The 55,862-nt window shown below is 54.6% G+C and carries 56 protein-coding genes, 4 tRNA genes, 4 pseudogenes and 1 riboswitch (1 of these 65 running past the window's edge); of the genes and pseudogenes, 45 read left to right on the forward strand and 19 right to left on the reverse strand.

The window, feature by feature from the left end; all coding sequences use genetic code 11:
* Positions 1–76 precede the first annotated feature (76 nt).
* Positions 77–586 (reverse strand): 6,7-dimethyl-8-ribityllumazine synthase, encoded by a 510-nt coding sequence (locus tag KGB27_RS10585; protein ID WP_008033105.1) that lies wholly within the window; start codon positions 584–586, stop codon positions 77–79.
* A 114-nt stretch (positions 587–700) separates the two neighbouring features.
* Positions 701–872, reverse strand: a riboswitch (FMN riboswitch).
* Positions 873–1,069: 197 nt separating this feature from the next.
* Here KGB27_RS10585 and ltaE point away from each other — a divergent pair.
* The 7 genes from ltaE (at position 1,070) to KGB27_RS10620 (ending at position 7,035) form a co-directional block, all read left to right on the forward strand.
* Entirely contained in the window at positions 1,070–2,074 is a 1,005-nt protein-coding gene (ltaE, locus tag KGB27_RS10590) for a low-specificity L-threonine aldolase (protein WP_192417021.1), read from the forward strand.
* Positions 2,075–2,220: 146 nt separating this feature from the next.
* Positions 2,221–4,839, forward strand: coding sequence for an alanine--tRNA ligase (gene alaS, locus KGB27_RS10595; protein ID WP_223554316.1), 2,619 nt, complete (start codon positions 2,221–2,223; stop codon positions 4,837–4,839).
* Positions 4,840–4,930: 91 nt separating this feature from the next.
* Positions 4,931–6,172, forward strand: a complete 1,242-nt coding sequence (locus KGB27_RS10600) for an aspartate kinase (RefSeq protein ID WP_008033100.1) — start codon at positions 4,931–4,933, stop codon at positions 6,170–6,172.
* A 187-nt stretch (positions 6,173–6,359) separates the two neighbouring features.
* Entirely contained in the window at positions 6,360–6,548 is a 189-nt protein-coding gene (gene csrA / locus KGB27_RS10605) for a carbon storage regulator CsrA (RefSeq protein WP_002554426.1), read from the forward strand.
* Between the two features lie 62 nt (positions 6,549–6,610).
* Positions 6,611–6,701, forward strand: a tRNA-Ser gene (locus KGB27_RS10610).
* A gap of 108 nt (positions 6,702–6,809) precedes the next feature.
* Positions 6,810–6,886 (forward strand) — tRNA-Arg (locus KGB27_RS10615).
* 72 nt (positions 6,887–6,958) lie between these two features.
* Positions 6,959–7,035 (forward strand) — tRNA-Arg (locus KGB27_RS10620).
* 19 nt (positions 7,036–7,054) lie between these two features.
* Here the strand turns inward: KGB27_RS10620 and KGB27_RS10625 are convergent.
* On the reverse strand, positions 7,055–7,573 hold the full coding sequence (locus KGB27_RS10625; protein WP_223554319.1) for an outer membrane protein assembly factor BamE: 519 nt from the start codon (positions 7,571–7,573) through the stop codon (positions 7,055–7,057).
* A gap of 320 nt (positions 7,574–7,893) precedes the next feature.
* On the opposite strand from KGB27_RS10625, the gene mgtE reads away from it, so the two are divergent.
* Positions 7,894–9,336 (forward strand): magnesium transporter, encoded by a 1,443-nt coding sequence (gene mgtE / locus KGB27_RS10630; RefSeq protein ID WP_223554322.1) that lies wholly within the window; start codon positions 7,894–7,896, stop codon positions 9,334–9,336.
* 192 nt (positions 9,337–9,528) lie between these two features.
* Here mgtE and KGB27_RS10635 read toward each other — a convergent pair whose 3' ends face one another.
* Entirely contained in the window at positions 9,529–9,855 is a 327-nt protein-coding gene (locus KGB27_RS10635; RefSeq protein ID WP_003178899.1) for an Arc family DNA-binding protein, read from the reverse strand.
* Positions 9,856–10,243: 388 nt separating this feature from the next.
* Here KGB27_RS10635 and phnN point away from each other — a divergent pair, with 388 nt between their 5' ends.
* Entirely contained in the window at positions 10,244–10,816 is a 573-nt protein-coding gene (phnN, locus tag KGB27_RS10640) for a phosphonate metabolism protein/1,5-bisphosphokinase (PRPP-forming) PhnN (protein WP_223554325.1), read from the forward strand.
* Here phnN and KGB27_RS10645 read toward each other — a convergent pair.
* A complete protein-coding gene (locus KGB27_RS10645; RefSeq protein ID WP_008038451.1) occupies positions 10,791–10,970 on the reverse strand; it encodes a PA3371 family protein in 180 nt (59 codons plus the stop codon). The two genes, phnN and KGB27_RS10645, sit on opposite strands and share 26 nt — an antisense overlap.
* Before the next feature lie 21 nt (positions 10,971–10,991).
* Positions 10,992–11,225 (reverse strand): hypothetical protein, encoded by a 234-nt coding sequence (locus KGB27_RS10650; protein WP_008033088.1) that lies wholly within the window; start codon positions 11,223–11,225, stop codon positions 10,992–10,994.
* 292 nt (positions 11,226–11,517) lie between these two features.
* Between KGB27_RS10650 and KGB27_RS10655 the strand changes: the two genes are divergently transcribed.
* The 4 genes and pseudogenes from KGB27_RS10655 to KGB27_RS10670 all read left to right on the forward strand — a co-directional run.
* Positions 11,518–11,594: transfer RNA gene (locus tag KGB27_RS10655), tRNA-Arg, on the forward strand.
* A gap of 419 nt (positions 11,595–12,013) precedes the next feature.
* The gene (nicB, locus tag KGB27_RS10660) at positions 12,014–12,976 is read left to right on the forward strand and encodes a 6-hydroxy-3-succinoylpyridine 3-monooxygenase (RefSeq protein ID WP_214509506.1); all 963 of its coding nucleotides are present in this window, start codon (positions 12,014–12,016) and stop codon (positions 12,974–12,976) included.
* A 478-nt stretch (positions 12,977–13,454) separates the two neighbouring features.
* Positions 13,455–13,643 (forward strand): helix-turn-helix transcriptional regulator, encoded by a 189-nt coding sequence (locus KGB27_RS31550; RefSeq protein WP_223554439.1) that lies wholly within the window; start codon positions 13,455–13,457, stop codon positions 13,641–13,643.
* 162 nt (positions 13,644–13,805) lie between these two features.
* Positions 13,806–14,868 (forward strand): annotated as a pseudogene (locus KGB27_RS10670) (replication initiation protein); the annotation flags it as partial.
* Between the two features lie 1,208 nt (positions 14,869–16,076).
* Here the strand turns inward: KGB27_RS10670 and KGB27_RS10675 are convergent.
* Positions 16,077–16,808, reverse strand: a complete 732-nt coding sequence (locus tag KGB27_RS10675) for a TraX family protein (RefSeq protein ID WP_223554328.1) — start codon at positions 16,806–16,808, stop codon at positions 16,077–16,079.
* Between the two features lie 314 nt (positions 16,809–17,122).
* Between KGB27_RS10675 and KGB27_RS10680 the strand changes: the two genes are divergently transcribed.
* The 9 genes from KGB27_RS10680 to KGB27_RS10720 all read left to right on the forward strand — a co-directional run bounded on the left by KGB27_RS10680 (position 17,123) and on the right by KGB27_RS10720 (position 23,137).
* A complete protein-coding gene (locus tag KGB27_RS10680; protein ID WP_223554330.1) occupies positions 17,123–17,845 on the forward strand; it encodes a hypothetical protein in 723 nt (240 codons plus the stop codon).
* A gap of 227 nt (positions 17,846–18,072) precedes the next feature.
* The gene (locus KGB27_RS10685; RefSeq protein ID WP_223554332.1) at positions 18,073–18,756 is read left to right on the forward strand and encodes an OmpA family protein; all 684 of its coding nucleotides are present in this window, start codon (positions 18,073–18,075) and stop codon (positions 18,754–18,756) included.
* On the forward strand, positions 18,756–19,055 hold the full coding sequence (locus KGB27_RS10690) for a hypothetical protein (RefSeq protein ID WP_223554334.1): 300 nt from the start codon (positions 18,756–18,758) through the stop codon (positions 19,053–19,055). The genes KGB27_RS10685 and KGB27_RS10690 overlap by 1 nt, the downstream gene beginning before the upstream one ends.
* Positions 19,042–19,371, forward strand: coding sequence for a hypothetical protein (locus KGB27_RS10695; protein WP_223554336.1), 330 nt, complete (start codon positions 19,042–19,044; stop codon positions 19,369–19,371). The genes KGB27_RS10690 and KGB27_RS10695 overlap by 14 nt, the downstream gene beginning before the upstream one ends.
* Positions 19,372–19,436: 65 nt before the next feature.
* A complete protein-coding gene (locus KGB27_RS10700) occupies positions 19,437–19,862 on the forward strand; it encodes a hypothetical protein (RefSeq protein ID WP_223554339.1) in 426 nt (141 codons plus the stop codon).
* A 235-nt stretch (positions 19,863–20,097) separates the two neighbouring features.
* Positions 20,098–20,265 (forward strand): hypothetical protein, encoded by a 168-nt coding sequence (locus tag KGB27_RS10705; protein WP_223554341.1) that lies wholly within the window; start codon positions 20,098–20,100, stop codon positions 20,263–20,265.
* Positions 20,255–20,440 (forward strand): hypothetical protein, encoded by a 186-nt coding sequence (locus tag KGB27_RS10710; RefSeq protein WP_223554343.1) that lies wholly within the window; start codon positions 20,255–20,257, stop codon positions 20,438–20,440. Before KGB27_RS10705 ends, KGB27_RS10710 begins: the two co-directional genes overlap by 11 nt.
* Positions 20,433–20,963 carry a hypothetical protein gene (locus KGB27_RS10715; RefSeq protein WP_223554345.1) on the forward strand — a complete coding sequence of 177 codons (531 nt, stop codon included), beginning with the start codon at positions 20,433–20,435 and terminating at the stop codon, positions 20,961–20,963. Before KGB27_RS10710 ends, KGB27_RS10715 begins: the two co-directional genes overlap by 8 nt.
* Positions 20,963–23,137 (forward strand): hypothetical protein, encoded by a 2,175-nt coding sequence (locus KGB27_RS10720; protein WP_223554348.1) that lies wholly within the window; start codon positions 20,963–20,965, stop codon positions 23,135–23,137. Before KGB27_RS10715 ends, KGB27_RS10720 begins: the two co-directional genes overlap by 1 nt.
* Here KGB27_RS10720 and KGB27_RS10725 read toward each other — a convergent pair.
* Positions 23,134–23,998 (reverse strand): annotated as a pseudogene (locus KGB27_RS10725) (tyrosine-type recombinase/integrase); the annotation flags it as partial. The gene KGB27_RS10720 and the pseudogene KGB27_RS10725 sit on opposite strands and share 4 nt — an antisense overlap.
* A gap of 173 nt (positions 23,999–24,171) precedes the next feature.
* On the opposite strand from KGB27_RS10725, the gene KGB27_RS10730 reads away from it, so the two are divergent.
* Positions 24,172–24,414: a hypothetical protein gene (locus tag KGB27_RS10730; protein WP_223554350.1), complete on the forward strand. Its 243-nt coding sequence runs from the start codon at positions 24,172–24,174 to the stop codon at positions 24,412–24,414.
* A gap of 90 nt (positions 24,415–24,504) precedes the next feature.
* On the opposite strand, the pseudogene KGB27_RS10735 reads toward KGB27_RS10730, so the two are convergent.
* A pseudogene (locus tag KGB27_RS10735) lies at positions 24,505–24,600 on the reverse strand (type II toxin-antitoxin system RelE/ParE family toxin); the annotation flags it as partial.
* A gap of 151 nt (positions 24,601–24,751) precedes the next feature.
* On the opposite strand from KGB27_RS10735, the gene KGB27_RS10740 reads away from it, so the two are divergent.
* Positions 24,752–25,720 carry an HNH endonuclease signature motif containing protein gene (locus KGB27_RS10740; RefSeq protein WP_223554353.1) on the forward strand — a complete coding sequence of 323 codons (969 nt, stop codon included), beginning with the start codon at positions 24,752–24,754 and terminating at the stop codon, positions 25,718–25,720.
* 230 nt (positions 25,721–25,950) lie between these two features.
* On the opposite strand, the gene KGB27_RS10745 is transcribed toward KGB27_RS10740, so the two are convergent.
* Both KGB27_RS10745 and KGB27_RS10750 read right to left on the reverse strand, forming a co-directional pair.
* Positions 25,951–26,592: a DUF6988 family protein gene (locus tag KGB27_RS10745; RefSeq protein WP_223554356.1), complete on the reverse strand. Its 642-nt coding sequence runs from the start codon at positions 26,590–26,592 to the stop codon at positions 25,951–25,953.
* A gap of 106 nt (positions 26,593–26,698) precedes the next feature.
* Positions 26,699–27,670 carry a hypothetical protein gene (locus tag KGB27_RS10750; RefSeq protein ID WP_223554358.1) on the reverse strand — a complete coding sequence of 324 codons (972 nt, stop codon included), beginning with the start codon at positions 27,668–27,670 and terminating at the stop codon, positions 26,699–26,701.
* Between the two features lie 156 nt (positions 27,671–27,826).
* Between KGB27_RS10750 and KGB27_RS10755 the strand changes: the two genes are divergently transcribed.
* Positions 27,827–28,315, forward strand: a complete 489-nt coding sequence (locus KGB27_RS10755; RefSeq protein WP_223554361.1) for a hypothetical protein — start codon at positions 27,827–27,829, stop codon at positions 28,313–28,315.
* 298 nt (positions 28,316–28,613) lie between these two features.
* Here the strand turns inward: KGB27_RS10755 and KGB27_RS10760 are convergent, their stop codons facing one another.
* The 7 genes from KGB27_RS10760 to KGB27_RS10790 form a co-directional block, all read right to left on the reverse strand.
* Positions 28,614–29,414: a hypothetical protein gene (locus tag KGB27_RS10760; RefSeq protein ID WP_223554363.1), complete on the reverse strand. Its 801-nt coding sequence runs from the start codon at positions 29,412–29,414 to the stop codon at positions 28,614–28,616.
* Positions 29,411–31,966, reverse strand: a complete 2,556-nt coding sequence (locus KGB27_RS10765; protein WP_223554366.1) for a TraM recognition domain-containing protein — start codon at positions 31,964–31,966, stop codon at positions 29,411–29,413. The genes KGB27_RS10760 and KGB27_RS10765 overlap by 4 nt, the downstream gene beginning before the upstream one ends.
* Before the next feature lie 76 nt (positions 31,967–32,042).
* Positions 32,043–32,534, reverse strand: a complete 492-nt coding sequence (locus KGB27_RS10770; RefSeq protein ID WP_223554368.1) for a hypothetical protein — start codon at positions 32,532–32,534, stop codon at positions 32,043–32,045.
* Complete coding sequence (locus KGB27_RS10775; protein ID WP_223554371.1) at positions 32,534–32,893, reverse strand: hypothetical protein; 360 nt, start codon at positions 32,891–32,893, stop codon at positions 32,534–32,536. Before KGB27_RS10775 ends, KGB27_RS10770 begins: the two co-directional genes overlap by 1 nt.
* Before the next feature lie 29 nt (positions 32,894–32,922).
* Positions 32,923–33,591 carry a hypothetical protein gene (locus KGB27_RS10780; RefSeq protein ID WP_223554373.1) on the reverse strand — a complete coding sequence of 223 codons (669 nt, stop codon included), beginning with the start codon at positions 33,589–33,591 and terminating at the stop codon, positions 32,923–32,925.
* The gene (locus KGB27_RS10785; RefSeq protein WP_223554376.1) at positions 33,584–34,399 is read right to left on the reverse strand and encodes a hypothetical protein; all 816 of its coding nucleotides are present in this window, start codon (positions 34,397–34,399) and stop codon (positions 33,584–33,586) included. The genes KGB27_RS10780 and KGB27_RS10785 overlap by 8 nt, the downstream gene beginning before the upstream one ends.
* A 39-nt stretch (positions 34,400–34,438) precedes the next feature.
* The gene (locus KGB27_RS10790) at positions 34,439–34,972 is read right to left on the reverse strand and encodes a hypothetical protein (RefSeq protein ID WP_223554378.1); all 534 of its coding nucleotides are present in this window, start codon (positions 34,970–34,972) and stop codon (positions 34,439–34,441) included.
* 342 nt (positions 34,973–35,314) lie between these two features.
* Between KGB27_RS10790 and KGB27_RS10795 the strand changes: the two genes are divergently transcribed.
* The 10 genes from KGB27_RS10795 (at position 35,315) to KGB27_RS10840 (ending at position 44,948) form a co-directional block, all read left to right on the forward strand.
* Positions 35,315–35,752: a hypothetical protein gene (locus KGB27_RS10795; RefSeq protein ID WP_223554381.1), complete on the forward strand. Its 438-nt coding sequence runs from the start codon at positions 35,315–35,317 to the stop codon at positions 35,750–35,752.
* Positions 35,749–40,668: an AAA family ATPase gene (locus tag KGB27_RS10800; RefSeq protein ID WP_223554384.1), complete on the forward strand. Its 4,920-nt coding sequence runs from the start codon at positions 35,749–35,751 to the stop codon at positions 40,666–40,668. The genes KGB27_RS10795 and KGB27_RS10800 overlap by 4 nt, the downstream gene beginning before the upstream one ends.
* On the forward strand, positions 40,668–41,105 hold the full coding sequence (locus KGB27_RS10805) for a hypothetical protein (RefSeq protein WP_223554387.1): 438 nt from the start codon (positions 40,668–40,670) through the stop codon (positions 41,103–41,105). The genes KGB27_RS10800 and KGB27_RS10805 overlap by 1 nt, the downstream gene beginning before the upstream one ends.
* Positions 41,098–41,307 (forward strand): hypothetical protein, encoded by a 210-nt coding sequence (locus KGB27_RS10810; protein ID WP_223554389.1) that lies wholly within the window; start codon positions 41,098–41,100, stop codon positions 41,305–41,307. The genes KGB27_RS10805 and KGB27_RS10810 overlap by 8 nt, the downstream gene beginning before the upstream one ends.
* A gap of 474 nt (positions 41,308–41,781) precedes the next feature.
* Complete coding sequence (locus tag KGB27_RS10815; RefSeq protein WP_223554391.1) at positions 41,782–42,165, forward strand: C2H2-type zinc finger protein; 384 nt, start codon at positions 41,782–41,784, stop codon at positions 42,163–42,165.
* 282 nt (positions 42,166–42,447) lie between these two features.
* Positions 42,448–42,870: a hypothetical protein gene (locus KGB27_RS10820; RefSeq protein ID WP_223554393.1), complete on the forward strand. Its 423-nt coding sequence runs from the start codon at positions 42,448–42,450 to the stop codon at positions 42,868–42,870.
* 108 nt (positions 42,871–42,978) lie between these two features.
* The gene (locus KGB27_RS10825) at positions 42,979–43,527 is read left to right on the forward strand and encodes a hypothetical protein (protein ID WP_223554396.1); all 549 of its coding nucleotides are present in this window, start codon (positions 42,979–42,981) and stop codon (positions 43,525–43,527) included.
* Between the two features lie 86 nt (positions 43,528–43,613).
* The gene (locus KGB27_RS10830; RefSeq protein ID WP_223554399.1) at positions 43,614–43,832 is read left to right on the forward strand and encodes a hypothetical protein; all 219 of its coding nucleotides are present in this window, start codon (positions 43,614–43,616) and stop codon (positions 43,830–43,832) included.
* Between the two features lie 115 nt (positions 43,833–43,947).
* A complete protein-coding gene (locus KGB27_RS10835; RefSeq protein WP_223554402.1) occupies positions 43,948–44,202 on the forward strand; it encodes a hypothetical protein in 255 nt (84 codons plus the stop codon).
* Between the two features lie 14 nt (positions 44,203–44,216).
* The gene (locus KGB27_RS10840) at positions 44,217–44,948 is read left to right on the forward strand and encodes a hypothetical protein (RefSeq protein ID WP_223554405.1); all 732 of its coding nucleotides are present in this window, start codon (positions 44,217–44,219) and stop codon (positions 44,946–44,948) included.
* Between the two features lie 4 nt (positions 44,949–44,952).
* On the opposite strand, the gene KGB27_RS10845 is transcribed toward KGB27_RS10840, so the two are convergent.
* Positions 44,953–45,147: a hypothetical protein gene (locus KGB27_RS10845; RefSeq protein ID WP_223554407.1), complete on the reverse strand. Its 195-nt coding sequence runs from the start codon at positions 45,145–45,147 to the stop codon at positions 44,953–44,955.
* On the opposite strand from KGB27_RS10845, the gene KGB27_RS10850 reads away from it, so the two are divergent.
* The 10 genes and pseudogenes from KGB27_RS10850 to KGB27_RS10895 all read left to right on the forward strand — a co-directional run.
* A complete protein-coding gene (locus tag KGB27_RS10850) occupies positions 45,146–45,469 on the forward strand; it encodes a hypothetical protein (protein WP_223554409.1) in 324 nt (107 codons plus the stop codon). The genes KGB27_RS10845 and KGB27_RS10850 overlap by 2 nt on opposite strands.
* Positions 45,470–45,835: 366 nt before the next feature.
* Positions 45,836–46,315, forward strand: a complete 480-nt coding sequence (locus tag KGB27_RS10855) for a hypothetical protein (RefSeq protein ID WP_223554412.1) — start codon at positions 45,836–45,838, stop codon at positions 46,313–46,315.
* Positions 46,316–46,363: 48 nt separating this feature from the next.
* Positions 46,364–47,209: a hypothetical protein gene (locus tag KGB27_RS10860; protein ID WP_223554415.1), complete on the forward strand. Its 846-nt coding sequence runs from the start codon at positions 46,364–46,366 to the stop codon at positions 47,207–47,209.
* A gap of 30 nt (positions 47,210–47,239) precedes the next feature.
* Positions 47,240–47,773 carry a hypothetical protein gene (locus KGB27_RS10865; RefSeq protein ID WP_223554418.1) on the forward strand — a complete coding sequence of 178 codons (534 nt, stop codon included), beginning with the start codon at positions 47,240–47,242 and terminating at the stop codon, positions 47,771–47,773.
* Between the two features lie 75 nt (positions 47,774–47,848).
* Positions 47,849–48,202, forward strand: coding sequence for a hypothetical protein (locus KGB27_RS10870; protein WP_223554421.1), 354 nt, complete (start codon positions 47,849–47,851; stop codon positions 48,200–48,202).
* A 106-nt stretch (positions 48,203–48,308) separates the two neighbouring features.
* A complete protein-coding gene (locus KGB27_RS10875; protein WP_223554423.1) occupies positions 48,309–48,899 on the forward strand; it encodes a hypothetical protein in 591 nt (196 codons plus the stop codon).
* 198 nt (positions 48,900–49,097) lie between these two features.
* On the forward strand, positions 49,098–50,582 hold the full coding sequence (locus tag KGB27_RS10880) for a hypothetical protein (RefSeq protein WP_223554426.1): 1,485 nt from the start codon (positions 49,098–49,100) through the stop codon (positions 50,580–50,582).
* 52 nt (positions 50,583–50,634) lie between these two features.
* Positions 50,635–51,048 carry a hypothetical protein gene (locus tag KGB27_RS10885; protein ID WP_223554428.1) on the forward strand — a complete coding sequence of 138 codons (414 nt, stop codon included), beginning with the start codon at positions 50,635–50,637 and terminating at the stop codon, positions 51,046–51,048.
* 1,138 nt (positions 51,049–52,186) lie between these two features.
* A complete protein-coding gene (locus KGB27_RS10890) occupies positions 52,187–54,121 on the forward strand; it encodes a hypothetical protein (protein ID WP_223554430.1) in 1,935 nt (644 codons plus the stop codon).
* 17 nt (positions 54,122–54,138) lie between these two features.
* Positions 54,139–54,243: pseudogene (locus tag KGB27_RS10895) on the forward strand (integrase); the annotation flags it as partial.
* A gap of 313 nt (positions 54,244–54,556) precedes the next feature.
* On the opposite strand, the gene KGB27_RS10900 reads toward KGB27_RS10895, so the two are convergent.
* A protein-coding gene (locus KGB27_RS10900; RefSeq protein WP_223554432.1) for an AAA family ATPase crosses the window boundary here: on the reverse strand, positions 54,557–55,862 show its final stretch. The gene runs 1,436 nt beyond the window's last position; the window shows 1,306 of its 2,742 coding nt (coding positions 1,437–2,742); the start codon falls outside the window, past its right edge — the gene reads right to left on this strand; the stop codon is at positions 54,557–54,559.

Below are 55,862 nucleotides of genomic sequence, written 5' to 3' on the forward strand. Positions count from 1 at the left end.
ATTCCAGATTCAGCGATGATGTTGAATGTTAAATCGCTTTCGCGGGCAAGCCTCGCTCCTACAGGGGGAGCGGTGTTTAGACGGCTACTGCGCGTGGCTCAGTGCGACGCAACGCCCGAATCTTGCTCAGCGTATCCGCACACGTCTTCGCCGCTTCCTGGCCTTTGTGCACGAAATGCTCGAAGAAGAACTTCTGATGCTCTTCGCCGGCATGGAAGTGGTGCGGGGTCAGGGACACCGAGAACACCGGCACTTCGGTTTCCAATTGAACCTGCATCAGGCCGCTGACCACAGACTGGGCGACGAATTCGTGACGGTAGATCCCGCCGTCCACCACCAGGGCGGCGGCGACAATACCGGCATAACGGCCGGTCTTGGCCAGCAACTTGGCGTGCAGGGGCATTTCAAAGGCACCGCCGACTTCGAAGAAGTCGATGTCGGATTCCTGATAACCCTGAGCAATCATTTCTGCGACGAAGCCCTTACGGCTCTGATCGACGATTTCCTTGTGCCAGCAGGCTTGGATGAACGCAACGCGCTCGCCCTGATGGTGTTTGCTTTTGCTGTCGATTGCGGTGGGTTGCATGTTCTGACTCCTGTTTATGTATAAAACAGGGCATATGAATCGAATGGGATTTAAGGGTTCGCAGGCACGAATGCCCGCGGACGGCGCTTTGGTATCGAGCCTAGGCGGCGCCAATCCCGTTCTCTCTTCATCCGGACTATGACCGTCGGCCCCGGGATCACACCGGGTCTGCTGACCTTGCCTTCAAACACCGCCGAAGCCGTGCCTGTCGCCAAGCGCTCGCGGGCTATGCGCATTGCGCGCAATTACCGCCGGTGGGGAGTTGCACCCCGCCCTGAGAACGTTTTGCCGACAGATTGTCTGGCGGCGCAGCGTTTTTAACACATATTTCTCAGCCGTGCATTGCTGCTATCTGATGATTGTTATCGACTTTTTCGCTCACTTGCTGCGTCTTTTCCTCGCCCAAGGGTTGATTATTCGTCGACATGACCGCAGTAATTCCATTCCGAAAGGGATTTTCCCCTGCTTACCGAGGCCAGATTCATGAGCGTTATCGATCTTCGCAGCGACACCGTCACTCAGCCGACTCCAGGGATGCTCGACGCGATGGCCAACGCGGCCACCGGTGACGACGTCTACGGTGAAGATCCGACGGTCAATCGTCTGGAAGCCGAGTTGGCGAAACGCCTGGGCTTTGCCGCGGCGCTGTTCGTGCCGACCGGCACCATGAGCAACCTGCTGGGCCTGATGGCGCACTGCGAGCGCGGTGACGAATACATCGTTGGCCAGCAGGCGCACACGTATAAGTACGAAGGTGGCGGCGCGGCGGTGCTCGGTTCGATCCAGCCGCAACCGCTGGAAGTGCAGGCCGACGGCTCGCTGGACCTGGCTCAGGTGGCTGCCGCGATCAAACCGGACGATTTCCATTTCGCCCGCACCCGCTTGCTGGCGCTGGAAAACACCATGCAGGGCAAGGTGCTGCCGCTGGAGTATCTGGCCCGGGCGCGCAGTTTCACTCGCGAACACGGGTTGCAACTGCACCTCGACGGCGCTCGCCTGTACAACGCGGCAGTCAAACTGGGGGTTGATGCCCGGGAAATTACCCAGCATTTCGATTCGGTGTCGGTCTGCCTGTCCAAGGGGCTGGGCGCGCCGATCGGTTCGGTGTTGTGCGGCTCGGTCGAGTTGATCGGCAAGGCGCGCCGTCTGCGCAAGATGGTCGGCGGCGGCATGCGTCAGGCCGGGATTCTGGCGGCAGCGGGGCTGTACGCACTGGATAACAACGTCCAGCGTCTGGCGGACGACCATGCCAACGCGCAATTCCTCGCGGACGGACTGCGAAAAGCCGGGTACGAAGTCGAACCGGTGCAGACCAACATGGTTTATGTGCAAATGGGCGACAAGGCCGAGGCGATCAAGGCGTTTGCCGCCGAGCGTGGCATCAAGCTCAGTGCCGCCGGTCGTCTTAGAATGGTCACGCACATGGACGTCAGCCGTGCGCAAATCGAGCAAGTCGTCGCGGCATTCGTCGAGTTTTCGCGCAACTGACAGCGTTAGCCGTCCAATTGACCGTTTCTATCGTATAAACACGCTGTACCCCGCGCGCTGGGCCGATATAATGCGGCCCTTTGCCGTCGCTTCGTCTGTTGACGTTTCGCACAGGCCTTTGGCCGCAGCCTCCGTGGAAGAACCTAATGAAAAGCGCAGAAATCCGTGAAGCCTTCCTTCGCTTCTTCGAAGAGCAAGGCCACACTCGTGTAGCCTCCAGCTCTTTGATTCCGGGCAACGACCCAACCCTGCTGTTCACTAACGCGGGGATGAACCAGTTCAAGGACTGTTTCCTGGGCCAGGAAAAACGTGCGTACACCCGTGCGACCAGCAGCCAGAAATGTGTGCGTGCCGGTGGCAAGAACAGTGACCTGGAAAACGTCGGTTATACCGCTCGTCACCACACCTTCTTCGAAATGCTGGGTAACTTCAGCTTCGGTGACTATTTCAAGCACGACGCAATCACCTACGCCTGGACCTTCCTGACCGGCGTCCTGAAGCTGCCCAAGGAAAAACTCTGGGTAACGGTCTATGCCTCGGATGACGAAGCCTATGACATCTGGACCCAGCAGATCGGTGTGCCGGTCGAGCGCATGATCCGCATCGGCGACAACAAAGGCGCGCCGTACGCCTCCGACAACTTCTGGACCATGGGCGATACCGGCCCGTGCGGTCCTTGCACCGAGATTTTCTACGATCACGGCGCCGACATCTGGGGCGGCCCACCGGGTTCGCCGGAAGAAGACGGCGACCGTTACATCGAGATCTGGAACAACGTGTTCATGCAGTTCAACCGCACCGCCGATGGCGTGTTGCATCCGCTGCCAGCACCGTCGGTCGACACCGGCATGGGCCTGGAGCGGATCAGTGCGGTGATGCAGCACGTTCATTCCAACTATGAAATCGACCTGTTCAAGAACCTGCTGAGCGCATCGGCCAAGGCCATTGGCTGCACCAATGACGATCAGTCTTCGCTGAAGGTTGTGTCCGATCACATCCGTTCGTGCGGTTTCCTGATTGCCGACGGCGTGATCCCGTCCAACGAAGGTCGCGGTTACGTCCTGCGCCGGATCATTCGTCGTGCGTGCCGTCACGGTAACAAGCTGGGCGCGACCGGCAGCTTCTTCTACAAGATCGTCGCGGCGCTGGTTGCCGAGATGGGCGAAGCGTTCCCGGAACTGCAGAAGCAACAAGCCAACATCGAGCGCGTGCTCAAGGCCGAAGAAGAGCAGTTCTCCAAGACCCTGGAGCACGGCCTGAAGATTCTCGAGCAGGATCTGCTGGAACTCAAAGGCACCGTGGTGCCGGGCGACGTGGTGTTCAAACTCTACGACACCTACGGTTTCCCGATGGACCTGACCGCGGACATCGCTCGCGAGCGCAACCTGACCGTCGACGAAGCCGGCTTCGAACGCGAAATGGAAGCCCAGCGCGTCCGTGCCCGTTCCGCCAGTTCGTTCGGTCTGGACTACAACACGCTGGTCAAGGTTGACGTGGCCACCGAATTCACCGGCTACAAGGCCACCAGTGGTTCGGCGAAAATTGTCGCCATCTATAAAGAAGGCAAGTCCGTCGACGTCTTGAGTGAAGGCGAAGAGGGCGTGATCGTTCTCGATCAGACCCCGTTCTACGCTGAATCCGGCGGTCAGATTGGCGACTGCGGTTACCTGCAATCGAACATCGGCCGTTTCGACGTGCGCGACACCACCAAGACCGGTGGCGCGTTCCTGCACCACGGTGTGCAGGCATTGGGCAGCCTGACTATCGGTTCGCCGGTCGAGACCCACGTCGAAGCCGACGTGCGCCACGCGACTTCGCTGAACCACTCGGCCACTCACTTGCTGCACGCTGCATTGCGTCAGGTGCTGGGCGATCACGTTCAGCAGAAAGGTTCGTTGGTCGACAGTCAGCGCCTGCGCTTTGACTTCAGCCACTTCGAAGCCATCAAGCCTGAGCAACTGAAGGCGCTGGAAGACATCGTCAACGCCGAGATTCGCAAGAACACGGCTGTTGAAACCGAAGAAACCGATATCGAAACCGCCAAGCAAAAAGGCGCCATGGCGCTGTTTGGCGAGAAGTATGGCGACAACGTGCGCGTACTGAGCATGGGCGGCGATTTCTCCGTCGAACTGTGCGGCGGGATCCACGCCAACCGTACCGGCGACATCGGCCTGCTGAAAATCATCAGCGAAGGCGGTGTGGCTTCCGGTGTGCGTCGTATCGAAGCGGTCACCGGCGCTGCGGCGCTGGCATACTTGAACGCTGCCGAAGAACAACTCAAGGAAGCGGCCAACCTGGTCAAGGGCAGCCGCGACAACCTGATCGACAAGCTGTCGGCTGTGCTGGAGCGCAACCGTCTGCTGGAGAAGCAACTCGAGCAGTTGCAGGCCAAGGCTGCCAGCGCGGCGGGCGACGATCTGTCGGCTTCCGCCCTGGACGTCAAAGGCGTGAAAGTACTGGCCGTGCGTCTGGACGGTCAGGATGGCAAGGCGCTGCTGGCGCTGGTCGATCAACTGAAAAACAAACTCGGCCGCGCAGTGATCCTGCTCGGCAGTGTCCATGAGGAAAAGGTCGTTCTGGTTGCAGGCGTAACCAAAGACCTGACTGGCCAACTCAAAGCCGGTGATTTGATGAAGCAAGCCGCTGCGGCAGTGGGCGGGAAGGGCGGTGGTCGTCCAGACATGGCGCAGGGCGGTGGTACTGACGCTGGCGCACTGGATGCGGCATTGGCCCTGACTGTTCCATTTGTAGAGCAGGGTTTATAAGGCAGTGTGTCCGGCCCACAGTCTAGTGGTGGGCCGGAACGCTGTTTGAGTGATTATTTGGGCGCCCTTCATGGGCAGAGGCGGCTTTGAAATGGCTTTGATCGTACAGAAATTTGGAGGCACCTCGGTCGGCACTGTCGAGAGAATCGAGCAGGTCGCCGACAAGGTTAAGAAATTCCGCGATGCCGGCGATGACCTGGTGGTTGTGCTGTCTGCAATGAGCGGCGAAACCAACCGTCTGATCGATCTGGCCAAGCAAATCAGTGGCGACGGCCAGCCGGTTCCGCGTGAGCTAGATGTGATCGTCTCCACCGGTGAGCAGGTGACGATTGCCCTGTTGGCCATGGCGCTGATCAAGCGCGGCGTGCCAGCGGTGTCCTACACCGGCAACCAGGTACGGATTCTGACGGATAGCGCGCACAATAAAGCGCGTATCTTGCAGATTGATGACCAGAAGATTCGCGGTGATCTGAAAGCAGGTCGTGTGGTGGTTGTCGCCGGTTTCCAGGGCGTCGACGAGCACGGCAACATCACCACCCTCGGTCGTGGCGGTTCCGACACCACCGGCGTGGCGCTGGCGGCAGCCTTGAAGGCTGACGAATGCCAGATCTACACCGACGTCGACGGCGTCTACACCACCGACCCGCGTGTGGTGTCCGTGGCCCAGCGCCTGGACAAGATTACCTTCGAAGAGATGCTGGAAATGGCCAGCCTCGGTTCCAAGGTGTTGCAGATCCGTGCGGTGGAATTCGCCGGTAAGTACAACGTTCCGCTGCGCGTACTGCACAGCTTCAAGGAGGGTCCGGGCACCCTCATTACTATTGATGAAGAGGAAACCATGGAACAGCCGATCATTTCCGGCATCGCTTTCAACCGCGATGAAGCCAAGCTGACCATCCGTGGCGTGCCAGACACCCCGGGCGTTGCATTCAAGATTCTCGGCCCGATCAGCGCCGCGAACATCGAAGTCGACATGATCGTGCAGAACGTTGCGCACGATAACACCACCGACTTCACCTTCACCGTACACCGCAACGACTTCCAGGCCGCGCAAACCGTGCTGGAAAACACCGCTCGCGAGATCGGTGCCCGTGAAGTCGTTGGCGACATCAAGATCGCCAAGGTCTCGATCGTCGGTGTCGGCATGCGCTCCCACGCAGGTGTGGCCAGCCGCATGTTCGAATCCCTGGCGAAAGAAAGCATCAACATCCAGATGATCTCGACTTCGGAAATCAAGGTTTCCGTGGTGATCGAAGAGAAGTACCTGGAACTGGCTGTGCGCGCCCTGCACACGGCTTTCGAACTGGACGCGCCGGCCCGAACGGGCGAGTGATGCGTTTGCCGAAGGGCGCGGTCTGACCGCGCCCTTTTGTTTTTTTGAATGGTGCGGCTCGAAGCTGTTCTTTTGCCCGCGCTAGTCAATACTCAGGCATGTAGGGCTGCGATCTTTCAGGTTGTAGGTCGAGTGCCTTTTTTTTGCAGACTGTTGTCCCTGAAATGAAATGCGTGAGGAGAAAGGTATGCTGATTCTGACTCGTCGGTGCGCAGAAAGCCTGATTATTGGTGATGGAGAAATCACCGTGACCGTGCTCGGCGTTAAAGGAAATCAAGTGCGTATCGGTGTCAACGCCCCGAAAGAGGTTGCGGTCCACCGTGAGGAAATTTACCTGCGTATAAAGAAAGAGAAGGACGAAGAACCAAGCCATTAATTTTTATCGTTTTTTATGTTTGCAAACGGGGAAGAAGCTGGTTAATATACGCCCCGTGTTGCGGAGAGCTGGCCGAGTGGCCGAAGGCGCTCCCCTGCTAAGGGAGTACACCTCAAAAGGGTGTCGGGGGTTCGAATCCCCCGTTCTCCGCCATTATTTGCGTAGTACGTTGTAATCTGGCTTCTTCGGTAAGTTGTTGAAATTACTAGAAAAAAGCGCTTTACAAAAAGATTCGACGGCCTATAATGCGCGGCAACAAATGCACTCGTAGCTCAGCTGGATAGAGTACTCGGCTACGAACCGAGCGGTCACAGGTTCGAATCCTGTCGAGTGCACCATTTAAGAGTTGTTTGCAGTGATGTGAGCTACTCTGTTTCAACCAGTTGTGATCTGGTCTAAAAACACAAATTGCACTCGTAGCTCAGCTGGATAGAGTACTCGGCTACGAACCGAGCGGTCACAGGTTCGAATCCTGTCGAGTGCACCAAACAACAAAAAGCCCGCGTTTAACGCGGGCTTTTTGCCGTCTGGGATTTGGCTTTTCCTCTGGTACAACCTCTCTCATCGAAGTCGACGTGTGCGCTACGACCTCGCTTGGTGTCGTATCGGTAGCTCGTGGCCGAATTGCGAATGCTGATCTTGTCTGGCTTGCCGAGGGCGCTTTCGACGTCTTGCCGGGTCATGCCGGCGACAATCCGTTGATTGATGATTGCTTCCCTGCGTTCCCTGGCATCGATCAGGTTTCCACAGTTGTCCTCTGCCTGGCCGACGACCGTTGGCTCCCTCCTTTTGATATTCATACGTGATGTTTCACGAAAGTCCGCTTCCGGCATCAGCGACACCGTGCTGCCGGGGGTAAACGTGCGCACTTCCTGGAGCGAAAGGCTCTCTCCGGCCGTACAACTCAGCGTGGTGAAGGTGATGCGGCCGTTTGCTGCCTCGCAGCGGTGAACGGTTGAGGCAAGTGCCACGGGCGGCAGGCAGAGCAGGGCGATCAGCAGAAAATAACAGGCATTCAATGGCATCAAACGTCCTCCATGACGGTCTGACTCAAGGGTAGCCGCTACATTTTTCAGCGCTGGTGTGTTTTCTTTTCAGAATGAGTCGTCGCATTTTCACGGATCAGGACGGCGCTCAGGTTTGTCTCGCAAGCGCTTGTTTCAGCCGCGATTTTTTAACATCTAAAACCGTTGGGCGGTGTATCATTGCGCCCGTCAGCCCCGCCGGGGCTTGTGGAATACCTCCATGGACTTACCCAGTAGTAATTCAGTAAACCGCTTTTCCAATCATGAATTGACTGATTGATCCTTCCGGCGTGCCCCGCTGCTGGGAGTGGAGTTCGCCTATGTCCGAAGTTGAAGTAAAGAAAACGCAAGAAAGCCTGCAGGACCGCCTCGCTCAAGTGATTGAGCTGTTGCAGCGTCAGCGGGTGGTCGAAGACCTGACTCATCGCCAGGAAGGTCCGCATCACGACCGGGTCGAAAACCTGGTTCACCGGCAAAACCTCGTCGAGCTGCAGCGCAAGCTCGACGACCTGCACTCCGCCGACGTTGCCTACATCCTTGAAGCCTTGCCGCTGGACGATCGTCTGACGCTCTGGCAATTGGTCAAGGCTGACCGCGACGGCGACATCCTGCTCGAAGTGTCCGACTCGGTACGTGAAACCCTGATCGCCGACATGGACGATCACGAGCTCCTGGCAGCGGCCAAGGACATGGATGCCGACGAACTGGCTGACCTGGCCTCCGAGCTGCCGCGAGACGTCGTCCACGAGCTGATGGAAACCCTCGACGGTCAACAGCGTGAGCGCGTTCGCTCCGCGTTGTCCTATGACGAGGAGCAGGTCGGTGCGCTGATGGACTTCGAGATGGTGACGATCCGTGAGGATGTCAGTCTTGAAGTGGTGTTGCGTTACCTGCGTCGGCTCAAGGAGCTACCGGGCCATACCGACAAACTGTTTGTGGTCGATTACGACGGCGTGCTCAAGGGCGTGCTGCCGATCAAGCGTTTGCTGGTCAACGACCCGGAAAAACAAGTATCGGAAGTCATGGCCAGCGACCCGGTGAGTTTTCACCCGGACGAAGACGCCTACGATGCTGCACAAGCGTTCGAACGTTACGACTTGATCTCGGCCCCGGTGGTCGACAAGAACGGCAAGCTGATCGGCCGTCTGACCATCGATGAAATGGTCGACCTGATTCGTGAAGAGAGCGAAAACGAAGTTCTCAACATGGCGGGTCTGCGTGAAGAGGAAGATATTTTCGCGTCAATCTGGAAATCCCTGCGCAACCGCTGGGCCTGGCTGGCAATCAACCTGATCACTGCCTTTATTGCCTCTCGCGTGATCGGATTGTTCGAAGGTTCGATCGAGAAGCTGGTGGCGCTCGCGGCCTTGATGCCGATCGTGGCGGGCATCGGTGGCAACTCGGGTAACCAGACCATCACCATGATCGTTCGCGCCATGGCGCTGGACCAGGTGAGTACCGGCAATACCTCGCGTCTGATGCGCAAGGAGCTGGCCGTCGGTTTGATCAACGGTTTGGTGTGGGGTGGGGTGATTGGTGCGGTGGCCTACCTGCTTTACGGCAGTTGGTCCCTCGGCGTGGTGATGACCGCTGCCATGACGCTTAACCTGTTGCTCGCGGCGTTGATGGGGGTGTTGATCCCCATGACACTGGCGAAGATGGGGCGCGATCCGGCGATGGGCGCCAGCGTGATGATTACGGCCATGACCGACAGCGGTGGTTTCTTCATCTTCCTAGGGCTGGCGACCATCTTCCTGCTCTGATTGCCATCTGCCTGCAACCCGCGAATCAGCTCGTAGGAGCCAGGCTTGCCGGCGAAGGCGATCTCAGGGCCGCCTTCGCCGGCAAGCCTGGCTCCTACAAGAGCAATTAACCCGCCAATCGGCGGGTTTTTTGTGCCTGAATTTCAGGCAAAAAAAAGCCAGCGATTAAGCTGGCTTGAGCGTTCGGATGAATCAGGAGGCGTCTGCGGCCATTTCGGCGTCGTGGGCAATCAGCGAAACGAGTGCGTTCTGCTGACGGTGGGAGAGTTGGCGGAAGCGCTGCAGCAGTTCGCGTTCGTGCAGTGACAGCTCCGGGCTGTCCAGTCGCATGCTCAACTCTTCACCCAGTGCGCCTTCCTGAATGAGACTCTGCTCAAGGCGCGCAATGATTTCGGAGTTCATGCTGCGATGATGATTGCGAGCCACCTCGGCAATGCGTTCACGCATTCCGTCTGGCAGACGTACGACGAACTTGTCAGCCGTACGGCTGGAATAAATTGCCTGTTTCAATGGGCGCATATATTTAACCGGTTAGTTCAGGGGAGCGGTTCTCGGGATTGGCCGCGCGATGTCTGATAGGACAAGGACTCTGGCCAAATGTTCAACCTGAATTGATAGAGGCTCGCATCATGCCTCAAAGAAGCCAGATCATTGGCGTCAATTCTGTGACAAATATTGAACTGGATAAAGGCGTTATGCCAGCACCAATTATCAGAAATGCGGACTGGTTTGAAAAGACTACCCACATCCGTATCGCTGGCCGCGTCCTATTGCACGACAGCAGATGTCCTGGGACGCCTGAAGGTGCATGCTGTGCGGATTTCGATCACGATTCCTTACTTCGTACAGAATAGTGGCAATTGGCCGATTTACTAGTGGCAACCACGACATGGGGGGCTAATTCAGGATGGATGGCAGACTGATTTACCTGATGGGGCCTTCCGGATCCGGCAAGGACAGTCTCATCGAGGCTGCTCGTGAGCCTTTGCAGGCGATCAACTGCGAAGTGGTGCGTCGGGTCATTACGCGTTCAGCCGAATCCGTGGGCGAGGATGCCATCGGTGTTTCCCGTGAAGAGTTCGCACGCCGCAAAGAAGAGGGCGACTTCGCGCTGTGTTGGCATGCCAATGGCCTGGATTACGGTATTCCTGTCGTGATCGATCAATGGCTCAAGGAGGGCAGGGATGTCCTGATCAACGGCTCCCGCGGGCACTTGGCCCAGGCGCTACGCCGTTATCCGGCGCTGGTGCCGATTCTGTTGACGGTCAAGGAGGACGTGCTGCGAGAGCGCTTGCTGCGGCGGGGGCGTGAAAGTCTGGCGGAGATTGAGGCGAGATTGCGCAGAAATGAACTGTTCACGGCGGACGCCTCAGTCGGTGAGACGCTTATCCACCAACTCGACAATTCAGGCGAACTTTCGGACACAGTGGCCGGCCTGTTGAAGCTGCTACAAGTCAGCGCAACACCGGATCAAACTTGATCTTGCGGCCAGCGACCAGCGCCAGCACAAACAAAGCACTGAAAACGCCGCAGGCAATCAACGGCAGGGTGACGACTGCGTCCTCTACCAGTGATAAATGAAGAATGCCGCTGAGCAGGGCGAGGACGAAAAATCCTGCTGCTGATTTGGACATGCTGTGCTCCTGATGGGTTGTTCAAAATGCCAGGCGTTCTGAAGACTGCGCTGGCAGCAGGACATTTTCCTGACTCACTTCTTGACCGACAAAACCCTGCTGATTACCCAACACCGCCAATTGAGGTGCCTTCTGTACCTGGAGGTAATGAGGCATTCGTTGGGCAACCGGCTCGGCACCGCTCTGCGGGGCAAAATGAAAACCCAAAAAAATCGCCAGAGCGATCGCGTTCGAGAGTAAAAGGGCGCGGTTCATGAGGGCTGACCTCCGTTGTTCTTTGAGAACAGCTGAAGCAGCCGACGTGCCAAGAGTCTAACGGCTATTAATTCCTTTAAAAACAAAGAATTAAGATAATCGTGCAAGGTGGTCTCATTGCAATTTGCAATGATGGCTTTTTGCGGTGATGCAATTTGCACGGTTAACAAATCCCGTGCTGTAGAGGGGCGTCTGCCTACACTTAAAAAGCCTACGGACGACATGACAAAATCAGACCCGCCCGTTAACATGCACGCCGTCCATCGCATCGCATTTCTCGCGGGCGACTTGTGTCTCAGTAGCTCAATTGGATAGAGCATCCCCCTCCTAAGGGGAAGGTTGGCAGTTCGAACCTGCCCTGGGACACCAATATAATCAGGTGGTTAGCGCAATTTTTCGCTAGCTTTCTCGACCGGGCTATCTATTTAGTCCCCACTTTAGTCCCCACTTCTCCCTGCGTTCAGTCATGAGCCATCAGCTCTCGATGGGGAGCGTACAGAATTCGGAAAAACGTTCGCTAAGGTTTTCTGACCTGCCGTAGCTGTAGCAGCTTGCAATCGAAAACCGCCATGCTCTCAATCAAGGGTTTGGGGGTAACGGAACAGAAGGTGCACTTTAGCCTGTTAATGCTAGATCCCTTGCATCCCCTTGTGTTCCCTTGCATTACGACCGTTGTTGCGCGATACTTCGCGCAACAACTAACCCTCATGACCGGCGTGGCTTGACCATCTGGTTGGAGGGGGAAAAAGCCGGCGCTAGCCGGTTTTTTCGTTTCTGGAGTACGAGAAATGCAGGGAACGCCTGAGCTAGAGCCTCTGCGCACTCGCATCTACATCGACGGATACAACTTCTACTACGGCTGCTTGCGTGGCACTCCCCACAAGTGGCTGGATCTGCTGCCTCTCTTCGAAAAACACATCCTGCCATCCGCGCTAGTCAAGGATGGCGATGGCCGTATCCGGCAATCGACCCTGCTTACCTCCCCCTCGATCAAGTTCTTCACCGCGAAGATAATTGAGTCCGTTGCCCGAGCTCCGGACTCTGTATCGTCTCAGGCGCGCTATCACACCGCGTTGCGCAAGCTGCATGACGGTCGAATCGAGCTGATCGAAGGCTACTACGCTGTCAACAAAATGAAGGTGAAGATCGTCGACGCCGAGCATCCTGACAGGCCTCCCCGAGAATGCCAGGAAATCCAAGCCTGGAAGGTCGAGGAGAAGCAAAGCGACGTGAACCTAGCTCTGCAGGCATACCACGACGCGATCACAGGGCAGATTGATCATGCGATCATCGTCACTAACGACACGGACATTGCGCCGGCACTGGAGATGATCAGAGCTCACACCAATGTGTTGATCGGCGTGGTTGTACCCACCACCGACCACACGCGCCCGCCAAACACCGACCTGGTGAAGCTGTCCCACTGGACTCGCCGGCATATCAACTCCAACGAGCTCGCTGCCTGCCAATTGCCCCGAGTCATCCAGGGCAAGCGCCCGACAACCAAACCTGAGTCCTGGTACGGGCAACCGGAACTGCTGCAGGGGATCCTGGAACTGGCGATCCCGGTACGAGGCAACAAGGCGGCAGCGTTCAAATGGATGGAGCAGCCCAATCCTCATCTGGATGGCAAGCGACCGATTGAGCTCGCTGAGACCGTCGAGGGTGCGAATCGCGTACTGGAGTACATTCGGAACTGGATTGCGCAACATGCACAGGCACCCGCATCGGATGAGCAAAACGGAAGCTGATTACGACCTCTGTGCGTGCGCTGCATCCGTCCAGTAGAAGTACGCCCCTGCCGGACGTCAGGCGGGCCACCCGCGCCGCGTCAGAGTAGGACCGCTTTCTGCATTTTCTGACGCCAAGGCGTCCCTCCATGGCCTCAACCTGACAGGCCACACGCTTAGCGTACGATTTTGGCCGTTTTCTTATCGTCCCCTCGATGGGAGGGGGCTGCCCAAAGCATTTTCCAAACCTAATTCCTTGTTCACTCCAAAATGAAGATATTTGTTTAGATCAAATAGTTATTTCAATTTGATTTTTAGCTTCTTTATTTGGTTTTTGAACGAGGCGACCTCTGTAGATCTGCATAAAGATATGCAAATGCAATTCACATAGTAAAACAATCCAAAAATCAGTGATTTAGAGCTGATTGTAGGCGGATTGACGTGTCAGCTCGTGTCGCGAATGATCAGCGTCACAGGCTTCGACAACGAGACATATGCGATGCAAATTCAAACTACTGAGCAGGTTTGCGAGATCTTTAAGATTTCACGTTCAACGCTTTATCGGCTATCGAAGAACGATCCCACCTTTCCACAGCCGTTGCATTTCGGTCGTGCAATTCGCTGGAACCTCGCAGACATTTGTGAGTTTTACGCGCAGCAACGACACGCCTCGCAAAAACGGGCATAAAAAAAGCCCGCACGAGGCGGGCCTTTCCTTAATTACGTTCAGCAGCTGATTTCTTGGCGGAAACCTGCAGAACGCAATCGGTGAACACAGTATGTATATGCCTTTGCAGATCTGCAAGCATCAATTCTGCGTGCGTGTTCACCGCCGATCAGGCGGTGGTCGATGGCGGCAATAGCTCATTGTTTTGGCACATCTTCACTTAGCGATACACCTCCATCCCGATTCTTTGAGCCAGGCGGTGTGTTCAATCGAGTGTTGACAGAGGCCCCGTATCAGGCTCGCTGTAGCGATAACAAAACCGCCGCGCGAGTTCGCCCCCGCGAGCACGCCATTCGCTATCCATACATGCAGATCAATCGTCGAGGGATGGTGTCTTGGCTGATCTTCGACCTCGATCACATTAATTCACTTGCCTGGGACGACGAAGGTCTGCCGCCGCCGAATCTGATCGTGCGGAACAGGAATAATGGACATTCACACCTTTTCTACGCCATTCCCCCGGTCTGCACGACTGAGAACGCCCGAGACAAGCCGATTCAGTATATGAAGGCGGTCTACACCGCCTTTGCCCTGCGCTTAAAGGCCGATACCGATTACAACAGCGGCCCAGTCGCCAAGACTCCAGGGCATCCGTGGTGGTCGACATCAGAGTTGCATAACCACGTCTACGAGCTAGGCGAACTGGCCGATTATGTGGAGCTGGAGGTTTCGCCCTGGAAGACGGGGCCACAGCTGGAAGACCTCCCGCACTCCAGACACTGCATCCTGTTTGAACAGCTTCGCTATTTCGCTTACAGCATCGTGAACCAGGAGCGTGAGCGCGGGACGCTTGCCACGTTCACACGGCGACTGGAAGCCTTCGCTCACAACCATAACAAGTTCGCTAGGAAAGGCTTTACCCAGGACTTAATGCTGTCCTCAGTAAGAGCGACGGTCAGATCCGTCGCACGTTGGACGTGGACGCGCTACGAGGGCAGCGCCAGGTGTTGCCGGGGGGCGATGGAACTCGACAAGTCGTTACCACTAAACGAGCGTCAGAGCCTCGCAGCCAGGCGCACCCACGAATTGCGGCATAAGGCTACCGAATCGAAGATCCGAGCGGCGTGCAGAGGACTCCAGGAGCGCGGTGAAAAGCTGACTCAAGCCTCGATAGCCAGCTTTGCGGGTCTCTCTCGGCAGACGGTGGCCAACTATGGCCACGTCCTGGATGAAGTCTCGCGGCCGCAGATCATAGCCGTCCTGGGCGCGGCTAAATCCCCTTGCATGCAATCACAAATCGTCGCTGGCACCAGCGATCGAGGAAGCGAATGCAATCATTCCGCGGCCCCTACCAGCGCAACCTTGGATGTTAATTATGGTGCCCATCAGGTAACCGCCCCTTTGACGTGGGCTTTGAAAAGCAACTCGCGGGAAGGGGGGGTAGACAAGGAGGCCGGGGGCTATGCCCCTCTCGACCCCGGCAGAGCTGCGCCCTGCACCAGAGGTCAGAAACAATCCAGGCGGCGCCAAACAGTGGATTTTAGATTGTGCAAACACTCAAGCGCCGAGACAACAGCTATGAACCCGAAATGCCCCCTAGAAGGGAAAGAAGTGAGTTCGAGTATCGGCGTGCAGCCTGGAGACTATGAAGGGAAGCCAACAGAATTTGGATAAAATCGTACGCTAAGCGTGCGGCCTGTCAGGTTGAGGCGCTGTGTGAGCCGACTAGGCCAGCGACCCTGGCCAATGAGTTGAAGTCCGTGGCTGCGAGCTTTGAGCAAGGCAAGGGCCATTATTCAGCGTGAAGCAGGATGAACAAAAATGATCAATAGGCCTTTTGGACGCTTGTAGATCCTTGCATAATTAACTTGCGACTTAGTCGTGTACCCCTGGGTGGTTACAGGGATCCGAAAGGATCGCACCCCGTTACTGCGAAAGCAGTTCGCCCAGCGCGACGCAAGAACGACCTGTCCCGTCGAACGCATGCAATCGACGGCTGAGAATCCCTCCTAGAGAGGGATTCGCCGTTTCTGGCCCCCGATTTGTCCTCTCGTCACGTTTTGGGCCGGTTCCGGACTTCTTTCGGACACTGACCCTATGGCTTTTTCTGGGAATCGGCCGCGACCTTGAAAATGCTGACCCCTTCTTTTTGATTGGCATTCCCTCAAGGCTTCAAGCTCTATGGACTCAACCTGCAGGCCGCACGCTTAGCTTACGATTTTTTCGTATTCGCTATCGACCCATAGGAGTGCTTATCGTCGGGGTATCTGCGCGCCTGCGAGGCGGCATGCCCAATCTTTGATCAAGCGCCTGAGGCGCTTGAGACCCCGGAAGGGAAGGAAGTGAGTTCAAGCATCGACACGCATCCTGGAGGCTGTGAAGTGGCAGGCGAAGGGCGAAGAGATACCGCGCGATCTAGTGAAGCCTCAACGTCCAAGCGCTTGCTAGGTGGCATCAGAACGATATTGATAGGGAGCTGAGAAGTAGTAAGTGGATCGGATAAACTGGGTAGAGCCATCCTTTGACGGAGCGTAACGGTGGCACCTGGACCTGCAGCAGAGTCAGTCCGAGCACCGGTGCCAATGCGGCTGCGATGATTACTGCATGATCCATCGTGGGCAGATCAGGCAACAGCAAAATCGAGCTGCCAACATTTGCGATAGCGGCGAGGAGAGCGGATAGGGACCAACTTACGATTTTAATCTCTAGCTTCCGTGCCTGAAGCGCGATTACCAGTGCAGTAGGTAACAACACTCCAGCTACGCCATAGCTCAGTACCGGACGGAGCGCGATTGTGATCAACAGGGATAGGATCGCGCATAAGATCAGTCCGGGAGTCCGATGATGCATCGCCTGAGCGATAACTAGCCCAAGTGCTATAACAAACAGAATGTTTAAATGCCCATTATCGAAATATCTCGAATACGGCCATTGGCTCAGGATGGCGAATAGTAATATCCCGCTCAGATATTTCAATCCGACTGGACAACTGATTGGCTGCCGGACAACATTTGCCGCAATCGTGAGGCAGAATAAGGGGTATGTAAACCGACCGATAATCCGCATCCACCACATGTTTTCCTGTATTTCATTTGGTAGCACAAACCAGGTGTGATCGATGATCATTGTAAATAGCGCGATCCACTTAACTAGATCAAGTGAGTTGTTTCTTTCGAAATTTTTCATTGTTGGCCTGTACGGCTATTTACTAGTGTTGATTATATATGGGTTCTACGCTTGTGATATATATTTATCATGAGTGCTTGTGAGTGAAATGCTTGTACATGCAGTTGTGCTGGGGGATAATTGCATTCAAGAAGTGCTTTGTAGTTAATGACTGTGCACCGAGCTTCCCCCGAACAGCGGTAGGGGAGGTAAGGCAATAATTAAAAATGTCCTGTCGGATGCCCGCTGTTACTCATATGTGTCCCAGTTGTTTCTGGCACCCTTCGAATGTTCTCGTTTCAATCATTCGATTAACAGAGTTACGGAGCTCCGACATGAAAGATGTGATTGTTATCCTTAACGATTTACAAGACATTGCAGACTCGATTGCACCGTTGTACCAAAAGTACGCCCGTCAATTGCAACCGCAGCCTGCCTACATTGCCATTGACATCTGCAGGGGCGAGATTGAGGCGGATGTCAATGGCGAGGTCGGTAACGGAGTCCCGTTCAGCGTCTGGCATGGCCTGGTGCGCCGCTACAGAGTTCCCAGCAATGTGCGCGGCTCGGCCATCGCAGCATTTCTACGCAGTGCCGAGTTCCAAGTACTGGCCACCCGTATTGTGGGCGGCGCCGAAGATGTTTGGGACGGCAATAACAGGGTCGGCAAGCTGAGTGATGACGCCAAAGTTGCTGAAGAAGAGCTGGAAGCCCTGATCCGGGTCGAGTTAGATGGGGGCGACGAATATACTCATGCCCAGATCTGGGATGCTGATAGCTTGGGCCAATGCAGCTTGACCGATTACTGGTCAGCCGACAAAACCTTGGATGAGGCCACCATAGAGCTTGAGGAGGGCGCTAAGCACGAGCGCGCTCTATTAGACGTGGATGTCCGTGACTATCTGTTGGACGACGCGCTCTGCACTTTCCATAGCCGGTCAGCTTGTTCGTTGACCGAAATCCATATTCTCACTCTGTTGAGCCAAGGTCGGATCGACCAGGACGAAGCCGCTGAGTGGCGCGGTGAGTACCGCGACTACGAGCCTCCACAGCCCTAAAGTCAGACTAATCCAGTCGGGCAGCAACTCGGCTGGAGTTTTAAGTAGTACGGTGTAGATATAAGTTGCGCACTGAACTTCCTCGGATCAGCGACAGGGGAGGGGAGGCAATAAAAAGAAACGCCCAGTCGGGTCTTCGCTGTGACATCAGTTGATCTGCCGCTCCCGCGGCTTCGCATGCCATTGCGTGCAAACCCAATCAACCCGTCGCAGTAAAGGACTCGACAATGAAAAAGATCATCTCCGCTTCGCTCATCATCAGCATCCTCTCCCTGGCCGGCTGCGCCAACCTCGCCCCTACCGACAAAGACGGCTCGCGCAACCAGACCTTGACCTGGGGCAGCATCGGCACCATCGCCGGCGCCGCTGCAGGCGCATTGATCAATAAAAACAACCGCGGCAAGGGCGCACTCATCGGCGCCGGTATCGGCGGTCTGGCCGGCGCGGGTTACGGCGTCTATGCCGACCGCCAAGAGGCGGAACTGCGTAAAGCCACTGCTGGTACTGGCATCGAAGTGCAGCGCCAAGGCGACGACATCAAGCTCGTGATGCCTGGCGCGATCACTTTTAACACTGGCTCGACCGAGCTGTCGCCGGCGGCGGCATTCAACCTGGACAAGCTCGCGGGCTCGTTCAAGTCCTACGCTGACAACAACGTCGAGGTCACTGGCCACACAGATAACGTTGGCAGCAATGCCAGCAACATCGAGTTGTCGCAGAAGCGCGCCATTAGCGTCGGTAAACACCTGATCGGCCAGGGTATCGATAAAACTCGCATCCAAGTATACGGTGCTGGCCCGTCCCAGCCGATTGCAAGCAACGGCACGGAGGAGGGCAGGGCGCAAAACCGCCGCGTTGAGATTCGACTCAAGGCACCGATCCAGCCCGTGGCCATGGATAGGGCTCAGTAATGAGCCTGCGCCTGGCTTCACCGCCAAGCCTTGATGTCGCCCTGCTCCTGATGCAGGGCGAGCACCTGGAAGCGGTCGCACTGATGGTTGAGTCCGGTGCTGTTGACCTGATGGAGCTTGAGGAACTGAAGATCAAAATTGGCGTATATGCCGAGATTGGTTCCAGTACGAGGATCCGGCTTGCTCCAGGTACACGCGAAAAACTGCATCACGGTTCTGTTGAGGTTAAACAGATGATCCAGGCTTGGCGCGAAGCGCAGCGGGACCTGGTGCGGGAGATAAGCGATGATCGCACTTAGTATTTTCTGGCCCGGATTCACGGCCGCTCGCCGGATCGTTCGCAGTCCAGTGCGCTTTCTGGTCGCCGGCCTTAAGGCCTGTGTCGACTTTGGTCGTGATGTTTCGATCCCTGGTTTCCGCTGGCTCGCTGCTCTGGTGATGTTTGCTCTGGTGTTCGGTTGCGGCGCTGCAGCGATGACCTGGCCGTTTGCGATCGCCGGGCTGGCTTACGCCGCTCACACCGGTCAAGCGACAGCTGGATCTGCTGTCTTGGGCATGCTGTACGTGACTGCAGCCGCTTACTTGGCCTTGCTCACTCATCAGGTGATCGAGTAATGAGCCCGCTGATACACAATTCATGCGATCCGGTTGAAAATTGCGAAGTAACGAGGACTGAAATCATGAAAATCAAAATCGTCATACTAGTGCTGGCTCTGGTCGCCCTGGTTGGGTGTGGTGAAAAGAAGATGAATCAGGTCATGCCGAAAGCTGCGACTACTGACGCAGTTTACAGTGCGAAAGCTTCGCAATATCTGGAGGATGCACTCGGCACACCCAAGGCAAAAAAAATCGAACTGACTTTCTGGAATGAGAAAAGCAATCCAGACACCGGCTATTTATCCCTGGTCATCGATGGCGTCGAAAAAATCCGTCCCATTGATAACTACGGTGGCGTCAATCGCCGAACAGCAAGCACCGATGGATTTAAGTTTGTTTTTGAGAATGGCACTTGGCGCGCATATGTAGCTGAGAAGGACATCGAAACCCATGGTGAGCATCCCCAAGAGTTCTACAACGAGATGACCGGAATACTTCGCCGGTACTGATCAAGCTTCGCATAAAAACCCCTCGATGAGGGGTTTTTTGTGGGTGTGACATTAATAATAAAGCCATAGTTTATAGCTATTAGTTTGAAGGTTGTTGGCGCTAAATTCTCCGCAATATTTGATTATTATATGCTGGCGGAATTGCAAAAATATTTGCCTGATTAGAAATATGCAATTGGAAGATTTTGATGTGGGCTCTTAAAATCTAGTAATTATAAATTCGAAAGGAAAGAGTATGAGCATTACAGTGGCTGAACTTAACCGCGCTTTGGCTGCTCTCCGTGAGATCCAGGTCAAGGCGGGCGAATTACCTGAAATCTGTGAGCACGACGCTCACGTAATAGCAGCACTGGCTGGGACTGTAGAAATAATCTTAGGTGAGGAGATTAGAAATGCTGCTTAAAGAGGCCTCAGTAAAGATTCCGCGGGCGATTGGGATTGGTTTGATTATTTACTTTGGCCTTGTTGTTCCAGGGCGTGAAGCGACACCAATGCCTCACCCAAATACATTCGCTGACATACAGGTTCCGCCGGTTCCAGTTCCACCAGTTTATACCAGTGAGGCTGATCATGAGTAAGCTCAAAACAGTCGCAGGTTATTTGACCGGCTACAGCCAGACGAAGAATGCTGCACGCGAGCTGAAGTATTCAGTAAGCTTGCCGATCTACTTTATTAAAGGGGGTTACCTCTGGTTCAAGGCTATTCGTGACCAGGCGAAAGCTGATCGTGAACTGGCGGAAACTGATGATCGCCTGCTCTGGGATAAAATGTGCACAGATTGCATAATTACTAATGATTCATTGCGGCGTGCCTATAAGTCACTTTTATTCGTGAACGCGATTCTTATTCTCGGCATAGCTGGGGTGCTCGGTAATCTGGTTGCAAATTGGGACCGAGGTAGTCTGATGATTTTTGCAAATTTGGCCTTTCTGAACATGGTGTGCATGATGCTTTTCCAAAATGCATATCGTGTGAACATGGCCTATTCGCAAAGCGCTCCACCAGTAATTAAATTTCTGAGGGATGTTATCCGTAATCCGAGCTTGCTCGTCGGTAAAACTTTGCCGGCTGATTACCAAGTTCGGGTGAGGGCTAAGTGATGAACAGCTTTTCACAGTTGGTATTGTCCTGGATGTTTGGGCGTTGGATATTTCACCCGTCAGAAGTTACTGATTTCGTTGCCCAAGACGTAACGCCACTGACAATCTTTGCGTCCGCGTTCGCAACACTTGGCCTCGCGATGTTCGGCGCTCTAGCGGCCTGGGCCATGTTTCTTGGTATCTTCAGATTAAAAAACAATGGTAATTTTTTCGGCGCGAAGGACGGCAATGATGCCTTCTTTTATCCGCTGAGGGTTGTTATTGCACTTTCTTTGATTGCCCCGGTTATCCCTGTTTCGAGCGCAGGAGGGACATCAGTGTCACTGACTCCAGGGCATTCGCTTGTTGCCGGTCTAGCAAAGTCGGCCGCTGAGTATGGCGATACTATGCAACACGATGCGTTCGAACTGATGCATCGCCATAACTTATTTAAAGATCCTAAGTATCAAGTTGAGGTGGATGCTAAAGTTGCTCTGGATATGTTCAACTCTTGGAAAGTATCGGCGACACAATTAGCTGCTCTCAAAGTTTTCAAGGATCCAAATGAAAAACTCATTGATCTGACAGGGCGTGCACTGGCGGAAGAAGCACTGAAAGTCAGGTGGAATCAAGTTCATGGCGATAAATATCCAGCTTCCGGTAGTGCTGCTGCGGGTGTATATATCGCTAACGCGGGGCGATCTCTGCAAATACCCCTGATACCGCCAAGCGACGATCTCGCTCGCGCCGTTGCGATGGGGGTGCAAGGGCTAATCGAGCCGGATGCAGTGGACGGAACAGTTGGGCGTGAGCTAGAAACTGAAGGCTGGTTTTGCAAAGCGGGTTGGCTATCGTCTATGACATGCTCTGCCGAATACGCACAAGTCAAAAAGAATAACTCAGCATCGATTGAAGCGGGCATTACAGCAGCGCAGCGACAGATCTGGATTGGTTTAGTCGAACACGCTGTTGGGCAGGCAATCGCTCTACGAGACGGCTCGGCAAGTCCTGCCGAGGCAAAGCGGTTTTTCGAGGAGAGCATTAACTGGACATCTCAAACAGCAGATTGGTACAAGAAAACTGTCGAAAGCGCGATTGCCACGACTATAGCCACCGATCAAGTGGCTCGCAGCGAGGCTTATTTCGATGAAGTGAAAAGCTGGGGTTGGATGCTTGGTGGTACTTTCGTGTTACGCGCAGCGAGCGACTTCTCGCGTGCGTCGAGTTACGCAGAGGGCGCGACGGCACAGATGATGCCAAAGTCCACGCTTTCGGCTATGACTCCGGGCGACTCGCTTTCAAAACTAGTCGAAAGTGAAGCTCTTGCTCAAATTCAACCAGGCAACACCGGTGCTGAAAAGTCGCTGCTGGCCAGAGTTTTTTCGCTCGATATCCTCAAGCTTACGACCGGACCGAGCAACCAAAATATTCACAACATTGCAGCATGGGGCCGCTCGCTTGTTGGCACGGGCATTGGCTTTTTTGCGGGTGGGACGATAGCCCAATATATTCCAGGATTGAGCTCAATCACTGATGGGACGCTGCCAAAAGCAATCGGCGGAGTAATGATTATCTCCGGCGGGTTGCTCGGCTACGTGATGCCTCTACTGTTTGCGATTTATGGACTGATGGGAGCTATCAGCTGGCTCGTCGCAGTGGCGACGACGTTTTTCGGAGTGACGCTCTGGTCCGCTGGTATGGCCGCGCCGAAAGGCGAAGAGCACACCTCGCAATTGTCGGCGAAAGGGTGGAACGCCTTCATCTTCATCTTCCTTTATCCTGCATTGGCCGTGGGTGGTCTGGCAGCAGCGATCGTTATCAGTGCTGTCGGTCTGGCCATGGTCCAGGCGATGGCCATGGGGCTTTGGGGGATGTTTGATCCGGGGGTCGCCGATGTCGGCCGTCCGTTGGAAAGCCTCGGCGGCATCCTTATCGGCGGCTTGCTGATGGTTGTTGTGATCATCCTTCTGAGCTGGAACGTAGTCGTTACCTCTGCTCAGTTGATCACCAGTTTCCCCCGTAGCGTGCTGAACATGATTAGCCTGTCTGAACCTGGCTTGAATCCGTACGAGAACAGCATGCAAGGGATCATGGGTGGCCTTTCGATGAGCACCCGGCAGATGCTGACCGGATCTATCAGCAGGGCGATCACCCCATTCCGACCGCCACAGCCCCCGCAGGGCGGCGGTGCTTAATACCGCACTTTATATGTCGGCGAGTCTTCCGGTCTGGAAGCTCGCCGATCGTATATGCGCGTGGTGCTGATGTTGGCATGCCCCAGCCACTGCTGGACCTTGGCGATATCGGCCTCATGCTCAAGGGCGTTGGTCGCGGCCGTCGCACGCAAGCCGTGAACACCCAAGCCGGCGACCTCGATGCCGGCAGTCTGGGCATAGATCCCGACCAGGGCATAGATCCCCTCAGCTGAGATTCCAGCCCCGGTTTTCCGGCCTCGCAGCGGCACAAACAACGGCGCTGCAGTCTGTTCAAGCCGGTGGGCTGAGGCTTCCAGGTACGAATGGATCCGTTCCATGGCGACCGGATGCAGGGGGAGATAGCGGATCTTCCCGCCCTTGCCGTGCACGCGCAGATGTTTGATCCCACGTCGCTCCAGGATGTCCTGGACGGTCAGTCGTGCTGCCTCCTCGCGGCGCAGCCCGTGATACAGCTGGCACGGCCAGAATCGCCCGATCGCGCAGGCCTTTCGTGGTCGACGGATCCGGTGCATCGAGCAGGGCCTTGGCCTGGTGGTCACCCGGTGCTGGCGTTTTGCCTTCGGTGGTTTCAATCTTGGGCCGTTTGACCCCGTGCACCGGATTGCCGCCTGCGACCGCATTGCTGTCGAGAAGGTGATCGAACAGGCTGGCCAGCGCTGCCAGCTTGCGCCGGATCGTTGCCCCGGCCAGGCTGCGCTGTTCGAGCTGGTGACGCCAGGCGAGGACATGCGCCCGGGTGACGGCGCGGAACTGCTCGGGGGCCGTGATGCCAAGAAAGCCGGTGAAGTCCTCGATGTCGCTCTGGTAGGCGCGGCGCGTGCGCGAGTTATCCAGGGGGGCCTACAGAATTCGGGAAAAATCGTACGCTAAGGTTTCGGACTCTAGCGGCGGACCAGATTCAGAGTTCACCCACCTCTATCCGCTTAGCTCCCGAAGGCCCACGGACTGTGGCCTATACTGAATCGTTCAATGTGTTCGCAACCAACGAGTAGCACTGAAAGGAATCCCCCGACATGGCCGATATCGAGACCCCCTCCGAACAGCTTGAAGCGCGTATTACCGAGCTGAAAGCGCAGTATCAGCGGTTGCAGGATGATTACGACGATGAAGTTCTTTTGTGCACGGGTCTGCTGCGCGCCCTGGCCAATGCAGACTATGGCTTCTGTGAGACGCTGGTTAAGCACGCCGACTGCTCGGCTGAGCGCAAGGCCGACGCACTGCAATACATCGCCGATGCGCGTGCTGGGTATGACTGAGCGGACTATCGGTTATGCCGAGATAAAGGAAATTTAGAACATTTGCACTATAGATAATTGTTTTTGAATCGTTTTCGTCGTGTCATCCAACTACCGATCCTCACGGGTGTGCCACAGGCACAGCAGGTAGATCGTGGAATCCACCATCTCGTAATGGCCGATCTGAGTTCGGCGCACATCCGGCGGCAGAGTCGCCGGCCGGAAGACGGGAAGTACCGACCACTCCGAAAGCTATAAGTGATAACTACTCTAAAAACAGCTGGTTACGAACCAAATGAGTGAAGTTTCCCTTTGTCTCGGCATGGCTTCGTCATAGATCAACAGCAGGAGTGTCAAAATGTCGAAAGGAGATCGCCTTTTCCGGGGGCCTGAAAGTCATGCTGCGGAAAAACTATCCAGGGATGCACTAGCGCCATTCCTGAATGATCGAGGCTACATTGTCATTGCCGACAAGCGAATTCAAACGGGCGTGGCCACTCAGCAGTTCATCAGTATCCGCACTCCTGATGGCCAGGTGCTGAGCATGCGCGTCCGACTGTGCTGGCGGCGCGATGGACGAAATCCCAACGAGAAGAAATACGCAGCGGCTCAGTTGGCAGCGCACCTGCGGCAAGGTGGATGGGATGCGACGCTGGAGCACATTACATCGCGAGATACGAAGCGCGGGCTCACTCACAATTTGCTCGTGCAGCGTGACGAAGGCGCCGTTATCTTTGCCGCGCTCATTCCTATCGAAAGCCTCCATTCCATCTGGAACCGTCAGCGCGAGGTCAGCGATGACCTGCAACGCCGTGAGTTGAAGGGGCGGGCCAAGAAGAATCACGCTCAGAACGGCACCAGCCCGACTCTGTGGTTACAGGATGACCGGACACCTGACGGACACGAGGTGGCCGATGCACTGTGGCAGTGGCCGGGTGTGATCGATTTAGCCAAGCTCACTCCCCATGTAGTGGAGTCGGTAGTGGTCGACGATACCTACGACGACTGCCCGGCTCCGGACTACTCGACTCTGGGTCGGGATGAAGGCGAGCGCGTGCCCGTGCTTCGCTCGGAGGTTCGTCGCGATCCTCACGTACGTCGAGCTGTACTCGAAAGGGCCAGGTTTGCGTGCGAGCGTGAGGATTGTGGCAAGCGCCGGGACTTCCCTGGCTTCCTGGATGTTCATCACATCTTAGGGGCCGAGAAGTCAGACCGTGTACACAATTGTGTGGCCCTGTGCCCGTGCTGTCACCGCGAAGCGCATTATGCGCCGTACGCCGATGACCTCAACAAGCAGCTACTTGCATATGCCAAGAGGTTCTGCTGAACCACTCCGCAGTGTGAGGGACCATGCCATGGTGCTCGGCGATTACGAGTTTGGGGAGCAACGGAACAGAAAGTGCACTTAAGCCCTACCTGCGCAGTTCCGTGCCTTCGATTACGCCCGAGGGCAGGGCCACAGCCTGGAGGATGGAAGTTTCGGCCGCTAGGGCTGCCCGAAAATCCTTAGCGTACGATTTTTTCCGAATTCTTGTATCTGGGTTAACGGCATATCGTTTACACCTGTGGGGCCAAGGGGTTAAGCGGCGGCAGGCAGTCCTTAAACTTTGTCTGGATGACTCGCATCGGGTTGATGCAGCAATCATTGCCGGTGAGGATCGCCGCGAGCGTGCCGGTCATGGTCATCAAGCCGTTGGAGTTCTGCAGGACTTGCAGTACGAGTTGGGCTGGATAGCCCTCTAGGTGCCGACGCAGCGGGTGAATGCCGCTGTGCACATAAGAATTCATCGTCGACCAGGAAATGTCTTTGAACTGGACCAACATGGATGAGGCCCCAACCGGAGCCTTCTTCACGATAGCCTCTATCATCTCCCCAACCTGGGGGAGTTTATTGGCTACCCGCGCGCTTTCTTCTGTCAGCGGTGCCATGAGCTTTTGGATGGCCACGTCACTCGCAGCGTACAGCATCCACATCGCCCTGGTGAGAGCTTCAAACTGGAGGCGTAGCGCCGACATCGCGGTGGTCGGACTGCCATGCTCGAACAGGATGCGTAGTGCCTGAGCGTGTTCTAGGGCGACTCCACAGGCAACCATCGAAGCCTCAAACCGCTCGCTAGGATGTGTGGGGACGTCTTCGAGCAGTCGCAGGATCTCGTCCTGTAGATCAGCCGAGCGGGTGAGCATTTCCTCAAGTGACATATCGGACTTCCCTGATGCGGTATTGGAGGAATTCGAGGTTGAGGTAATCCAGCCCCACACCATTGAGGGACTGATCTGAATTGATGAGAGTCGGTCAACTCGCAGGTTAAGGAAGACGAGTAGCCAACTGCCAAGTGGCCTCCATCTCTTTCATCGCTTTGTTCTTTTGGAGTTGGAGGCGCTCATGCGCTGCGTGGACAAGCACTCTCACCTCCTCAAAGCGTGCAGCAGCCGACGTAAGTGCTTTGCAGGGGCCCATGTTGGGTATGACATCTCCAGGTTTGACGGTTGACGTGCCAAGGCAGTTACCATTGAAGGGCATCATTCGGATATTGAGAGATGCCTCTTCCCGGGTCATATTCTCAATTGCCGTATCGATCGAGTCTCCGGTATTCCGGATCGCGGGCTCGGAGGCGGAGACTTGCGCCAATGCAGCCTCGGCCTGAGATCTCTGCGCACCGTTAAGACGCTGCGCAAAACGCAGCCTGTCACTGATATCGTTGCTTGCGCGAGTGAAGTAAGAAATGAAGCGGGGCGTATCGTCGATTTGCTTTCTGGCCCTCTCCACATACGCATTCAGCGCCTCTTCGAGAGCCAGCGCGGACCGGTCCAAGGTTTCGACCTGATCAGCCCGTAACTTCTCAGTTTTGATCGACTGGCCGGCCTGTGCCAACCTTTCAGCTTCAGTATTGAAGTCTGCGACACTGCCGCGCGCGAAATGAGCGCTGGCTACCGCGCCGGCGCTGCCGACTAGATTTAGCTCCAATGCTGATGCGGTGACAGTTCCACTGAGATTCCGACTGATTGGGAGACCGGCCAGGGACACAGTGAGGGTCAGACTCTCACCATCAACGACTCCACTTACGTTTGCCATCGACGTTTCTATCCCTCCACCGCTTTTGAGAGCTATGTGCTGTAGGGTTCCTACGATCTTTCCGTCCTGGGCCTGAGTAAGTTGCAAGAGCTCAGCGCTTGATGAGTCTTTGGCCACGTAACTACCTGAAATTGAGCGGTCAAAGCACGCCGAAAGAGATATCAAAATGGACATGATCACTAGAATGCGTACCGGGCTTCCCATTCCACTCCCTCCCCCTAGACAAAACCAGTATAGGGGCTGCTGGAGCAGCCTCAAGGCGTACGATTTTTTCTTAGAGTACGATTTTTTCCGAATTCTGTAGGAACCCCACCTAGCTTGTAGTCATTGTCAACCTTGTGAAACTCTAAGGTCGTTACCATGATCCCACCTCACTTATCTGATCTCGTAGTAGATCACATAGTTAACACCGTGCCCGTTTTGCAGATCGGCCGTGATCGAATGGTCTACTACCCGGGCTCTGCTTTCGCCGGCTTGGCCTGCAACGCCTACCCGCAATCCTGGAGAGCCTGGGCATCGAAAGAACCCAGTGGTTCACTTTGGTTCGCGATCCACCTTGATGCGATCGGAATTTACTGGGAAGTTGACTATGTTGCATGGGCGAAAGGCTGCGCTTTCGTCTCTACCCCCGAGCATCGATTCTATTGGGCGCACGGCAAACCCGGGCTGGCTGAGAGGGTGCTGCGCCCCTTGTATCTGGACTGGATGCTTCAAGGTGCTCTTGCGGCTGAGTACGGGCCTGATTATTTACCAGGGTTAGCCGGCGACCCAGTGCTCCTGGACGAGTACAGCGAGTACCAGGAGCAAATGGTCCAGCTACTGAGCAGATTCGCAATCGAGGCGCGATAGGTTGAGCAAGCATTGACGACAACCGCGAATATCCTTAGATTGAATCCTGTAGCCGAGGGAAACGAGGGCGAAAGCCTCCACCCGCGGACATATGAAAGTGCTTAACGAAGAAACCACCTCACGGTGGTTTTTTCGTTTCTAGCGCCGAATTTACCAGCAATCCTTCAAAGCCTCCCTCTGGTGCGCAGGGACATGCCCCGCCCCGGCGCTCACCGTTTTCCCTTCTGGGCTCGGCCCGCGCAGCGGGCATAAAGATCCCGGCCGAGGCCGGGATCCTTTAAGGCGCGAGTCGACAAGACTACCAGTCCAGGACCTGGACCTTGCCAGGCACACCAGTGGGCACCGCGCGCGGCTTCGCCGCCGGCGCGGGTGCTGAAGATTCCAGCGGCATGAGCGGCGCGGGTGCTGCTGGCGTGGCCGGCACAGAGCGAGAAGCTGCCGGCTTCGGCGGGGACGCGGGATCTTCCAGCTCCCGCGCCTCAGTTTTTGAGCCCGTGGCTGTTTTGCTTTGGGTAATCAGCAGTAGCTCACGGTTGATTTTGTCCAGATAGCTAATGCCTTCCTGGATCTTGGCGTTTTCAGTTTGATAATGCTCATCCAGTTTCGGACTGGTGCCAGTCGCAATCCAGCTGTCGCGATCTAGGTCGATGAAGGCCTCGAACGCGACGGGATCAATTCCCTGGAGCGGCTTGTACGGTGGTGGATACCGGCGCAGCATTTCGGCAACGGCTGGATCCTTATCTATGTCCGCCAGCAGCCGCTGGAAACGCTCCTGCAGCGCATCACGCTCGGTACTGATCTGTGTCTGCATGGCCGTCAGGCGCTTCTGCAGTCCGGCGACTTTAGCCGTTGCGATACGCTTTTCCTTGGCCAGGCGTTCCGCCTCGGCTTTCTCCGCAGCCGCTACGCGAGCAGCTTCTTCGCGGATCCCCTGGGTAACGTGGCCCGCGCCGGCTGCAACGGCGATGCAGAGTGCAGCGACGCCGATAGCTTTCAGGAAGCGCCCCGCCTTGTCGTGTAGGGGCTCGCCGGTGATAACAGCGCTGACCTGGAGCAGCTCGCCGTGCTGGGCGAGGAGATGAGCGGAAGAGTTTTTCATGCTGCCACCTCCTCAGCGGCCAGTACGGTTTTCGTTTCGCTCGGGAATGCAAACATGGGATTGAGCCGGATCTGGGCGCGACGAATAGTCCCGCAGCGGTTGACCGACGCGAGCGCGGTGAATTTATTCATCGTCAGCGACCGGATCTCATCGGGCGACACGAGCGGGATTTCACCAATCTTGACGCTGCCCGCAGGTCTCTCGCGGCGAATTGCGGCCGGCAGCTGCTGCCATGCCTGTTCAGCGCCCAGTTTTTTCGCTAGCTCAGAGACAGTGCTGATTGCCTGGCCGACATGGCTATACGAGCGGCCAACTTTGATCATTTCGTCGGATGTCTGCGCTCTGGCGGCCAGAGTACCTGTCGAATAACCACCAGCATTGGCCCCATACAGATTTGCCGTGGCTACCGGGTCGGTGGTGTTGGCCGCGACTTCGGAGAAAACGACGCGAGGCGCAGCGCCAAGGCGCTGAGATACATAATCGAGGGTCATTTCAGAACCGACTTGCATGCTCACAACAGAGCGGAACTGATCGAGCAACATGATCGTCGCCTGTTCGTCCTGGAGTGCGACCTGGAGGCCGTCGAGGCCTTGAGTGGAGTACAACGCGCACAGACCGAGCGAGCGAGCCTTCGGAAGGATGGCAAGCTCCTCATGCGACACCAGATCTTGCGCCTCGTCGACAACCAGCAGAACGGGCTGTTGGCCTTCGGCTTTCCAACCATCGCCGCGGCGTTTGATCGCCGAGTAAAAGCGGCGCTTGGCAAGGGCAGAGATGGCAACACCTGTTTGAGTATCAGGCAGAGCCAAGCCGAGCATAGCGCCGTATAGGCAATCCTCGATTTCCACACCATCAACAGTGTCAGCCCAGGCACCGAGCTCCTGATCGTTGATCAGCGTGCCCAACCAGGTTTCCAGGTTGAGTTCAATCGACGAGCGTGTTTCGTTCGCCTTCTCCATGTGGCGAGTCATGAAAGCGCTGTAGGCGCGACGAAGATGACCGGGCAGAAGATCGAAGCACTTGCTGTTTTCCTCGATGATTTGCTTGGCACGATCACGACTGCCTGGCTCAAACGCCAATTTGTAGATCGCCCCAAGGGTCCAGGGCCACTCGGCCGGCTCGATGGCATTCATCATCGCCAGCACTTTAGATGCGCTGCGCAGCAATTCCCTGGCAAATTGTTCCCATTCACTTCCGCCTACATCGCCGGAATTGCTTTTTTCCGAACTGAATAGCTGGAAAAGAGTTTCGGCAACTTCATCCGGTTGCAAACCCTGGATAGGATTGAACGGGGCATTTTCAGGGCTGATCACTTGGAAGCCAGGCAGACCTACCAACTCGGTTGGCAGTTGACCTTTACCATCCAGGACAAGCAGGCCGCCCGCTTTTGCAGCCTGCCACTGCCAGACCACTGGACGGATCACTGCAGCAGTTTTGCCTGTACCAGTCAGACCTAGGACGAGCAGATGCGTTGACAGATCGGCAATGCTCAACCCGAAGGGCATGCCGGCTTGGGCTGGGCTGTACGGATCACGGCGCTCGGCAAATAGATCAGTTGCTGTGCCTAAAGTGATGAAGGTCGAATTCTCGGCCATCGCTCGCTCGATCTGCTCATCTAGGGCGCGATCGAAATCAGCAAATTTGCTCTTTCCTTCTTGCTCTATCAGCTTGGGAAAGGCCGATACAGCCAGCGCTTCACGGGCGGCGGCGGCACGGGTTTTCGGGATCGATGCCAGATCGACGATACAAAGGAAAGACCATACCGCCGTGGCACCCGCGGCGACCGGCGCGATAAACCAGCTCAACGAGTCGGCGGCAACGAACAGGCCGGCCAGAAGAATTGCGATACCAGCGACAGCCATCGGTACAGATTCGTCCTCCAACGCTTTGCGCAGATATGAAACGGACAGATCATCCGGGACGATCTGGCCATCCACCGGATTGCCGTCGCGGTCATACGTCCAAGCGCGATACAAGCCAACCAGGTCAGCCGGCGCTTGGGGGGGCGTCACGCGCAGAAGGACCCGGGCACCGAACTCTTTCACATCCTTGATTTCATCCTCGGTCAGCAGCGCGCCGGCCGGAACCATAGCCCGCCAGGCAGACGGCGTAAGACCGAGTGAAATGCTGAACACATACCCCCCGGCTATTGCGATGCACAGGCCTGCAGCCGTAGATCCCCACTGCCAGGCGAGGCTGGATCCGTTGCGACCCAGGAGGTAGGCAGTGGCAGATACCAGCACGAGAGCCCCGACGCTGAGCGCAAAATTCCGGGCGCGTAGGCGCTTCTGGAGTCGAGCGCCCGCATGGAATGCAGCGCGGCTATAGAAGGCGCGGCGCGTAAGCGACGCACGATCCGATGGGAGGGCCTCGATCACATCATCGTGGAGGATCTGATTGGCCGGCCAACCGCGAGTATCCGCGCTCAGTTGTGGGCCAAGCGCTATGCGAATGGCCTGTGTACGGCGCTCGCGCCAGGCGCGTTTTGCTGCTTCAGGATCTGTGACCCAAAGAAGCAGATTTTCCATGTAATTAGGGAATTGCGTTACCATACAATTTCTTCCTTTCGTGGGTTTTTCCTGCCGCGAAACCGGCTCACCTGAGTTGCCGCTCAGGTGAGCCACCCTTTCACTGCGCTTGCTTAGTTGCGTTCGCCGCCGCAGCAATTTGAGCGCTCTCGATTACCAACGCCCGCGATGCATCAGCAATTTTTGCTCGGGTGTCCGCATTGCGGACCCGTTGCTCAAAATGACGCAATTGCGGCATCCGGCCAGTTGTTTCTGTCTGAATCAGGTCCGATTTCATTGCGTCTAGAAAACTGTTCAGGCTCGGATAAAACTTGAGGCTGCTGACGTCAGGTGGAGTGCCAGTTGCTAAGGCCAGACGAAGAGCGCGATTCTCCGTTTCGAGTAGTGCGATTCTCAGATCAGCGGCGATTAACCCAACATGCATTGCCGCTTGTCCGGACTGCCTCAGGTCATACAATCCCAGCATGTCGTCACGAGACTGAAACTGAGGCTCGCTCAATCCAGGAAGGCAATCTTCCAGAGGACAAGCGCCCACTTGGCCGGTGAAGATTGCGACCAGTGCCGATGCCGCAATGAGGGTTCTGTTATCCATCACATCGATCTCCCTTGCTTCGCTTCTTCCTGGGATTGTTCGTTTCCCTGGTGCATTTGCTTTTCCTGAGAGTTGACCTCGTTCATCTGCACCAACATGCGCTCACTGCGCTCGCGCAAGTGATTACCCTTATCGGCCTTGTCATGCTCTGATTGGCGCTGTTGGTGCTGTTTCTGGATCGCATCCATGTGCGGATCACGGGCCAGCTTGTCGAGGCCATCCATGTCGATGCCCACAACTGCTTTGAATTGCTCGCGCTCTTCGCGCTTGGCTTTGATCCAGGCCTCGGCGTCGTAGCCGAGAATCCGCGCCTGTTTCTTGCGGCCGCGGAAATCTTCATCGTCGCTATGGGTAGCCATGCGATTTCGCTCCTTCAGTGGTGTGCGGGTTAGCGCTGTTGGTAGTGTTGGGTGGGTTGCTTTAGGTACTGCTCAGCGGCCGGCACAAGTGTGGTCAGAGAGACAACAGCACCGATCACCAGGCACACGCAGCAGTCACGCAACCTGACGTTGGCCGAGTGCCTGCTCGCCTCCGCGAAGTCGTCGGCGAGCAGGCCGAACGATTTGTCCTTGTCCTCCTCGAAATATTTCATTCGTTGGGCCAGTGCATCGCATTTGATCCGCTCTGATTCCAGTAGGCCGCGCAGCTTGTTGCGTTCAGCAAGGAAGTTGGCCGAGCTTTCCCCCAACTGCGACATCGCCAGCTTGATCTTTGAGCTCAACTCATCGATGGCGATCTGAGCCGCTTCGTCCTGTACCTGGATCTTCGCATCGATGATCGAGTCAGACAGAACCTGTGCGATCGACTCGCGCAAGGCCGCTTTGAATTGCATGTCGTCTGCCGACCGCAGCAGGCGCTCGGGCAGGGCGTCCAGTTGCTCACTCAGTTGGGCTGCGCTCGTAAGCTGGCCAGACACAGCTTTGAGGCTTTCGGCCAGATCCGAGGCCTGAGCCAGAATTCCAGGGTAAGCGTCAGTGCCACGCAGCAGAACGTGGAGGCGGGTGGCCTCCTCGACCAGCTCATCAATCGAACGAATGGCGCCGCCGATGTCACTCATTGCGACCACCCAGCGCATAAAGCAGGTACGGCGCGATCAGCTGCTGTGAGGTAAACGATTTGCCGACCCCGCCCTTGGTCGAAACGACCATGATGCGCAGGCGATCAAGTTGACCGAGGATTTGATCGAGGCGTTTGAACACCACATTGATCATCTCGCGCACGGTTTTCGAGCCGGTCACGGCGCGCATCAGGCGGGTATTTAGCTTGGCGCGGTCGAGGTCACCAGCCTGCTCGGCCTCGATGATGATGTTGCGCAGCCTCTCGACGATTGCGTCACGCTCTTCGGAAATTTCCCACTGAGTCAGACCGAGGCGACGACTGCGGCCGTAACGCTCGATGCGGGGCATGACCAAGAGCTCGGTGCCGGTCTGTTCAGCCAAATCGAAAACTTCGGCAAACGTCTCGCGCAACGCCAAATCCTTCGTGTCCTGGGTACGGCTGGTGATGTCATTGAGCAAGATAGCAATCGGGGCTTGCTTATCGTATTCGCGGATCAGCTTGATGGTTTTGAAGGCGTTATCCACATCCTGCCCTTCGTCGCGCACGGGGATCAGAGTCAGATTAAAGTGCCGCAGTAGCATCTGCTCGCCGATAGCCGTGATGGTCTTGCTCGCAGTCTCATTGCCACCGATGTCCAGAACGAAACTGTCCAGCCCGCTGCCGTAGATCAAGTGTTCAATCGACGCGCCAGGGTCGCTACCGACCGGAAGTTGTTGCGGGTGGATCCGCGACGCAGTGAGCCACGACGAATCGAGGTTAAGGTCGTCCATCTCCACCAGGTGTGCAATTGCTGCTACTTTTGCCATTTTCTCTTCCTTCTTGCTCATGGGTTTTCCCGTTGATTTTTAGAGAAACTTTCGAGGGGTTGCCGCCCGCTCTAAGTCAAGGTTTTCTGCGGTTGAACCGCGCTCTTCGTTAACGTTCGGTACTTCTGCTGGTCGCTTATCGAAGGCTTCAGGGGTGTTCTTGCTGATGACTTCAGGGTGTAACTCACGCCCAAAATCAGGATCAGCTCCGGTCGTTCGTACGTTCGCCAGAAACTCTCGGTACTCGCGAGCCAGGAATTTCTGGATGAACTTGCGCAGGCTGTTGTAGCTAACAACGATTCCAGCCCTTTCCAGCATTTCCTGTTGTTGCGTGATCGGTGTTCCTAAGCGCGTTGCTTCGCGGAGGATTTCGATCCTCGGCAGCAAAGCTTTCGTGACGCTTCCCCTTACGTTCTTCTGCCCACTGCCAGATTCAGCGGCGGCCTTCATACGCTCCAGCTCGGCTTTCAATGCCGCCGTTTTCCGGTCGGCCTCTTCCTGCTGCATCCGCATCCACTCCAGCTGGTCCTGCTCATCACGGGCGCGTTCGGCGTCTGTGCGTCGGTCAAACATGGTATTCACCTATGGTCGCTGCGTTTGTTTAAAACTGCTTGCTAACTCTACCAAAGGTTCTGCTTCTAGTTGGCGGTTTGTTGCAAACAAGCTGCAAAGGTTGGCCGCTTGGGGTCTATGTTAGTTGCAAACTAGTGCGAGTCAAGCAAAACTTGCTTAAAGAGCTGAGAGATGCTTGTATATGTGCAGCTTTCGTTAACACTTCTGCACCCTTCGGGTGCTTCGCGTTAAGCCGAAATCCCTGCTGCGCAAGGCTTTCAGCTGGAAAAGCCAGAAAAGCAAAAGCAAGGTACGCCGACTTTAGTTGGCTCAAATGAGAAAGGCTCTCAGAAGGGAAAGGAAATGGCACGCAAGAAGGCCGGGGCGAAATCTTCGACTCAGTACCTGGAGGACGCTGCGGTTGAGCGCCTGGAACGGGTTGCCATTCGGCTTGGAGTTGCTCAAGGCCGCGTACTCGATGCCCTTTTTTCCGTCCGGACGGATGAGGAGATCGCGGGGTTCGTCGAGGCGCAGCTGTTCCGGATTGACCCATTGCGCCCGATTCCCGTCCTGCTCGATGGCGCAGTCGTGGCCTCAATGGCCGGCGCTATTACTCAATCCGTTTCTTCCCTTCTGGGCTCTGCTCTCCCGGATGTTGTGCTGGCGGTTTTGGCGAGCCAGGCGGAGCGTCGGCCGCACCTGCTGGCCGGCACTGTTGAGCCGATCCTTGATCTGCTCGTGCCGATGGTCCTGGACCGACTGATTGCCGAGCAGACAGGCTTGGAGATGTCTGAGCGATGAGTCACTACGGGATTTCGAACGCCAAAACGACAGCCGGGAATTTCTCGGCAAAAGCCAGCTACTTCGAGAAGAAGTTGAAGGAGCTAAAGGCGCTCCAGGATAAGCGTCTCACCTTGGGGGCTGACCGAGGCTTGGCCAATGAGGTGATGGCCGAGGAGCTGGCCCGCGTAGACGCTGAAATTGCCCGGGTTGTTGGCGAGGTCGAATCGAGTGTGCAGGGCACCGGACGTGAGGACTACTACCATAAGTCCGGCAATGACACGCTTGCCTCTAATGTTTCCGGCCCTCTTGGCAAGCACCTTGGCCTAGGCGATCGCCCTCAGGATGGTGACTACCTGGCCCTGTTCCGGGGTATCAATCCGCGCACTGGTGAATGTTTCCTGGGCGATAGTCGTCAGAAGCAAATCGATGAATCTATCGCCCGAGCCGAAGCCTTGGCCCGCGACAGGAAAGAGGGTAAATCAACCAGGGATCGGCTCAGTCTTAATGAGGCGGATACTCAGGCAGCAGAGCAAAAAAAGGAGAAGGACAAGGACCAGGTACTCGGTTTCTCCTCCTGTGTGTCGATGCAAAAGAGCCTCTCCCTCTACTGGGCAAAAGCCGATGAAGACACGCGCCGCGTCATCCAGGAATGCTGGATGCAGGCCGTCGACGACGCCATTCAGTATGAGCATGATAATGGGCGCATCCGCGGTCGCGAGAAGGCGCAGGGCGCTGAGTCCGTCCGCGGCGAATCTGTCGCGCTGACTTATCTGCATTGTACTGCCCGCCGCACACCGGGCGCGGAATTCCCCGATCCGCAGATTCACGCGCATGTCGAGCGTCCCAATTTCGTGATGCTCCCGGGTGGCAAGTTCACCACTCTGGATGCCGGCCACCTATACAAAACCCAGCGCGAATTCGGCGCGGTAGTTGATGTGTCCTTCTTCCAGCGAATCCAGGAGCGTCTGCCGCAACTGGCTTCTGCCACTGTGGTGGACTGGGCTGGTCACGGCCTGCGTCTCAACGATCGCAGTGTTTCTCGCCAGACAGTTGAGGAATTCTCGAAGCGAAGCCAGCAGATTAGTGCGGAGAAGAAGAACCTGGCCGTTTCTGGTCAGGGGGCTACCCAAGCGGTCGCCATGCGTAGCCGCGATGGCAAAGACGTTGCACTTGGTGAAGGGCTCGACCTGCATTGGCGGGAATCAATCCCGACCATAGAGCTTCATGTCTCGACAGAGGAGGAACGTAAGGCGCCGACTCTACTTGAAGTCCAGCAGATGCTTTTCCGCGGCGAGTCGGTTGTCGAGGAACATTCCATTGATGTCGTGGCAGCTCAACTTACAGTTGGGAGGGGAGGGATTAGCGCGATTGCTCAGAGGAAAGACCAGCTATTCAAGCAGCTCGGGTTGGTCGAAATCCCGCAGCAGCCCGATGAAAAGGGACGTGTGCCGGGCAAACGCTACACAACCAAAGAGATGATTTTGCTTGAGGCTGACTGCCTCAAAGCCGTCTATGCCGGAATGAACGACCCGCGATGGAAGCTTGATCGCGCTAGCGTGGATGAAGTTATCGCCCGCTACGAAGCTGAGAAACATAACAAGCAGAAGCCCGGAGAAAAGCCATTTTCGCTTACTGACGAACAGCGTAACGCCCTGTATGCGCTGACCGACGTAGGACAGTTCAGCTTCCTCAAGGGCGCGGCCGGGGTGGGTAAGTCCGCGACTCTGGCTCCGATGTTTCGAGCTTACAACGATGCCTTCAAAGCCGGAGGGCGCCGGATCATGGGCGTGGCACCTGGTAATAAGCAGGCGACCGAGCTTCAGGCATCGACCGGCATCCAATCGCAGACAGTCCATTCGCTCTTAATCAAGCACCAGGAAGCACTTGCAGCCAAGTCGACTGGTAAGCAGCACAAGGCTTCTAGCCTAATTCGATCGGGCGACATTATCGTTTGCGACGAAGCCGGGATGCTCGACACCTACACGATGCACAGCCTGGTTGTTGCATGTCATCAGGCGGGCGCCCGTCTGCTCTGTGCAGGCGATAGGAACCAGCATGGAGCAGTCGCAACGGCGAGCCTATTCGGGCTGATGCACGATGCCGTTGAAGACCGCGTAGCCCGGATTGAGACAATTGCCCGTCAGGTTCCCGAGTTCCGACCGATCGCGCAGGCCTTCTACGAAGGCAAGTCGGTGGAAGCGATTGCGATGATGGATGCAAAGGATCAGCTGCGAATCTTCCGGGATGGGGTGAACGAAGCTGACCAGCTCGTCCAGGAAGCGCTCACCGATATGAAAAATGGTCAGTCCGGTAAAGATGGAATTGTCCGTGAGCTTGGCTGGAAGGACGTGCTGATCTTGGCCGATACCAATGAGCAGGTCCGGTCGCTGAATGACAAGGTTCGAGAGGAGCGGTTCGCTCGCGGCGAACTTTCCCTTGATCCTGCGAGCAGGGTTACGATCGAAACAGAGGTTCTTGGGGGCCAGCTACTCTCCCTTGACGTGGGCATTGGCGATCGCTTGCTACTGCGCGAGAACGCCAAGGATGCTGAGAGCCAGCCGATCTTCAACGGTGATCTGGGAACCGTTCTTGCTTTTCGAAAAGTCACCCGGGATATCGACGGCGAGCGGATCGATGATATGGAGTTTACGGTCGCCCGCGACGATGGGAAGACCGTCAAAATCCTCACGAGTGAGTACCGTGCGCTACAGCATGGTTATGCCATGACCTCGACAAAGGCTCAGGGTATGACCGTCTCACAAACGTTCTACCTGCCAAGCCAAATGGCTTCGCTCCAGTCCCTCTATGTCTCCTATACCCGGGGTATTTATGGGGCCAAGGTTTACCTGAGTGAGGTGAACTGGGCCGATTTTAAGAAGGCAACCGAGCAGTACCGCTATAAGCCAAATGCCCTCGACCTAATGCCTCAGGTTCGCGAAGCGATCCGCTCAACCGTTCAGACAGGCCAGTCCCTTGCTCTCAAGGCCCAGACTCTCTCGGTTCTGGAGCGCTTACAGGGGAGCTTCGAACGCTTCCAGTTTTCCGAGCACACCCTGGCCTCTGAGCCAAGGGTGAGATCTGTCCAGGTACTACCCCCGGTCGACGACGAGATTGCTCTCGCAAAGGCGTTTGGACGGGGCATTGTTGATCTTCGAGAGGATGGCCAGGCCTGGCCCATCAAGAAAGCATCCGTCGCTGTTATCGCCCCCAATAATCCGCCGATCGGTGTTTCCGTACCTGTCTGGAAAAATCCAGGCACATCTGTACCCGCTGAAAACCGCCCCGACCTGGTTCAGAACCTCAAGGCAATTCAGCCGGCGCTGTTCACGCCAAAACTGAAAATCATAAATCCCGTGCCCCTGGAGATTAGCTATGTCCGACGAAATGATCCTGCCGGATCTGCCTCCTTTGCCACCCTCGGCCGTTACCCAAGAGTCGACGGAAAAGCTACTGCCTCCGGTGATGGAATTCCCCAATCCCGATCCCAATCCGTTGCCGGAAGCCTCGGCCGTTTCGAGCGCCGTGCCGGTGCCGACGGCGGTACAGCCGCAAACGCAAAAGAGTTCGCGCGTCCGATCGGCAACTTTGAAAGCCCTTCAGGACGAACCGCCGGAGACGGTTTGCGCACGCTGTCCTCATGCAATTTGGCAGCAAGTGCCGGAGGGAGACGTGAGGGTGTATTGCCTGGTAATGCACTCGCTGATCGACGAGCTGTTGGTGGAGTGCGACGGACGATTCCTAGTGCCGAAGTAATCGACCAGAGGGAGCATCGCAGGATGAATTTCGACAAAGCTGCCGACGCTCGCGAAGTCGCGGCCATGAAGCGGGACGTGGATCTGGTCGAATATGCGAATAGCCTCGGGATGGAGTACGACAAGAAGGCTTCGTACAAGGGGCACGCTGTTTTTCGTCACGCTGGCGGCAAGTACGACATCTATCAGGCCCCGGACGAAAATTGGGTCTGGCATAACCGCCACAGGAACCGCAGCGGCGATATTTTCAAGCTGTATCAAGAAGTGAAGGGCGGTAGTTTCGCTGAGGCGAAGGAAGATATTCGAGTTTTTAAGGGCAATTTACCAAGTTACGGTGCATCAGCTGACGAGCAAGCTCGCATTGATCGTGATCGACAGATCAAGCGACAAGCCAAAGAGCAGGCCCGAGCAGAAGAAATCAAAAAAGGCACCACTGATGCCTACCGCACATTTGGACTGATGTCGCGCCGCGACAACTATCTCGCCTCCGAGCGAGGAATCTCAGCCGAAGTCCTGGTCGAAACTCGCTGGAAGTCGAGCCGATACGGATCTGCCGTCTTTCCGCATATCAACTCTGAAGGCAAGTTCTCTGGCTTCGAGTACCGAGGTGTGGAGATGACCAGGGTTATGGGCGAAGAACATCGTAAGGAACATAAAGGCTTTTCGAAGGACACCGAAAAAGGCATCTACTTGGCCAACCCCAAGTGCCTGAACCCTACAGAGATTCGTTTTTCTGAGGGGGGCGTCGACACCCTGAGCGCGTACCAGCTTGCTAGCTTGGAAGAACGGCAGCGGGTCCTTTTCGTAGGTACTACTGGCGAACCGGGGCCGAACACTGAGGGAGCAATTACTGCTTTGGCCAAGAAGTACAACATCAAGCATTTCAGTACGGCCTATGACCGTGACCAAGGCGGCGATAACTTAACAGTGAAGCGTCACGCTCGACTCGCCGGCCAGTTCCCTGGCGCGCAGATCGAAGATGTTCGTGAGCGTATTGGTCTGATGCCTGGAGAAGATCCCAACGAGGCCCTGAAGCGTATCGAAGCGGTGAGCGCTAAGCGTAAAGTGCAGGACTGTGAAACTGCTCTGGCAGAACCGACAACAAGGCCGATTGCCCATCCAGAACCCCGACCTTCGTATGACGAAGATGAAGCAACTTATAGCCAAAGGAGATCGATCTAATGTATCGGGACCATGAGAAATTCCTTTGTCAGATCCAAGCTCTTGGCAAGCAGATGCGTGCTTTAGAGATCTCCAACCTGACGACCCAACTTGAAGTACTTCACGCTTCGCTTACTAACGAAAGCGCTGCTCCTTTCGTACTCATGTTAGCAATTGCTCAGCAGGTGTTGCCTATTAAAGAGGCGTATGTCGTTCCCCATCCGCTATCTGATGGGAAGCGCTGGGAAGGAAGTGGTGGTTGGCACCTTGTGCTGTTTTCGGAAAACGCCCCTGATGAGATCGGTTTACTCAATCTTCGTAATCGTCTTTTCGACTACGGCCCTCGCTCGGTAGCCAGTCGAGTCGGAGCCTTCAGCTATACCCATCATGCCGAACATCTAGGACAAGCGATGGCCATCGGCATTCAGATCCCCCTTTTGGAGTTACATCATGACTAAACGCTTGAGCTTCAGCCTCGATCTGAACGCAAATGACTTCGATGCTCTGCAGGCAGTGCTGACAAACCCGAGGGTAGTCGCAACCGCTGTTGCGCCAAACGATCCGTGGGAGCACTCACGCATTGTCGACGTGTTGGTGGAAATGGCTGAAAGTGTTGCCGCTGCAATGAAGCCAGCAGTGGATGCAGAATCGTCAGATTGAGTCGAGCCACAAAACCAGGGCTGATCCATGTCGCGGGTGACGTACCTATGCACGGTGCATAACTAGCTCAAGCGAATGACAAACTGGGTCCTTAACCCTCCCATAGCTATGCACGGTGCATAGCTCGCCAAGCTTGACTGGCATTCGGAATGGCAAGATTTGACCTGATGGCTGAGAGTGTCTAGCACGAAGCGGATGGCGGGGAGGAGCAACGCTCTCTCCAATTTTCCGTGAATACTGCGAAATCGCTAGTGGTAGGCTTTGCTGGAGGTCTGCTGCCAACTCTCTTTGGATCGATCCATACGCAGGCAGTCCGGCGTGCATTTGAACTTGCTCTGGCATAGTGATATCGACGACTCTTTCGTACGTTTGAATGTCATGAGTAAAGGAAAGCCCAAGCCTGGCCATAAAACCGCTGGGCCGAGGACGTAGAAGGATGCCAATTTCTGCGTCCATGAAAAAAGGAGCAGCATCTTGAGCGCTTCCACTTGCCGTATCTGCGGACTTCTCTATGTCCCATCCTTGGAGGAGGATCGTAAAGCACACGCAGCTATTCATAAAAAGTATGCGCGTGGCTCTCAGCCTCAAAAAGTACGCGATTTTTCAAAGGCTTTTGGCTGGGCTGTTGCTTTCAACGACGGCGGCCTTGAGCGAATGAATGGCGAGCATGATCCTGAACTTGGCAAGCTTGTTGTAGCTTTCTCCTGGTGGAGCCGTGCACTTGCGAATGGTGTTCCAGAGAAAGACTTCGACCGCTACATGGATGCCCACTTGGCATTTGCTGATTCGTTGGTAAGTGGTGTCGGCGTGGCCGCGGCCAGAACAACAATTCAAAAATGGGAGCGTTTCGCAGGGTAACTCCCGAAACGGGCGCGGTACATCGAAGTCCTATTGGCAAAGCTCCGATGAGCGCGAGCAGGAAAATCCGACCAGCCCCTTCGGGACTGCATTGGAAAGCGACCCGCGGTACCAAAAGCCCTGGCCATCGCTGGGGCCGAACCAGTAGAGAGATGCGGTTTTCGCGTCCACGAAACGGTGGAGGGTTAACACTTGATACCTATTTTTCAGACGCCGCGTGATGTTGCCCTGAAGCTTTTTAGAGAAGCTGGTCGCACTTGGACTGCATCTGACGTGCAATCGATGGCTGACCATCTTTTCAATTTCTGTGTGACCAACTCATCACTGCGGGACTGGGTACTTCAGTCTAGGGGGATAGTCAAAGATGACCCTGCGTTTGGTGCCTATCATAAGCAATGGCGTCAAAGGGCGAACGGCTACTTTGGAGAGTGTGCTGATATCGCCAATGCTTCGAAACATTTGGTGATCAAGAAGGCCGGAGTAGGTCAGGTGAGGGAAGAGTTGGTCGCTCTCGGGCCACATGGGGCGGTGGAGGGATCAAAAACTATACGGGACTCATTCGAGATCAGTCTAAGCGACGGAAGTACCATTGATTTGCTGATGTTCATTCACAAAATCTGCACTGAATGGGAATCTATTTTCAGCTCAGATACCGATTTGATGGCGCTGCCGTCTCATGGTGAGTTTTTGTTCACATGGTCGTGAGCTGAGGGAGGGGCACGTCCAGTTGCACGTCAAGCCCAGCCGTCAAACGTTGGGCCGAGGACGTAGAGGGGGAGTGATTTCTTCCCTAGGGACGAGCAGGATTAAACCGTGGATGGACTAACTTTCACCGTAGAAATAGCCAAGGCTCTGGCATGGCCTACAGCTGCGGTTTTGTTGGGTGCATTGTTTCGTAAGCAACTATCTGATCTCTCAAAGGCCATCACGAAAGGAAAATTCGGTAATCTAGAATTCGAGTTTGCCCGACGTGTTGCGGATGTAGCCGCATCCTTACCAGATTTGCAGTCTACAGCAGTGTCTTCCAGCACGATTGGACAGGCAGCGGCTAACCCCCGTGGAGCCATACTAGAGGCATGGTTAGCTGTGGAGGAGCAGGTTATAACCCTTGCTCTTACCCTTGGTCTGACGAACGCAACGGCTAGACGCTATCCACTTGGGTCGATCCAAGCTATCGCTAGATCTGGGCTGTTAAGCCCAAATCACGTACTGGCACTAAGCGAGCTTCAGCAGTTACGCAATCGTGCAACCCATGACCCTGATTTCTCGCCAGACCCTGACGCAGTAGTCAGCTATGTACAGCTGGCCAATGATCTGAATAATGAACTGAAAAAGCTCATGCCTTCAGCATCCGTTGCCTAGGAAATTTGGCTATCGTGGTTGCTGGCTGCTGCCAGTCAACAAGAAAAAACACCCAGTTCACAGCCTAATTCACGATGGAGACAAAAATGCAAAACCCCGAAGACAGGGTCAGAGAACTCATTCGTTCAATTGATGGGGCTCTTTTTAGCGATATATGCGACGAGGAGTGTGGAAGAGTTGCCGGATACCTGCTCGCCCTGGATGAATTCAATATCCTCTCGGATACGCGGCTTGACGAGTTAAAGCAAGAAGCAAGGGAAGCGGAAGAACGTCGCAGAAAATGGTTGAAAAAGAACGATCGTTGAATGCTCTGGGAGACATCACGGAAATGATCGCTGCACAACACCGGCCCTAAAGGGCCTTATGCAGTAGGAGAGGTGCGGATTTCAGCCCTCGGTATCGAGCAGGAAAAATCACCATATGACCAAGATGATCGACACCAAGCACAACACTGTCCTGACCAAAGCCTATGAGCAAATCCAAGCTATGGCTAAGGCGGTCGACAGCCATGATCTCGCCAAACTCTACGGAGTGGCATGTGGATATATTGAATCGCTTCGCGATTCGAAAATCCTTCCTCAATCTGGTTTCGAAAACATGATGGGGCAGTCTCTTGATGCTCATAATGAAATTGCCAAGCGCAATGGCTGGCTGGGTAAAAGCGAGTTGAAGTGATCGAGGAATTAAGCATGGACGCTACTGATGAGGTTTACCAGATTCTGCGGGACGCAAAAGTCCTTGCTCGGCGTTATTACCATCTGACTGGCAAGCCGCTGGGTGTTACTGGTGAGGTCGCAGAATATGAGGCAGCTCGAATCCTCAATCTTGAATTGGAGCTTGCAAGGCAAGCCGGGTATGACGCGACGGAAATAAGGGACGGGTTGACTGTCAGGATCCAAATCAAGGGCCGGTATTTCTCCAATCCTCGAATGGGAAACGGTCGGGTCGGGTCGATCGACTTAAAGCAGTGCTTCGATACGGTTCTCCTGGTACTGCTCGATGCCGAGTACAACGCCTTCCAAATATATGAAGCGGCTAGGCCTGCGGTTGAGGCGCTTCTGACTAAACCTGGATCAAAAGCTAGGAACGAGCGTGGGTCAGTCGGTATTAGCCAATTCAAAGCAATCAGTACACTGCGCTGGGAGCGAGTGCCAGCTGGGTTTAACAGCACAAATTTATTGGCGCCGGTGCCGGCCCCTCCTGATGAGTTGAAGATTCATCTTCGTGAACCAGCTAACAAGCTTGGGAGCGGTAAGTTAACTGAACGCGGTGTTGAGGTGTGTTATCGGTTGTTTGATGCCGGTAAAAGCAGGAATGCCGTTCGTACGGAAATGGAGATTAGCTTCGGCGCGGCAACTCATCGTTTTGAAGCTTGGAAAAAGGCTGGTGGACTTGATCGCAAGAAACAGCCCCTTGATTGAGCAATCACGGAGTTGTTAGCTTCGCCCCCCTAAGTTGAGTAATGAATGGGATTGATGGGCTGATCTGCAAAAACAGGGCTTCGGGACGCTTTAAAATCGTCATGGAAACTTTCCAGAAATGCCAAGCCCAGCCATCGAGTTGGGCAGCGTCAGTAGAAGAGGCGCGTTTTTCGCGTCCGCGAAAAAGATAGGGAATCATGACTAATCAACCGAAAGCTCGTAACGAAACGCTGGAGGCATGCCGCCTGCTAGTCAGACACAAGTTTTTCTGGGTCGTGATTGGCTGTTTGTTCATTTGTATTTGGGTTTTTATCTGGTATTCGCTTGCCAAGGCAATAGTGGTAGCGCTTGCCTTCTACCCCCTTCTAACGGCCGTCTGGTACTACACAACAACCGACATTGTGCATGGCCCAAGCTTCAAACAGATGAGTCGAACGGCACAGCTCAACACTATTTTCCGCATTCTGGGGCTTTGCATGTCGGCCGCAGCATTTTCGTACGCTTTGCCAAAGCTGTTCTAATTCTGCCTCTCAAAGTGAGAACACGGTCGTTTAGGAAATTCCTACCCAGCTAGGCTCTTTACCTTTGATCGATCTGGAGGGAGGGCGTGGTGGTCTTGGCGGTTCGGGCGGCAGTGGCTGGAAGGGAAATGGAGAAGATGGGAACCCGGGCAATTTCGGTGGAAGTGGCAAATGCGAAATCTATGACCTTTAGGGGCTCTGACCTGGTCGCTCATCAAGTGAGTCTGCTGCTTATGGTCGTCGTCCAAGAAAATCAACTGGTCTCGGAATTGTTCCAGTAACAGCCAGGCCCAGCCGTCAAACCGCTGGGCCGAGTCAGTAGAAGGTCGCCAATTTTCGCGTCCGTGAAATCTAGGGAAGAATGCTATGTCAACTTATTTGCTGGTCATCACTCCAGATCGCATCGCAGCTGGTAATCATTCGAAAGTTTTCCTGGAGCTCATCGGCTGCAATCTTAACCTCGAGCCCGCTGTTTGGAATGGCGCAATCAGCGGTAGCGACGGTTCTACAGGAGCATTGTGGGTCACCCTGCTCCAAATGCAGGATGAAGCTATTGACTACGGTTCCGAACTTACAGTGGTTTGGTCCCCAAATCCTTTGGACGAAACAGTTGACCCCCAGCGTCGCTTGTACGCTGAACACCGGGCCGAAATTGTCAAAATCATTGATGACCTTGCTATTGACCTAGGTACTCAACGCCCCCCAGAAGCTGTGTATTTTAGCGGCAGTGTTTGCTGGGTACTGGAAAACGCAAATACTTCCGTTCTTGCTGGAGACCTTGCCAGTGGGTATCGAGCGCAGTTCAAGCTTATCAAGGGTGCCAAGACCGAAAACAGTCGCGCCTAATTTACACAAGGCCTAAGGAAGCACTGGCCATTCCACAGGAGCTAAGAAGTGAAGTCCGTCGACGTTGTGAGTAAGGCTTGGACAGATACGTATGAAGAAATTGCCGCGAAGGCCGAGCTGGTCCGAGTCGTGCTGGAGCAGCGTAACGTCAAGCTGCGGGCAGGCAGCGCACTGTCACAGCTGCTGAGCCAGGCCGACAAGCTGAGTCTGGCATGGGCTGAGCAAGTGAGGCCTGATAATCGAGTGGTGTGGGAAACGGCGTTCGTGAATAGGCTTGCTGATGCGGTCATCAATCTGCCAGATGAGCCGGGTATTCAAGAAGCGCTCAAGCGAATGGCCGGCAGTGTCATGCAGCCTGATGATCGCAGCACATCCCAAGGGAAGGACGCCCTATGGGAGTTGGTGTTGCTGTCCGACCTGAAGAACAACGGTCTCGCGGTCACGGCTGCCGAACCAGATATCCTGGTGGACTTCGGCATGGGTAACTACCCGATTGCATGCAAGAAGATTTGGTCAGAGAGCGGGGTTGCGAAGCGCGTCAGCCATGCTGCAAAACAGCTTGCCCCGTTCAATAATGGCGGGGTCATCGCCCTTAATCTTGACGATTTGGTCCCAGTCGGGAAAGTCGTAAGCGTTCCTACTAAAGCCTATGTGAAGGACGTTCTGACCAAGTTCAACTTGGACTTCGTTGAGCGTCACCGGGACGAGCTTCAGAATGCTGTCAAGGACGGCAAGTGCGACGGATTCATCATCTCGACGACCGCCTTCGCTGTGCTGTGGGAAGAGGAGACGCCGGCGTATCTCGCTTCGCAGACTTCACTATGGCACCTACAGGAGTCATCGCTTGATGCTTGCGAGCGATTCCTGGCGTTTGGTCACACTCAAGGCAATTAACCAGGCTGCAGCAGCTAATGGAAAATCTCTATGAGTGCGCTGAGTAGCTTTAAGGGCCAGATCCATCTGATGCGGCAGATTCACGAAGCCAGCTACTACATCGGCAAAGCAGAACAGCTTGGCCATCCTCATCTCTGGCATTCATACATCCCGATCCTAGAGTTCTTAGGGCACTTCAAAAGCGCCCTCAACTCGTATGCGAAATGCTTTGTGAGTGCTGGGAAAGGTCGGAATAGGCTTGAAGCTTCCTCGGTTTTTAAATCTGAGGAGGCGTACCTGGAACAACACGAAAAAATCATGGATTTGCGCCATACCTACGTTGCGCACAATGACGAAAACGAGTTTGAGTCGGTGACAGTTCGTGAGGAGGAAATGCCAGGAGAGCTTGTGCTTCACCTGCAGTACGAAATCACTTTTCCTTTTGATCGTCTTTACGAGCTACGGGAGTTGATCCGGCTCGTTGAGCTTCATATTGTTGACCGTCAAAAGGGGCACCTAGCTGCGATCGAGCGCGAGGTAGGGAAGCCTGTACGAGTTCTCGAAGGAAATAGTGAAGCGGGTTAGCGTCTCGCTGATACATACGGGAAAATCGATGCCAGCACTGAAACGAAAACCAACCGTCAAATTTTAGGACGTAACATGAAAAGAGCCTTTGCAGTTGTTGCACTTATTACAGCTGGTATTGCACATGCCGATGCGCCTCCAGGCTTGCCTGAAACAGCAACAGAAATGACTCATCGGGATAATTGCTTTCAGTCACTACGGGGTCATGCAGATCTTGCTGCTGCTAAGCGTGGCGAGAGGATTATAAAGATGGTCGCGGGTGCCGGTGGCGAGGATAAAAACGGCGACTTTGTGTGTTCAGCCAAATTTGAGCTGGTGACCGATAAAGGCGAGGGTATGCGTACTCCTTGGCTCTCATACACTTTGTTTTTAAATGGCGAGCAAAGTGATTCAGAAAAGAGCATTCAAAACGCCATCAAGGGTCTTTGATTCCGCTCGAAAGGGCAGCCTCAACACATGACGTCGGTGGGATGCCTTCCGGTTGACGCTCGAGCGTTTCGAGTGCTGTTGATCCTATTTTCCATAAGGGAACCGCATGCGTTCAGTTGTTGGTTGTAGTGTGGTGCTGGCTTTGGCCACGCTCGCTGGTTGCACTAGCTGGGAGGGCGCCGACAAAGGGCCTGTTGTCGTCGACTATTACGCTGGAACGACCGATCTTTCTGGCTATCCCAGTATGGGGATTGGGGCAGGCAATGTGCTTTACGGCAATGCCGGCGCCGCAGACGGTTATCGATATCAGCCTCTTGAAGTACGGCAATGCGATGCGCAGAAATCCGCTTGTGCGTTGGGCATTGTGAACCTCGTCAGTCAGATCCAAATACTTTCGGTCGGCGATACAGTCGCGAAGCTTCGGGTCGACCTTAATTACCAGGTTGGTGCTGAGGGGCGCCGGGAGTGGCCAGGGAACACCTATGTTAAAAAGCTTTCCGAGCCTGAGATCATCAACGATAAGGGCACGGTTTCGCGAACTGCAGAGCTTCCCTATGGCGAAGTTCGGCACATTGAACTGCCTTATGGGATGAGCTTTACACTATGTGTCTCTCCTCCGGGTGTATCGAACATGAATACCAGGCCATGCGCAGGGCAGCTCAAAGTGAAGGATACAACCGGCGTTCCGGTTTTTTAACTGACGAAAACAGTCCCGACATGTCGGGGCTGAGCCAGTAGATGGACGCGCATTTTCGCGTCCGCGAAATCGAGGGAACGAAGGCATGGGTAAGTAGCCGACCCAACGGATGCTCTGATCTGTCTGCAAAGCGAGGTGCGCTGAGATATACCCACGCATCAACCTTCTAGTTAATGATCTAAATAGCAAGGAGTGATAATGCAACAGGTCAACCAGGAACGAATAAAGCAAGAAATTGGGGCTGGGTTTAAGCCGCTGGCTCTAGACGTTGGGTTATCAGCTCTTCCATATGATGAGCTAGGCGATCGTGATTTTGAGAATTTAATTTATTGTCTTGTGAATTCGGAGATAAAGCTAAGCGAGTATGGAGCTTTTGATAATGTCATGTTAATGCAGGGCGTCGGCGAGAGAGGACGAGACTGCGTTTTGTACACATCTCAAAAAGTTTCAGGAACAATTCAATGTAAAAAAATGAAGGCTAGGCTTTCTCGTCCAGCGCTAATCAAAGAACTCGTTAAGTTTCTGTTGTTCACTGTTATTGATAAAGATTTGATGCCAGGTGACGCCTGCTTTGAATATCACTGTTACGCATCTGGCGGTTTCAGCGAGCCAGCTCTTAAGTTGGCTTCATCATTTACAAGCGAAATAGAAATTGAGATATCTGACGGGCGCCTAGCTGAATATTTAAAGCAAGTATCCGACGATTTTGAATCTTTCAGTGATTTTAGAAATGCTCCTCCATTCGACTTAATCAATCAAGCCCTTCGAAAGATTGTTTTCAAAACATTCGACGGGACATCTATCAATGCAAGGCTGGCCCAAAAGAGCAGCGTGCTTTCTTCTTTTTTTCAAGTCCATTTAGTAGTCGAACATGAGGCTGTAAAAAGCTATTTTAGACAGGAGTTCGAAAGCGCTGGGTTAAATTTTCTAACTGATGAAAATTTGAAATCCCTCCACTCTCGCCTTATGTCCACAACAAAAGACTCTAGGGTGGCACTCGGCTCTGTTGATCTTTATGGCTACAATATGGAATTTCTTAAGTACCTAAAGAATGATGGTTTCTCTGAGCTCATCAAAAAAACAACTGATCTGCGAACCTTTTTAGATACCGGTCTGACTAAATATCTGGCGGACAAAATAGGCCGAATGGTGTACAGCGAAATTACCGTTCCGTTTGTATTTGAAGAGGTAGTTCTTCCTTTCACCACAAGCGTGGTAATGCAATACTTACTGCGCCTAGCTCTACCGAAAATATCTGAAGGAGCAATCCCCGAGAAAGCATTTCTCAAGATGTATCCGACAGCTAAAAATAGTCCTGAGGAGGTTTTAAAAATAGTCGCAGAAGATAGTCTCTTGAGCCAAAGAATGGTAGCGAGAGGCGACTACAGTCGCTTTCCTGAACCAGATCCTGATCGAGAGAAGCGTCTATGGTTATTCGAGTCTTTGAGGGCAGGTTGCAGTGTGGAAGACCTTGAGGCGAGGTTTTGGAAGGACATGGAGAAAATTAGGCGAGTAGTCAGCTCAATTTCTTCAGAAATTGCGGAAGAATTTAGCGGAACAAGAACTGTAATAATCAAAGATTCAGCTTTCCTGTCTGATCCGGTTGAAATGAAGCGGGTTATTGAGAGCATGAAAATATTGAATGAAATTCCAGGCTCAGAGTCCTCTACGGCAAAATCGTAACGATCAAATTGATCTTCAAAAAAGATGGAATTATTCTGTGATAGGAACGCTAATGAGTAACGACCCACAACACATTGAGCTATTGCGAATGGTCGACAATCTGTTAGCAGCGGTGGAGTCGTTAAATGGCTGTCTCGAAGATCATGAGGCTGCAATCGTGGATGGCGGTTTAGCCGCCGCCCGCGCAGTACTGCGCACTTCATCGAATGAAGCTCGCGCCGTAATCGAGCGTCAACGCGCTGGCAGTGAAGTCCGCGAGTCGACGAAGCAAAGTAAACCTTCACAAGCGGAGATGCTACAAACCGCAATTGAAGCCCTCGACTGGCAGGCCGTTAAGCAAAGTGCAAGTGGTGATACTGAAGGAGCGATTCAGTCAGCCGAGAATGCAAGATTGCTGCGCCAGGAGGCTGGCGAGAGAAGCGTTATTGATCGCAGAAATGCCATGAAATTGGTTAGCACCGACTAGTTAAGGAGAGGTTCTATGGGGCTTGAGACATGCCTTCGTCAGCTCGCCGACGCAGGTGTAGGTTTCACGGTGAAACATATCAGCCCAAGCGGTGAAGTGGGACGGCTGAAATTGAGGCTGCGGACGTAGTGCGTTACTGCGAAGATCCCGACGCATTTTGGGGGGCTCGCTATGGAGTGACCCCGCGCCAGTACCGGCTTTGGCATGACAGCAAATATGCGGTCGCTTGCTCCGGTTATACCGTTCTTGACGAACCCTGTAAGGCGATTGTGACAGGTGGATCGCTCGTAGATACACCTTGCAAATGGGTAGCCCTGCAAGGTCACTATTGTCATGTTCATGAGAATGGGCGTTAGTGATTCTCGACCTGCCTCCTTTTCTTCGTGCAACAAAGGCACCATCGCATGAGCGTAGGTGCCGGGGATCTCGCGGAAAAGAGCTGGTGCGCGAACTGATTGCGTGTGCCTACGCAGAGGCCGGACTGTGTTCGTTAGGCTGTGAAATTGCACTCCGCTAGACACCTGTTTGTATTCGAGCAGACCAGTAATTTGAGTTCGATCTGACCACCGAATGCATCGGATTGATCAGCACGCTTCGTAGCCATGACCGGCAGGGAACTGCCCATAGTTGCTGGTGGTGACAGGCAGAAATTGACCCAGAGTGTGTAAAAACGCTTCGTCACAATTGAAGTTTGCGCGTCTATGCGAAATCTGAAAATTATCGGCTGCTCGGCCGATCTGGATTTTGCGTAGAAACGCGATTTTCAGTCCAACACTGGGCTCCAATCGCGCTGAAAAACGTTTTTACACAGCCTGGGCCGGTTGCAGCCCTTCAGGGAAGGCAGTAATCGGGCGTGAAAGGGAGGCTCCAGTTTGGGCCGCCCATGCTCAGCCATGCGGCCCTATCAGCGATACGAACGCCGTAGAATTTTCCGCAATACTTTGCAGCGACTCTTCTGGAGCAATCGCATCGAAACAGTCAGGTGACCCGGAGATAATAGGTGCGCTTGAGCGAACCATGAGCGTTCATCCAGCTCCGAAAGCATTTGTTCGAGTTGATTATTGCTATATCGCACGCGTCTTGGGGTAGCCTAAAGCTCTGGTAAGTTCGGCGCTAAATTTTAGGGATATAGATTTTCATGAAGAAACCTCGCTGGTACCTGCCTCTCAGTGAAAACCTCAGCGCTGCGCTTTCAATCGGGACTGCTCCAGATGTGGTTCGTCTGTCTCGCTATGAGGTAGCGGCGATTCTCTACGTGCTCCAACTGCCCAAGCTGCCCGTGCGCTCGCCTCTGGAGATGGAGCGGGTGTTTGCAAATCTGCTGACTCATCACTCCGATAAGCTGAGATCGGCTTTGGCCGGGGCCTACAGCCAGGTTGATTTTGAAGCGGGACTTCTCCAAGCATCTGCAGTCGAGATCGGTCTGATGGACAAAGAATCGGTTGCTCGCCGTCAGTACATTCATCCCGAGGGCACCTGGAATTTCGATTATGCGAAGCAGCACACGGCTTCATTAGGTGCCATCAAACATGAGCATGTTCGCCTCAGTGGTTTGGTCGTAAAGCTAAGCGATCACCAGCTTCGGTTGGTTCAGAACATTAGGGCAAACATGGAGGATTCCATCGATGCCCAAGCTCACGCGGGCACTGGGAAATCCTTTGTGCTGAATGAGATATTGGCTCTTATGCCAGAGCGTAGAATCCTGTTCCTCGCCGATGTGGAACCGAAGCTCAAACCCATACGGGCTCGATTTTCCGAGGATCAGGTTTGGGCGGTAACATTCAGGTGGATTGCTACGAGACTTCTGGCGGGTGGGAACAGGGCTCTTGAGACAAGGTTGGACGCGATTTCGAGATTGCCACTCTCGTATTCAGCGCTCGCAGAAAAGGCAGGCATCAACCCCATCGGTAATCGTAATGCTGCCCGTGTGGCGGCTCTTTGCTGGTCGGTAATCGCCAAATTTTGCTTTTCAAACGATGCCCGGATCACCATCAGTCATATACCTTCCGACCAGGTCCGCTGGCTCTCGACTTCGGAACAAGAAATAGTAGCGGCCGCGGCCGGAAAGCTTTGGTTCAAGATGACAAGCTTTGAGGAAGAGGCGGATCCCCTTCCGGTCCGTGGCTACCACCGCGTGAAACAACTGGCTTTGTCGAGGCTTCATTTACCTGAATCTATTGATACGGTAATTGTCGACGAAGGCCATGACTTGAGCGGGCCAATGGTCGATATCCTCGACAGGTCACCTCAAACTGTAATTACTTTGGGGGACCAGTTCCAAAATCTGCAAGGACGATACATGCCCCATAACGCGAGGATTCGCCATCGCGAAATGGCTATTTCGTTACGAGCAGGCCCAGCATTGGTCGATTACATCAACCCACTTTTAGCTGAGTTCCCAGACGTAAGCGCGTTACCGTTTGTAGCTGATAAGGCGAAAGACACGGTGGTGGCTGAATACCGAGCGGACTCATTCCCTCCTGAACCCTCAGTAATTCTGGTGGCCGATGAATGGGGTATTTTCGACTGGTTAATTCGCAATCGCGATTTGAGCCAAGGTGCTGCGGTCATTGACTGGACCAATCAGTTCGAACCATTCCTAGAGGGGTGTCTTGATTTTTATATGCATGACAAGCGTCCGAGCCACGGGGCGATTGCTCGTTTCCGAAGCTGGGAACAATTGCATGCGGAAATGAGGTGGAACGACGCCTTTCTCAGGGTTGAGCAATGGCTTGAAGTTGTGGGTACCAAATTTGGTGTTTCCGGGCTTTACCAATGCGCAAAATTGGCTGAGCTCGCTGATGGAAAACCGTCACGTCCGTTGTTGGCCACAGTATTTACAGTGAAAAACTACGAGTTTCCGAGAATGGCAGTTTCTGAGGACCTGTACTACTTTGCTGACCTGCGAAGTAAAACCGAGCTGTCAAAAAAGCTGGCATTGCTGTACACCGCGATCACAAGATCGTCTGGGAAAATCTACTTTCCGGATACGCATCAGGAGCGAATTGCGACGATTTTGAGCGCTCAAAGCTTGAGAGCAAAGCCACTAAGCCTTCTTCACCTGAATGTCTAAGTAATTGCTAAGGCATTGGAGTTCATACGATGCGTCGGACCAAGACTTCATTGATCTATCGGAGAACGAAAAACACCAGAACAGTACAGATCCTTCTCGGTCACACCGAGTTGGAAAGCACTGAATCGCCCATGGTTTCGTGGACATACCCTACTGACTGCTTATGGCCGTTCTCTGCCGATCATGCCCACGAATCGTGCTGGTCAAATCCGATGCAAATGACTGGTCAGGTCGAATGCAAATGGGTGGGCAAGTCCGTGCATCTGCCGATGCAAGGTCGTTTACGTGCACATCGCAGCAAAACTGCTCCATGATCATTGCAATAGTGGGCAAGCCCCAGATAAATGTGATTCTCGACCCTATAGACGCACTGAAAGGTACAGTTATAGGGCCCTTATCAGCAAAATCTGGTGGCTGATCCAAAACGTTGAGTAATTATGGGGCAGGTCGTTCGTTTCTCTGATTGGCTAAAGCCGGTCCGGTAACGATTGCAGCAGCGAGCGCCGCTTGTGCGACTGCGGCCAAATCTCTAGACATCGTGCGGAACTGTAGCTGATTCATCATTTCAAGGTTTTCCACAATAGTGCGGACAAGGTTCGGATCGTAATCATCACGATCTGCCTCTTCATGGACCCCTTTGTTCAGATACATCCATACGTTGGATGGCGCCGGTACTCCGATGACAGCACTCAGGCACTGTACGACGGCGGGTTTGTCTGGGTGCACAAATGTTCGTGCGTCCTCGAGTCGCCTCTTCAACGCTTCACAGAGATTTCTCAGCCCAGGTTCCGCTCCGCGCCCAGCTAACGGCACAGTGATCTGTCCGAGTTCGTTCTTGCCCAGCCACTTCCATATCTTCTCCGTAATCATCTCCAGGGCCTGCCTGGAGGCGCCGAGAGCATTTCGCCAGTCACCCATGTCTAGGGCTGCACGAGCCTGAGCTAAATAGTTCAAGGTGTACTCGTTGCCTCTTACCCGCGGTCGATGGTCTCCGATATGGGGCATGAAGTAGTAGGCAGTCCATTGGCCTGCAGCGAGGTGGTTCTGTAAGTCCTTGATGAATTCACTGCTATGACATGTGACGATAATTTGAGTTGTCGCAAAGCGATCGCTCTGGAAGATCGCCTCTCTGATGCCTTCACGGTGCTCTGTATCAATCGCGTTGATCGCATCGTCAAAGATAATCGTCGGCGCTTGAATATGCAGGGCTTTGGCAAGAAGGATTGCGACACCCAGGCAACGAACGTGACCCTCGCTGAGGACATGCAGCGCATCGACCCTTGTTTCTGGTGCGGCACAAAAAGCGAGCTCGATGCGGTCATCCTCACTGGTGGGGAGGTGGAGTGCAGCTAGCTTGTCTCCCTCGTGATCACGTCTATTGAATTCGTTGTAGATCTCTAATGCTGCAGTGTTGAGTCCCGCTATGAGAGTACCGGGTAGCTCGGCCCTGAACTGCCGTAATAGCCTCAAGAATTCGTCGTATGCCGCTTTAATACTTTGGCCAAGCACTATTTGCACAGCTTCTTGCCGCACCGCCTCGATGAGTAAGGCGTTCGCTTCTTCGAAATTGGCGATGGTCTGCCTAGCTGCAGCGACTTGCCGGGCTACTTCGGCACGCCGGGTCTGGAAGCCGGTCACAGCTTGTGACGCTTGAACCAGGCGAGCGCGTTCTTGTGCCATTTGCGTGCGAGCGGCCAGTGCTTGGTTTGTCTGGATGTCGATCCGTTCGCATTCGCCTGCA

Source organism: Pseudomonas sp. BF-R-01 (assembly GCF_019946615.1).
Classification (GTDB): Bacteria; Pseudomonadota; Gammaproteobacteria; order Pseudomonadales; family Pseudomonadaceae; genus Aquipseudomonas; species Aquipseudomonas migulae.

Coding starts and splice junctions, on each gene's coding strand:
- KGB27_RS10585 (WP_008033105.1), bottom strand. CDS start 586: ATGCAACCCACCGCAATCGACAGCAAAAGCAAACACCATCAGGGCGAG.
- ltaE (WP_192417021.1), top strand. CDS start 1,070: ATGAGCGTTATCGATCTTCGCAGCGACACCGTCACTCAGCCGACTCCA.
- alaS (WP_223554316.1), top strand. CDS start 2,221: ATGAAAAGCGCAGAAATCCGTGAAGCCTTCCTTCGCTTCTTCGAAGAG.
- KGB27_RS10600 (WP_008033100.1), top strand. CDS start 4,931: ATGGCTTTGATCGTACAGAAATTTGGAGGCACCTCGGTCGGCACTGTC.
- csrA (WP_002554426.1), top strand. CDS start 6,360: ATGCTGATTCTGACTCGTCGGTGCGCAGAAAGCCTGATTATTGGTGAT.
- KGB27_RS10625 (WP_223554319.1), bottom strand. CDS start 7,573: ATGCCATTGAATGCCTGTTATTTTCTGCTGATCGCCCTGCTCTGCCTG.
- mgtE (WP_223554322.1), top strand. CDS start 7,894: ATGTCCGAAGTTGAAGTAAAGAAAACGCAAGAAAGCCTGCAGGACCGC.
- KGB27_RS10635 (WP_003178899.1), bottom strand. CDS start 9,855: ATGCGCCCATTGAAACAGGCAATTTATTCCAGCCGTACGGCTGACAAG.
- phnN (WP_223554325.1), top strand. CDS start 10,244: ATGGATGGCAGACTGATTTACCTGATGGGGCCTTCCGGATCCGGCAAG.
- KGB27_RS10645 (WP_008038451.1), bottom strand. CDS start 10,970: ATGTCCAAATCAGCAGCAGGATTTTTCGTCCTCGCCCTGCTCAGCGGC.
- KGB27_RS10650 (WP_008033088.1), bottom strand. CDS start 11,225: ATGAACCGCGCCCTTTTACTCTCGAACGCGATCGCTCTGGCGATTTTT.
- nicB (WP_214509506.1), top strand. CDS start 12,014: ATGCAGGGAACGCCTGAGCTAGAGCCTCTGCGCACTCGCATCTACATC.
- KGB27_RS31550 (WP_223554439.1), top strand. CDS start 13,455: ATGCAAATTCAAACTACTGAGCAGGTTTGCGAGATCTTTAAGATTTCA.
- KGB27_RS10675 (WP_223554328.1), bottom strand. CDS start 16,808: ATGAAAAATTTCGAAAGAAACAACTCACTTGATCTAGTTAAGTGGATC.
- KGB27_RS10680 (WP_223554330.1), top strand. CDS start 17,123: ATGAAAGATGTGATTGTTATCCTTAACGATTTACAAGACATTGCAGAC.
- KGB27_RS10685 (WP_223554332.1), top strand. CDS start 18,073: ATGAAAAAGATCATCTCCGCTTCGCTCATCATCAGCATCCTCTCCCTG.
- KGB27_RS10690 (WP_223554334.1), top strand. CDS start 18,756: ATGAGCCTGCGCCTGGCTTCACCGCCAAGCCTTGATGTCGCCCTGCTC.
- KGB27_RS10695 (WP_223554336.1), top strand. CDS start 19,042: ATGATCGCACTTAGTATTTTCTGGCCCGGATTCACGGCCGCTCGCCGG.
- KGB27_RS10700 (WP_223554339.1), top strand. CDS start 19,437: ATGAAAATCAAAATCGTCATACTAGTGCTGGCTCTGGTCGCCCTGGTT.
- KGB27_RS10705 (WP_223554341.1), top strand. CDS start 20,098: ATGAGCATTACAGTGGCTGAACTTAACCGCGCTTTGGCTGCTCTCCGT.
- KGB27_RS10710 (WP_223554343.1), top strand. CDS start 20,255: ATGCTGCTTAAAGAGGCCTCAGTAAAGATTCCGCGGGCGATTGGGATT.
- KGB27_RS10715 (WP_223554345.1), top strand. CDS start 20,433: ATGAGTAAGCTCAAAACAGTCGCAGGTTATTTGACCGGCTACAGCCAG.
- KGB27_RS10720 (WP_223554348.1), top strand. CDS start 20,963: ATGAACAGCTTTTCACAGTTGGTATTGTCCTGGATGTTTGGGCGTTGG.
- KGB27_RS10730 (WP_223554350.1), top strand. CDS start 24,172: ATGGCCGATATCGAGACCCCCTCCGAACAGCTTGAAGCGCGTATTACC.
- KGB27_RS10740 (WP_223554353.1), top strand. CDS start 24,752: ATGTCGAAAGGAGATCGCCTTTTCCGGGGGCCTGAAAGTCATGCTGCG.
- KGB27_RS10745 (WP_223554356.1), bottom strand. CDS start 26,592: ATGTCACTTGAGGAAATGCTCACCCGCTCGGCTGATCTACAGGACGAG.
- KGB27_RS10750 (WP_223554358.1), bottom strand. CDS start 27,670: ATGGGAAGCCCGGTACGCATTCTAGTGATCATGTCCATTTTGATATCT.
- KGB27_RS10755 (WP_223554361.1), top strand. CDS start 27,827: ATGATCCCACCTCACTTATCTGATCTCGTAGTAGATCACATAGTTAAC.
- KGB27_RS10760 (WP_223554363.1), bottom strand. CDS start 29,414: ATGAAAAACTCTTCCGCTCATCTCCTCGCCCAGCACGGCGAGCTGCTC.
- KGB27_RS10765 (WP_223554366.1), bottom strand. CDS start 31,966: ATGGTAACGCAATTCCCTAATTACATGGAAAATCTGCTTCTTTGGGTC.
- KGB27_RS10770 (WP_223554368.1), bottom strand. CDS start 32,534: ATGGATAACAGAACCCTCATTGCGGCATCGGCACTGGTCGCAATCTTC.
- KGB27_RS10775 (WP_223554371.1), bottom strand. CDS start 32,893: ATGGCTACCCATAGCGACGATGAAGATTTCCGCGGCCGCAAGAAACAG.
- KGB27_RS10780 (WP_223554373.1), bottom strand. CDS start 33,591: ATGAGTGACATCGGCGGCGCCATTCGTTCGATTGATGAGCTGGTCGAG.
- KGB27_RS10785 (WP_223554376.1), bottom strand. CDS start 34,399: ATGGCAAAAGTAGCAGCAATTGCACACCTGGTGGAGATGGACGACCTT.
- KGB27_RS10790 (WP_223554378.1), bottom strand. CDS start 34,972: ATGTTTGACCGACGCACAGACGCCGAACGCGCCCGTGATGAGCAGGAC.
- KGB27_RS10795 (WP_223554381.1), top strand. CDS start 35,315: ATGGCACGCAAGAAGGCCGGGGCGAAATCTTCGACTCAGTACCTGGAG.
- KGB27_RS10800 (WP_223554384.1), top strand. CDS start 35,749: ATGAGTCACTACGGGATTTCGAACGCCAAAACGACAGCCGGGAATTTC.
- KGB27_RS10805 (WP_223554387.1), top strand. CDS start 40,668: ATGTATCGGGACCATGAGAAATTCCTTTGTCAGATCCAAGCTCTTGGC.
- KGB27_RS10810 (WP_223554389.1), top strand. CDS start 41,098: ATGACTAAACGCTTGAGCTTCAGCCTCGATCTGAACGCAAATGACTTC.
- KGB27_RS10820 (WP_223554393.1), top strand. CDS start 42,448: ATGGCTGACCATCTTTTCAATTTCTGTGTGACCAACTCATCACTGCGG.
- KGB27_RS10830 (WP_223554399.1), top strand. CDS start 43,614: ATGCAAAACCCCGAAGACAGGGTCAGAGAACTCATTCGTTCAATTGAT.
- KGB27_RS10835 (WP_223554402.1), top strand. CDS start 43,948: ATGACCAAGATGATCGACACCAAGCACAACACTGTCCTGACCAAAGCC.
- KGB27_RS10840 (WP_223554405.1), top strand. CDS start 44,217: ATGGACGCTACTGATGAGGTTTACCAGATTCTGCGGGACGCAAAAGTC.
- KGB27_RS10850 (WP_223554409.1), top strand. CDS start 45,146: ATGACTAATCAACCGAAAGCTCGTAACGAAACGCTGGAGGCATGCCGC.
- KGB27_RS10845 (WP_223554407.1), bottom strand. CDS start 45,147: ATGATTCCCTATCTTTTTCGCGGACGCGAAAAACGCGCCTCTTCTACT.
- KGB27_RS10855 (WP_223554412.1), top strand. CDS start 45,836: ATGTCAACTTATTTGCTGGTCATCACTCCAGATCGCATCGCAGCTGGT.
- KGB27_RS10865 (WP_223554418.1), top strand. CDS start 47,240: ATGAGTGCGCTGAGTAGCTTTAAGGGCCAGATCCATCTGATGCGGCAG.
- KGB27_RS10870 (WP_223554421.1), top strand. CDS start 47,849: ATGAAAAGAGCCTTTGCAGTTGTTGCACTTATTACAGCTGGTATTGCA.
- KGB27_RS10875 (WP_223554423.1), top strand. CDS start 48,309: ATGCGTTCAGTTGTTGGTTGTAGTGTGGTGCTGGCTTTGGCCACGCTC.
- KGB27_RS10880 (WP_223554426.1), top strand. CDS start 49,098: ATGCAACAGGTCAACCAGGAACGAATAAAGCAAGAAATTGGGGCTGGG.
- KGB27_RS10885 (WP_223554428.1), top strand. CDS start 50,635: ATGAGTAACGACCCACAACACATTGAGCTATTGCGAATGGTCGACAAT.
- KGB27_RS10890 (WP_223554430.1), top strand. CDS start 52,187: ATGAAGAAACCTCGCTGGTACCTGCCTCTCAGTGAAAACCTCAGCGCT.